Below are 57,671 nucleotides of genomic sequence, written 5' to 3'. Positions count from 1 at the left end.
CATGCGGTCGGCCTCCGAACTCATCGCTCCGATTGCTTCTGCCATCGTTTTTGCAGGTGGCGGCGAGCGATTTATCAATCCGGAGCTGGACAATGGCAAGGCTCTTGATGCGACTACCGGGCGGGGTTGGGTGCTACTCGAAGCGTCCCCAAACGACCTCGACGCCACGGCCCTGTCAGTTCTGGCTACGCTGGGGGCATCCCGCTTCTCAATTGCTGACTTCAAAGACCCGCTGGACCTGCTGTCCAGCTGGTTCGAGGAGCGGGGTGTGACGGCAGCACTGATCCGCCCGGACTTTTACGTCGCTCTGGTAGCGGCATCTTCATCCCAATTGGCCGAACGCCTGTCGGAAATGGCCCATGGCATGGGCCTGTATGGTCCGGCAGCGGGGCGTTCGACGCTCAGAAATACTGGAGCACCGCATGCGATTTGTTAGCTTTCACCATCAGGACAGGCGGAGCTGGGGGCGGTTGGTCGGCGATCGGGTCACCGATCTGAGTGCCTTCGCGCCGGACCTGAAGACAGCCATTGAGCAGGATCTTCTCGGTACTTCGCTCGAAGGGCCAAGCCTCAAGCGCCAGGATGTGCACCTTCTTCCCGTCATACCCAATCCGGGCAAGATCTTGTGTGTCGGTCACAATTATGAAGAACACCGGGTCGAGACCGGTCGCGACCGGACTGACCATCCATCAATTTTCGTTCGCTTTGCCGATACTTTGATCGGCGCCGATGATCCCATCGTGCGGCCCAAGGTCTCCAGCAGTCTTGATTATGAGGCCGAACTGGCCGTGGTGATTGGCAAGGGGGGGCGCCATATCCAGGCCGAGCATGCCATGGAGCATGTGGTTGGATATTCTTGCTTCAATGACGCGTCACTACGCGACTGGCAGTGGCATACCAGGCAGTTCACGCCGGGCAAGAATTTCCCCGCGACGGGCGCTTTCGGCCCGGCCCTGGTGACCCCGGACGAGGTTGGCAACCTCGAAGCGGTTCGGGTCGAATCCTATCTCAATGACCAGCGCATGCAGTCTGCAACGCTGGATCACATGCTGTTCTCTATCCCTGCTGTGATCGCCTATGTGTCCGCCTTCACCCCGCTCAACCCGGGCGATGTCATTGCCACTGGAACGCCAGGTGGCGTGGGCGCCAAGCGCAATCCGCCGGTGTGGATGAAGCCAGGTGACACGGTCGAGGTGCGCATCTCGGGCATTGGCAGCCTGGTCAGTCAAGTGATCCAGGAGGGATAAGATGAGTGGTTCGCCGCGCTTTCCCATCGCTGATCTGGCCAATGTGCATCTGATGGTGCCGGACCTGACCAAGGCTACGCAGTTCTATGTCGACGTTTGGGGGCTGGTCGAGGCGGCGCGCCTCCGGGGCGTGGTCTATTTGCGTGGCTCCGGACGTGACCCCTACCTTGTCGCGCTCCATGAAGGCGACCATGCGGCCGTCATCAGTGTCGGCCTCCGCGCTGATCAGCGCGCGGATCTCGCAGGCCTGCGAGATCGCGTCGAAGCCGCTGGCGCCAGGGTCGAACCCATCGGTCCCGTTACCGATTTCGGCGGTGGGCAGGGTTTTGCGTTTCGCGATCGAGGCAATAGGCGCTTTACCATTGTGCAAGGGGACGAGCTGCTCGCCCCTCTCGATGCAGCGCTGACACCGCGCCGGCTGGCCCATGTGAACATCAATACGGCCGATGTGGAAGCCGAGTTGGACTTCTACCAGCGCGGCCTGGGTTTTGAGATCACGGACCGCACCAATATCATGAGCTTTGTGCGGACCAATGACGATCACCACGTCGTCGTGCTGGCAACCGACACGATAGACACGCTCAACCACATTGCGTTTCTGCAGGATGATCTGGAATCGGTCATGCGCGCATCCGGGCGGATGGTCGATGCGGGCTATCCCGTGGCCTGGGGGCCGGGAAGGCATGGCCCGGGCGACAATGTATTCAACTACTTCATCGATCCGTTCGGCTTTGTCATCGAGCATACCGCCGAGATTCTCAAAGTCGATGACAGTTACAGGGTCGGCGGACCTGCCGATTGGGTCTGGCCCCCGGGGCGGACCGATCAATGGGGTGTTGGCCACATCAAGGGCGACGCCTGCAAAAAGGCCCAAAGGGCAATACCATTCATTCAGGCGTGATCTGGGAGGAATAGATGAACACTGCCGCAATTCGCACCGTGCCGCCGGGCACTTCGGATCCCTATGTTTTGAAGTCCGGGCAGGGGCGCTCGGTCGTGGTTGCCGGTCAGGTTGTGCGTATCCTGGCCGGTGTCGGAGAAACGGCAGCCGGCTACGGCGCGGTGGTGCTGGAATCCACAATCGACAAGCGACCGATCCCCCTCCACTACCACGAAAAGGAGCACGACACCTGGCTCTGTACGCGTGGCCGGTTGCAGATATGGGCCAATGACTCCTGCCGCGTCCTGACCGAAGGGGACTTCGCCTACGTGCAGCCGGGTGACGTGCATGCTTATCAATGCATGTCGCCGCGGACAGAATTTTTCGGCATCGTGGCGCCGGGCGGCTGGGAGGGCTTCTTCGACGATGCAGGCGAGCCCTGGACCTCGTCGGCGCTCCCCGAGCCGACCCATCCCTATGACTTCAGCCGGATGGGACCAGCAATGGGCAAGCATGGGGTGATGCGCGTCGAGAAGGAATATTGTGCACCTGCCAATGGCGACGCCACCGATCGCGTGCTGCCCGGTGGTCCGGCCTCCTATGTCCTGCAATCAGGCTATGGTGACCGTTTCGTGCTCAATGATCACCTGGCAACCACCCTTGTGAGCATGGCGATTACCAGGGACAGACTTGAGATGCGGACTATCGAGGCGGGCAAAGGTGCCTGCATGCCAGCTCTCAGGCATCGGCAGACCCACCTTTCGCTGTTCGTGGTCAATGGCACGCTTGAACTCACACTGGGCGACACCGTCCATGAACTGCGGGATGGTGACTTTGCCAATATTCCGGCAGGAACGGCCTACGGCACGAGAGTCACAAGCGGCCATGCCCGGTGGGTAATGAGCGCTGCCAATGGAGATGGCTTGTCCTATTGGTCGACGCTCGGCGAAAAAACGGAGAGCTTTGCCTTTACTTCTAGCGGGCAAAGCGCAAGCGCGCGGGACTTTGCAGGCAGCGATGTAGAAGCCGTGTAGTCGGCAAGCGCCGTGCCGTTCGGTGTCCCCAACCCTTGCCAGACAGGCCGGTCAGGCAAGGGTGGGCTGACAGGGCTGCAGCTACCGATCTGTTTGGATCGCCGAAGCGGCCTTGACGAATTTGTCGATCAACCAGGCCAGGCCGGCATCGCTTTCTCTGGCGCGATTGACCTGCGCGACCATGCGCAGATGGGGCACCTCGCCGCCCAGCTCACAAAACGCGAGCTTGAACCTCTTGCAGAACATCAACGCCTGGCTACGGGGAACGATGGCGATGCGATCAGAGCCCTCGAGCATGAAAGGCAATTGCGAAAACTGCTTCACCGTCAGGCTGGCCTGGTCGATCAGCCTTGCCGTCATCTGCGGGGCAAATCCGCCGCGCATCTTGCGCGGAACACCCATGAGAGCACCAATGATCCTGAAGCTGCGAAGCTCTTCTGGCGTCATGCCTGCCTGCACGGAATGGTTCTCCCGATCGCACAGGACAACGTAGCGATCAGAATATAGCTCAAAAGTCGGCTGGTCAGGCGGCGCAAACTCATAGGGCAGCACGTGCAGGTCCACCTCGCCCGTGTCCAAGACGCTCCATTGGTCTTCGACCAGGGGCACGATATCCAGCCTGATCTTTGGCGCTTCCGCAAATACCGCGTTGAGCGCGCCAGCGATAACAGTATCGGTTACGTGGTCGGACGTGCCGATAACGAAAGTGCGATCAGATGTGCCGGGTTCAAAGGGACGGGCTGCAGTCAGCAGAGCCCCGGCATCGGTGAGCAGTGCCTTTGTCGGCGCTGCCAGCCTCTCGGCGAGGGCGGTCGGAAGCATGCGGTTGCCCGACATCACGAACAGGTCGTCCTTGAAGTACTGGCGTAGACGCTGCAAGGCATTGCTGACCGCGGGCTGAGTGAGATTCAGCTGCCGCGATGTGTAGGTGACGCTTCGATTGTCCATCATGGCCTGGAAAATGACGAGCAGATTCAAATCTAGACCCATGAAACGCATTGGCTGCCATCCTCCGTACTGCCGCCTTGGTATTGATATTCGTGATACCGAGCGATTTCAAAAGAAAATTTGTTTATGCGGCCTAGCTGGGCCAGTGTCTAACGGCCGTTGAGGAGCGGCTTTACGCGGGAGGAGTTGAACTGTGACGCTTATCGTCAGGCGACTTGCCACATTTGCCATTTTTGGTCTGGTGTGGGCTCTCGCGGTGCATTTTGGCAATGTGTCGCCCAATATTCTCCCGCAAATCACGGACGTGGCCTTGGCCACGGTGGAGCTACTCGGACGCGACACCTTTTATATTGCCGTAGCGACTACGGTACGTGATGCAGCCATTGGTCTGGCAATAGCCAGTGTTCTGGGCGTTTCCGCAGGCGTTGCCATCGGAGCAATGCCGGCGCTCGAGCGCTCAACGCGCCTGCTCATCGACTTTGGCCGATCCTTTCCGCAAATCGCGCTCCTCCCCATTTTTCTACTCATCCTGGGTGCCAGCTCCCAGATGAAGGTCACCTTGATCGCGATAGGCTGCTTCTTCCCGATTTTGCTGCAGTCGATCTATGGCGCGCGCAAAATGAACAGCACGCTACAGGATACGGTCAGAGCCTTTCGCCTGCCTTGGCGTATGCGCTTCTTCCGTGTGCTGCTGCCGTCGGCAAGTCCGTTCATCCTGACCGGTTTCAGAATAGCGGTCGTGGTGTCCATTCTTGTCTCGGTGGCGGTGGAAATCACCAGCCCCGTGACGGGTATCGGCAGAGAACTGGCTGAGGCCAGGGACTTCTACGAAACCGACATCGCAATCGCCTACGCAATCTACGCTGGCATCCTTGGTGTTCTTGTCAACGCGGCAGTTGACCAGTTGGAGCGCCGTATCGTGCGCTGGCACCTGTCGGACAAGGAGGCGTGAGAACCATGGCCAGGCGAATTGGCAAGCATTGGTGGATTTACGAGATCGTACAATTCGCCACCTATTTCTGGCTCCCGGTCGTTCTGGTCGCCTTGTGGTGGTTCATTTCGTCGGACAGCCAGTCCTTCTTCATGCCGCCTTTGTCCGAGATCGTTCAGACCTTGCTGAATGACATAGGCAATGGCGAACTGCTGGAGGCCGCGGCATTCAGCATGCGCAATGTCGGCACCGGGCTTTCCGCTGCAATTGTGCTTGGCGTTAGCTTCGGGCTTCTTATTGGCTACAATTCGGTCTTGCGCTCTGCGGTCTGGCCATTGATCGCCTTTCTCCGTGCGATCCCCGGTGTTGCCATCATTCCGATCGTGCTGGTCGCCTTCGGGGTTGGTCCCGGGCCGCAGATCTTCGTGATCGCGCTCGGCTGCGTCTGGCCAATACTGCTCAACACAATCGATGGCGTCCGTGGAATTCAAAGCTCCATAACGGACACTGCCCGCGCGTACAGATTGCCCAGAGCACTGTTCATCCGCCAGGTACTGCTTCCGGCAGCTACGCCGCAGATCATGGCAGGCATCCGGATTTCGCTCGCCGTCAGCTTGACGATCATGGTCGTGAGCGAATTCAGCGCCGGAAACCAAGGGCTGGGCGTCTACATCTCGTCGGGCGTGCAGAGCTTTGCCCCCTCTCAAGTCTGGGCAGGCACAGTGTTCATCGGCTTGATCGGCTATTTGACGAATGTTGCCTTCGTCCTGATCGAGCGCAGGATTCTCGCTTGGTACTTCGAAATTCCGCGTCGGACCGCGACAAAGATCACCTCAATCGCCGGAGCAGAAAATGAACGCGCATAGCACTGTGAACGCGGCACCACCCATGGTTGTTGATGGTGTCAGCAAGTCATATGGGTCTATCGAGGTATTGCGAGGCCTGACCTTGCGTGTCGACCCAGGTGAGATCCTCTGCATCGTTGGACCTTCTGGCGTTGGCAAAACGACTTTGTTGCGCTGCCTGTCGGGGCTGATGCCGCCGACCTCGGGTGAAGTCCGCGTCGCCGACCAGGTCGTAACCGAGCCCCTGCAGGAAATCGGGTTGGTTTTCCAAGACTACCGTGGGTCCCTCATGCCCTGGATGACCACGCTCGAAAATGTCTTGCTGCCGTTGCGGGGCAAAAGGATGAATTTGTCCGATGCGCGGGAACGCTCCTTGTCCTGCCTGGCCAATGTGGGCCTGGCTGGTCATGAGGAAAAGTATCCTTGGGAGCTATCGGGAGGCATGCAGCAGCGTGTCGCGATAGCCCGGGCCTTGGCTTATGACGCTCACATTCTGCTGATGGACGAGCCATTCGGCTCGTTGGATGCGCAGACCCGATTTGACCTGGAAGATCTTGTTCTCGATCTGCGGCGCCGTCTGGGCATCAGTGTCATCGTCGTAACCCACGATATCGATGAGGCGGTCTACTTGGCCGACAGGGTCGTCGTCCTGTCGGGCAAGCCAGCGACGGTGATCGATACCGTGGCGGTGGATTTGGGTCCGGTGCGTGATCAGGTCGCCTCAAAGGGCCTGGCCGAGTTCAGCCGCCTTCGCGGGCGGATACTGAACGAGATCCGGCGCAAAAAGTAGGTTGGAATTTTCAAAAAGGGAGAGAGAAAATGAACATTGGAAAGTCATTTAGGACCGCAATACTTGCCTCAGCGCTATCCGCTGCAGCGATGTGCGCCCCTGTATCGGCCCAGGAGAGTGAGCCGTTAACGATCGCCTATGCGCCTGTTGGTTCTTTTGAGCCGTTTTTTCTCGCCCAGAGAATGGGATGGTTTGAAGAGGCCGGCCTCACCGTGGAACTGGTGGAAGGGTCATCGCCGGATCAGAACATTGCCAGGCTGCTCTCGGGCGAAGTCGATATCGTTGGTACCGGTTCGACGCCGGTCGTTGCTGCCATTGCCGCCGGTGTGCCGATAAAGATCATTTTCGGGAACCAAACACTCGAGCAGGTGCCCACGACGGGTCTCATCACGCGGGCCGACGCGCCGTATCAGTCGATCGGCGACCTTGCTGGTCAGACCGTCGGCGTACAGGGCCTTCAGGGAACCGGCGCTTTCATGATCAAGCGGGCGCTGCGTGCGGCCGGTCTGCCGACTGATGCGGTCAACATTTCGCATATGCCTCCCGAGACCCATATTGAAAACCTCAAGAACGGCAATGTCGAAGCTGCCGTGCCATTTGCGCTGTTCTTCGAACAGGCCAAGAACGATCCAGAGTTGCGCTTGATTGCCGACCCCTACCAGTACGTGGAGGGCATGCCGGGCATCGTCTACGCGTCGAGCGATGCAGCGCTGGCTGAACGCGGTGATGATGTTGCCGCCCTCATCGAAGTTCTCGATCGTGCCTATGCCTATGCGGCAGAGAACACCGATGAAGTGCGAGAGCTAGACAAAGAGCTCACCCGCTTTCCTGAAGATTATCTGGACACGCGGAGCCTGCCGACACCTGGTGTGCTGATCGACCAGGGTCAGCTCGAAGCCCTTGCCAACGACATGGTCGAGTTCGGCTTCATTGATCAGGCGCCGACCTACGAACAGATTATGTGGGAACGCGCCCCACGCTGACAAAAAACGTTGGGCGGCACAGCCGCCCAACCTTCCAAAAAAGGGCGGTCTAATGAGTGAACTGAATTCTGGATCAATGGTCGTGACCCTGCTGGGCACTGGGACCCCGCAGCCTGATATCGAGCGCTTCGGCTCGGCAACTTTGGTGCAGGCGGGTGGCCTCAACCTGCTCTTTGACGCAGGGCGCGGTGCATCATTGCGGCTGACGCAAGTGGGGGTTCCCCTGGGGGCCATTGATGCGGTGTTTCTCACACACTTCCATTCGGACCATACCGCTGGCCTGGCGGACGTCTATTCCTCCGGATACATCCCCGGCCCATTCGGCAAACGCACGAAGGCCTTGCCGGTATATGGGCCGGAAGGGGTCGAGGAACTGACCGATGGCCTGATGATGGCTTTCCGCGGAGATCTTCGCGAGCGGGCAATCAAGGCAATTTCAGAAGAATCTACTCGGCTCGTTCCCAATCAAGTACGCGAAGGGATTGTGTTTGAGGCCAAGGGCGTCACCGTTACGGCTTTCGGAACATATCATCACGATTTTGCGCGGACCTTTGGCTATCGGATCGATTATGCCGGGCGATCGGTCGTTCTATCAGGCGATACAGCAGCGGATCCTCGTGTCGCAGACGCGGCCATGGGCTGCGATGTACTCGTCCATGAGGTGGCGGCTATCGACGCCTCGATGGCGGACAATGACTTCTTCAACAATGTGGTCATGAAGGGGCATACGAGCCCTGAGGAGGCAGCGGCAATTTTCCAGAAAGCCCGCCCCAAGCTCTCAGTGTTCACACATATCGTGCAACTTCCTGGAGGGAACATCGGCCCCTCCGTGGAGAGCATACTGGCCAGGGCCCGGGACCATTTCGACGGAGACTTGATCGCAGGCACGGATTTGATGGTTCTCCACCTCACCCAAGATGGGGTCCATGTCCAGCCGCATGCTCAGGTCGTTGAAGCGATTGCCTGAGACGCGTTGACAATTGTCGGAGAGACGACATGGGCTACGAAACAATTCGTCTGGGCAACAAGGACGATAATGCGCTCCTGGCGAATTTGCACCTGCCAAGTGGTGACGGGCCTTGGCCCATCGTGATCGGTGTTTCGGGGGGCGGATGGGTTCGCGGACATCGCAATGCCCTCTCTGCGTGGGGCGAATGGTTCGCCCGGCACGATATCGCCTTTGCCAGTGTTGATTACCGCAGGGCCCAGGGGCAAGCCGTTTTTCCTGACAATGTCGAGGACGTTGCCATCGGGCTTCGATACTTCAGCGCGCACGGCGGAGAGCACGGGATCGATACAGCGCGTATGGCGGTTCTTGGCGTATCGGCCGGCGCCCACTTGAGTGCCCTGGCCATATTGTCCGACGATTTTGCTGCGCCTCCGGTCACTGCCTTTATTGGTGTCTATGGCGTCTACGATCTGATGGCTCACTGGCAGGCAGATGTCTGGCGCAACGCGGCGCCAAGGCAGGACAAGACCGAGGCCATGATGGGGTGCACCCCTTTCGATGATCCGCTGTTGTTCCACAGTGCGTCGCCCCTGCGGCAGATCACCTACAGCAAGAGCCTGCCGGTGCTCCTGATCTGGGGCGGTTCCGATCGGGAAGTGCTGCCGGAGGAACAGTCGGAAGAATTCTCGCGTGCGCTTGTCCAGGCTCGTTTCCCTGTTCGAACCGTGGAGCTGCGCGATGCAGGGCACCTCTGGTTCTCTGAAGCCGGGCCAGAAGTCGATGGCAGCCATTCAGCGCGCGTGGCGCCAGATATTTTGAGTTTCGTTCGGCGTCAGTTCGAGCCTGTGAGCGGGTGAGGAACCCCGTCTCGCAGCCTGATCCCGGGCAAGCTGCATTCTCGCACGTGGGATACTGAGTTCGAGGTAGGGCCAAACCTGGGGCATGCGCCCTTGGGAGCCCACTTCTTGGCAATCAAATCAAAGGCAGGACAACACATGTTACCCCCTTCCTCATTCACGACCCTGGGCACAGGTGGCGGACCCGGTCTCAATCCGGTTCGGGCGCAGCCCGCTCATCTGTTGATGGCAGGCGACACGCCTGTTCTCATCGATTGCGGAGAGGGGGCCATGACGCAGCTGCGGCGTGTAGGGGTTGAATTCAGGAACGTCGACCACATCGTACTGACGCACCATCACTTTGATCACATCGGCAGTCTTTTTGCCTGTATTGGCCTGAACATGATGGTGCATCGCCGGAAGCCGCTCAATATTTACGGCCCCCCAGGCACGCGGCGGATCTTGGACGGCTTGTTTGCTGCCTGTAGCGTGCCGCAGGAGGTTGGCTTCGGAGCGACGGACAGGCAGCTGCCAAGGCCGGAGGACTTCGTGTCTGTTCACGAACTAACGCCCGGAGATGAAACATCTTTGCCGGGTCTGGTGATGACCAGTTGCGAAAATACGCACTACCGGCCTGAACATGACCTTGGAAAACCAGGACCACTCTCGCTCGCCTTGCGCTTTGACCTTGATGATCGCTCGGTGGTCTTCACGGGCGACACTGGCACATGTCAGGCCGTCGAAGCATTGGCGAAGGATGTCGACCTGCTTGTTGGAGAGATGGTTGACGCCGAATTGGTCCTGGCCCGGGTGCGGAAAATGAACCCCGAGGCCACTGATGATCATGTGGACCGCATTGCCCAGCACATGTTTCAGCATCATTTGACTGCTGAGCAACTCGGCGAAATGGCCGCAAGTGCCGGCGCCAGGAAGCTTGTGGCCGTTCATTTCACCCCAGGCTCGGTTCTTCCGGAAAACGCCCACGAATATCTCGCACGTGTGAAGAGCCGCTACGACGGCGAGGTTCACCTGGCAGCGGACCTGCAGACCTACTAGATGGTGCGGCATCCCGGCCGCCGATCCAGCATCAAATGTGTTCTTCACCAGCGGGCAGCCATATTTGCGCTGCCCGCGCGCGCAGTTTCTGGACCGCCTGCGGCCAGCTGCCAACTGGGCAGACCTCCGCGCCCCCCGCTTGGCTTTGCGGTGCTGGCGTGACAAGTCTTGGTCCAGCAAATGCCATCTGGACCAAGGACAAGTCGCGTGCCCCTGTTACCCACCCCGACACTCACCCATTTCTGTACGCTGGAGGTGGCACTGTCCAAGCCGATGGTCATCGGCGATGTGCACGCTGCCAGCAAACGCGTCATTCCCATCCGCGGCGGCACGGTTTCGGGGCCGAATATTTCCGGCACCATTCTCGACTTCGGCGCCGACTGGCAGCGCGCATTCGACGGCGGGGTGGCCGAGCTGGACGCCCGCTACGCCTTCGAGACCGATGATGGTGCCCTGATCGAGATCGAGAATTTCGGCTTTCGTCATGGTCCGCCGGAGGTCATCGCCCAGCTGGCTGCCGGCGAGGCGGTCGCGCCCGAGAGCTATTACATGCGCACGGCGGCGCGCCTGAGCACCGGGCATCCCAAATATGCGTGGATCAACCGGACCATGTTCGTGGGTACCGGCGCGCGGCTCGAGCGGGCCGTGCAGATCGAGCTTTATGCCGTCGGCTGAGCCCGCGGTATTGGACAAGCCCGGATTGATTGACTAAACCACCCGGCAATTGGCCCGGACGGGGCGGCTTGAGGGGGATTTCGGATGGCGCAGGGTCATGTGCTGATTGCGGGCGGCGGTATCGGCGGGCTGGCCCTGGCGCTGACACTGCATCAGATTGGCGTCCCGTTCACGGTCTTTGAATCGGTCCGGCAATTGGCGCCACTCGGCGTCGGCATCAATATCCAGCCCAATGCGGTGCGCGAGCTGTTCGATCTGGGCCTGGGCGCTGAAGACCTGGACAAGGTCGGCGTGCCCTCGCGCGAATGGGCTCTGGTCGGGCGCAATGGCGCTGACATCTATTCCGAGCCGCGCGGGCTGCTGGCGGGCTATAACTGGCCGCAATATTCGGTGCATCGCGGGCAGCTGCACATGCTGCTCTATCACACGCTTCTGGCCCGCGCCGGTGCGGACAGCATCCAGCTGGGCCAGGAGGTCACCGGCTATCGGCGCAATGCCGATGGCACGGTCGATGCCCATATTCGCGATGCGAACGGGCAAACGCGGACCGTGTCCGGAGGCCTGCTGATCGGTGCCGACGGCATTCACTCCCAGGTGCGCGCCACCATGCATCCCGATCAGCCGCCCATCCATTGGGGTGGCGCGGTGATGTGGCGCGGCACGACGCTGGCCAAACCCATCCGCACCGGCTCGTCTTTTGTGGGCCTGGGCAGCCATCGCCACCGCATCGTCTTCTACCCCATTTCCCCGGTCGATCCGGAGACCGGGCTGGCAGTCACCAACTGGATCGCCGAACTGACCCTGGACAATTCCGAGGGCTGGAAGAGCGCGGGCTGGTTCCGCCGCGTCGAAATTGCCGAGTTCGCGCATCATTTCGCCGACTGGCGCTATGACTGGCTCGACGTTCCCGACCTCTTGGCCCGGGCCGACATTGCCTATGAAAATCCGATGATCGATCGCGATCCGGTCCAGACCTGGCAGGATGGCCCGGTGGCGCTGATGGGCGATGCCGCCCACGCCATGTATCCCACCGGCTCGAACGGAGCCAGCCAGGCCATCATCGATGCCCGCACCCTGGGGGCCATGATGCTTGCCCATGGTGTCAATGCCGATGCCCTGGCCGCCTATGACCAGAAGCTGTGCGGACCGGTGTCCGAGCTGATCCTGCGCAATCGGGGGGCCGGGCCCTTTGGCCTGCTCAACATGGTGGATGAGCGCTGCGGCGGCATCTTTGACGATATCGACGCAATTATCCCCGAGGCCGAGCGCACCGCCTTCATGGCACGCTACAAGGCGGCCGCGGGCTTTGCCATCGAACAGCTCAATACCGCGCCGCCGACAATCCCGGCCGGCGCCCGCATCCGCGAAACCGTTCCCGCCTGATTTCCGGCCGCCTGGCCGACGTCTGCCTTTCCCCCTGCAAAGCCCCGGCCGCCGGGCGGTTTTCGCACGTCAAATGAAAGCTGTTGACTCACCCGTTTAGTGTGCTACATATCTAGCACACTAGATAGGCAAGACACATGGATGATTTTCACGCCAGCCAGCCGATCTTCGTACAGATCCGGCAGCGGCTGATCGAGATGATCCTCCGGCAACAGGTAGCAGAAGGCGAGGCATTGCCCTCGGTGCGCCAGATTGCCGGGGACCTTTCGGTCAATCCGCTGACGGTCACCAGGGCCTTCGAGGCACTGGTCGATATCGGCGTGGTGGAGAAACGCAGGGGACTGGGAATGTTCGTTACCAGCGGGGCGCGGGCGCAATTGCTCGCTCATGAACGCGAGAAATTTCTGAAGGAAGACTGGCCGCGCATCGCGGCGCAGATCAAGGCACTCGATCTCGACCTCCGGGATCTGATCGACACTGACACCAAGCGCGAAGGGCAGACCAAATGAGTGAGCTTTCCGTTTCCGCCGAACCGATCGTTTCCGCGCGGGGGCTGACCAAGTCCTTCGGCCGCAAGCAAATCCTGCACGGGCTGGATTTCGACATCCCCGCCGGGCGCATCTATGGCCTGGTTGGCCATAATGGCGCGGGCAAGACCACCACGCTCAACGCCATGCTCGGCTTGACGTCCTACCAGGGCACCATCCGGGTCCTGGGCGAAGACCCCTTCGCCCATCGCGCCAAGCTGATGGAAAATGTTGCGTTCATCTCGGATGTGGCGAGCCTGCCGCGCTTCCTGCGGGTGCGGGAGTTGTTCGCGCTGCTGACCAATATCCATCCCAATTTTTCCCAGGACAAGGCGCGGCAATTCCTTGAAGGCACCGATATCCGGCCCGAAATGAAGATCCGCACGCTTTCCAAGGGCATGATCGCGCAACTGCACCTGGCGGTCGTCATGGCGATCGACGCCAAGCTGCTGGTGCTCGACGAGCCCACGCTGGGGCTGGACATCACCTATCGCAAGCGCTTCTACCGCCGGCTCTTGGAAGACTACATGACCGAGGAACGGACACTGATCATCACCACCCACCAGGTGGACGAGATCGAGTTCATGCTGTCCGACATCATGTTCATCCGCGATGGCGAAATGATCCTCCATATGCAGATGGAGACGGTCAGCGAGAAGTTCACCCAGCTCGTGGTCGACAGTGCCGAGGCGCAGGCCCAGGCCCGCGACCATGGACCGGTCTATGAGGAAACGCGTTTCGGCCAGACCGTGCTCATCTTCGACGGGGTCGAGCGCGAGAAACTCGAACCTCTGGGGCGGATTTCCACGCCCACCATATCCGATCTCTTCGTGGCCCTGATGCAGCGGCCCACCGCCAATCCGGAGACCGCCCGATGAAGGCTTTCTTCGCTCTGATCCACCGTGAGTTCATCGAGCATCGCGGAGCGTTCCTGATCGCGCCGCTGGTGCTGGTGGGCGTGGTGTTCACCCTGACCCTCCTGGCCTTCAGCGTCGACAGGCTCGACACGCGCTTCTCGGGCCAGTTGATGACCGTCGTGCCTACCTGGGTGTTCGAAGCCGGCTTTGCCGGTCTCTCGGGCGCCTGGCTGGCCTATCTCGGTTTCGTGCTGTTCTTTTATTGCGCCGATGGTTTTGCCGCCGACAAGCGCAACAATGCCATGCTGTTCTGGAAGTCGATGCCGGTTTCCGACTTCAAGGTACTGCTCAGCAAGCTCACCGCGGCGCTGACGATCCTGCCCGGCGCCGTGTTTGCCGTGGCGCTGATCAGCATCCTGCTGATGTTCGGGGTGGCCTATGTCACCGCGATGATCGCGGGCCTCGGCAATGCCAGCCTGTTCGGCGCCATTGCCGGCATTTACGGCCAGATGGCCCTGGTACTCCTGGTTGTGCTGGTCTGCGGACTGCTCTGGTACCTGCCCTATATGGCGCTGGTTGGCGCCATGGGGAGCGTGGTGGGGCGCTGGGCCATTCCGCTGTCGCTGCTCCTCCCCACGGTGGTGTCAGCGCTGGAATGGGTCACGCTGGGCGGCTTGCACCCCTTTGCCACCCGCACCTGGGCCTATCTGGACTATCGGTCGCAACTGCCGGTGTCCACCAATCACCTCGACCGCGTCTTTGAGGGCCAGGAACCCTTCAACGCAACCTTGTTCGTCACCGATTTCCTGCAGAAATTCGACTGGCTGCAGGTCGGCATCGGCGCGGTGTTTGCCCTTGCCGTGCTCTACATCGCCTCCGAATACCGGCGTCGCGCGCCGGCCAACTAAGTCCGTCAAGAAGACGATCCCATGCAAGACCTTGGCCGCCGCGCTCCGCAAAGGAGGCGGCGGTTTTCTCCTGCGCCGCCCCGTGCTAGATGCCTTCGACCCCAAGGAATTGACGCCAGCATGACCCTGCCCCCGATCATCAGTTTCTGGCACGGGCCGCTGAGCTGGCTGGAAATCCTGTGCATCACCTCATTCATGCGGCACGGCCATAGGGTGCTGGTCTATTCCTATGACACCATAGAGAACCTGCCGGATGGGGCCGAATGGCGGGACGCGTCCGAAGTGCTGCCGCGCGAGCGCCTGGTGTTCTACAAGGGCAAGGGCACACCGGGCGTCTTTTCCGATCATTTCCGCTATGCCGTGCTGCGGGCTGGGCTCGGCATCTATGCCGATCTGGACATCTATTGCGTCCGGCCCATTGCGGGGCCGCCGGACTATCTATTTGCCTGGGAGCGGCCCGGTTCGATCAATGGTGCCGTGCTGCATTTGCCCGCCGATGCGCCCTTGCTGACAGATCTGCTGTCCATCTTCGAGGTCGAAAAGCGTCCTTTGTTCGAGCCGCATCTGCCGCTGCTGCGGCGCCTGGAAGTGGCGATCCGGCGCCTGGTTGGCGACCGGGTCACTCCCGAACATATGCAATATGGCGCGACCGGGCCCATGGCCCTGACCCATTTCGTGGCGCGGCACGGCCTCCTCGACACCGTGCGGCCGGCGGCCACTTTCTACCCGGTGCCCTATGAAGGCATTCCCGCCCTCATGAAGGCCGGTTCCAGCCTTGAGGCGGCCATCAGGCCCGAAACACTGGGCATCCATCTCTGGCGCAGCCAGCTTACCGATCGCGGCCGCGCGGGCCTGCCGCTGCCCGAGGCCGGCAGCGCACTGGCGGCCCTGTGCGCCGCCGAAGGGCTCGACCCCGCCTCGGTCGGCTAACGGGCCAGCCGCAGCTTCTTCAACCACCAGCGTTTCCAGCGGTGGCGGGCGAATCGATAGAACAATTCGTTGGTCATGACGTGGCGGTAAAGCCGGGCAAAGGCCACAGTCTGGAAACTGTGGGCGAAGATGCCCCAGGGTTTGCTGGGGCCGGTATAGTGGACAATGGCGGGATCAACGCCGTCATGGGCATGTCGTGCGTCGATGACGTTCCAGCGCCAGGGGAGCTTGAGCCACTGGCCCTTGAACACAAGATTGAGCAGGTCCTGGTCGTAATAGATGCGCTGCATCACCCCGGTGGCAAAGGCCTCTTCCATGCGGCCGATGATGTTCGCCTCGCGCCATTTGCCAATATCGATCAGCACCATGCCGGCATTGAAATAATAATCGGCCGGATCGAAGATATCGCGGTTCAGCCTGAGATCGCGGCGATTGGTGATGAAGGCGCCGATGCTGTCGCGCACGGCGGCGATGGAATTGCCCTGCAGGTCCAGGGCGAATAGTTCGGCCACATCCTCGCGCACCAGCATGTCGCAATCGAGATAGAGTACCCGCTCGACCTCGGGCCCGACGAGGCGGTCGATCATCAGCCGCGCATAGACGATATTGGAGAGCCGCTTGTTCTCGGGCATGCGGCCGGCAATGTCGCGGAACATGTCGGACTGATCGAGATCGTACCAGTGCAGCGTGACCGGGAACTCGGTCGTGATCTGTTCGAGATCGGCGCGATGCGCTGCGGTCAGCGTGCGGTGGCAGAGATGGAAAACCAGGTCTTTTCTGTGATGGGAGAACAGGCACACCGAGCGCATGGTGGCGTAGGCGGGCGCCCAGAAATTGTCGTCAAAGGTCAGCGCGATATGCATGGCCATGGCTAGCGGAGCCCCAGACGCTTCTTCCACCAGGCTTTCCAGCGGTGGCGCGCAAAGCGGTAAAACAGGTCATTGGTCATCACGTGGCGATAGAAGCGCGCATAGGCCGTGGTCCGCCTGATGCCGGCCAGGATGAACCAGGGCTTGGATATCTTGGTGAAATGCAGGATGGCCGGGTTCATCGCCTCGTGGGTGGTGTCGGCATCGATCGTGTTCCAGCGCCAGGGCAGTTCCTGCCAACGTCCGCGAAAGATCATGTTGAGCAGGTCCTGATCGAAATAGAGCCGGCCGAGAATGCCACGCTCTTCGAGGCGGGCAATGTCGGCCCGCAGGTCCAATCCGCGCCACTGCACCAGATCGATCACCATGACGCCGGAATTGAAATAGGGGTCGGCGCCATCGAAGAGGTCGCGATTGCCAGCCATGTCGCGCCCCAGAGAGATGAACGGCGCCAGGGAATCGCGCACGGCCCCCAGTGGCTGGCCGCCCAGGTCGATTTCGTAGAGCTGTTCGATTGGCCAGCGGACCAGAACGTCGCAATCGAGATAGATGACCCGTTCCACATCCCCAGGCAGCAGCTCGGCCAGCATCAGCCGGGCATAGACCACTTTGGGCCAGCGCCCATGTTGCGGCAGCCCGGCGACCAGCGCCTCGAAGGCAGGCAGATCGGCGAGCGGATGGAAGCGCAGGCTGGCGCCAAACTCCGTGCTGATCCGTTCGAGATCGGCCCGGTGCTCCGGGCTGAGCGGCATGTGCAGGAGATGAAAGACGAGGTCCTGGCGGCGCTTTGTCGACAGGCAGATGGATCGCATCACCGCAAAGGCCGGGGCCCAGAAATTGTCGTCAAAGGTCAGGGCAATATGCATGGCCACTGCTTGGTCTCCGCATCGCTCGCCCACGCCCCCGCGGCGCAAGATGCGCCGCTATTTCACGGCATTGGCGGCTGCGTCAACCAAAACGGGCCAGCCGCGGCCTGTGCCCGAGGTGGCTCGGTATAGAATCCGGCATAGGATGTCTCAGGTCACAAAAAAAACTTCAATGATTACAATGAGGCCGCAGCGATAGTCTGGCGCAAGCTCAGATTTTGTGGGCAACAGTCTGGCTGAAACAGCTGTTCTGCAAAACAAAAAAGCCCCCGGGACCTTGCCGGGTCTTCAGGATCTCAGAGCTAATAGTCGCTATCGGATAATGTGCGCAACATCCGCGCGCTCGAAGACGGAGTACCTTCCGCAAGGTAATGGGAGGGCGGAAATTTTCTTTGCCTTGAGTACCTTCATAGTGCCGTTTGTAGACAAGCCGAGCCCATTCGCGATTTCTCCCAAAGTGGCATATTGCGCTTCGAAAGCTCGAACAGTGGAAACGGGTGTCAACTTGAAACCGCGAGCTGTCCGAATACTTGGACGAGGGAGCGCCCCCAGTCGATAGAGGCCAGATAAGACGGCATCGGATACTCGTAACCGCTGAATAGCCCCTAGATTTGTAGACGCCTTCTTCCCTAATTTTGAGGCAAGGAGGCCTACATGGGCAAAGGCAATTTCAGCGACGAGTTCAAGCGTGACGCGGTGCGTCAGATCACCGAGCGAGGATATCCGGTTTCGGAGGTGTCGCAGCGTCTGGGGGTGAGTCCCCACTCGCTCTACGCGTGGCGCAAGAAGTACGCATCGGATGTCGGCAAGGGCGATGAACAGTCCGAGGAGATCCGGCAGCTGAAGCGAGAATTGGCGCGGGTCACCGAGGAGCGCGACATCCTAAAAAAAGCGGCCGCGTACTTCGCCAAGGATGCAAAGTGAGGTACGCGTTCGTTGCCGAGCATCGCCAGCAATTCTGTGTGCGCACCATGTGCCGGTGCCTTTCGATCCATCCCAGCGGCTTCTATGCCTGGCTCAAGAACCCCTTGAGCAAACGGGCCCAGGAAGACATTCGCCAGACCCAACTGATCGAGGAGGCCTGGAAGCAGAGCGGCAGGGTCTATGGCTATCGCAAGCTGCATGACGACCTGCTGGACCAGGGCGAGACCAGTTGCGCCAACCGTATTGCGCGCTTGCCCGACTGGCCGGGATCAAGGCACAGATCGGCTATCGGCGCCGGCCTGGCTCCTATGGTGGCAAGCCATCGGTCGTGGTCGACAACACCCTGGCCCGGCAGTTCGACGTCGATGCACCGGACACCGCCTGGGTGACCGACATCACCTATATCAAGACCATGGAGGGCTTTGCCTATCTGGCCGTGGTCATCGACCTGTTCTCGCGCCGCGTCATCGGCTGGTCGCTACAAAGCCGGCAGACCAGCGAGGTCGTCCTTCAGGCCCTGCACATGGCGGTCTGGCGCCGCAAGCCACAAAATACGGTGTTGGTCCACTCAGACCAGGGCTCTCAGTTCACCAGCATGGACTGGGCCAGCTTCCTGCGGCACCACAATCTGGTTCACTCCATGAGCCGGCGCGGCAACTGCCACGACAATGCGGTGGCCGAGAGCTTCTTTAGTCTGCTCACGCGCGAGAGGATCAGGCGTCGGACCTATCGAACACGGGACGAAGCCCGACAGGATGTGTTCGACTACATCGAGATGTTCTACAATCCGACCCGCAAGCACGTCCGCAACGGCATGCTCTCACCCGTCGAGTTCGAACGGCGACACCAAACCTAACCCCGAAGGTGTCTACAGAACGCGGGGCTATTCACTGCGCGCAAAACCCATGTGCCTCTGACAAGAGCTGCCGCGGTCCGGGCTCCGCCTGCATGCTTTGATGGACCGTTCCGAAGCAGCTACGCGACTTCCAGGTCTGCGACAAATATGCCCTCCACACCTTCCCTGCAGGCCTCAACCAGCATGGCGCCTGCACGGACGTGGTCAGGATGTGCCTCGTAAGCGAGGTGCGCGGGGCGGTCCGCAAAGGTCACGATAAAGCCGTGGCCGTAGCCTTCCGAACGTTGTTCGAAGTCCCGGTTGGGACCTTCGACAAAGTCGATCATGCCAGCCACTTCGCCAACGAGACCCGACAGGAGCATCAAGGCCTCCCGCACAGCGGCCATTTCCGCAGAGGATTTGAGGTTGAGAAAGACGCAGTGCTTGAGCATGGGAGATCCTCGTGGCGATTTGGTCAGAGGTTCCTGACGAAATTATGCGGCCCGGCTCATGCCGGGCCGCTTCTCATTGGGTCAGAGTGCCGAAAGCACGGCGTCGGCAAGCAAGGACGCGCCATCCTCGGGCGACAGGTCGGAATTGAAGAACTCTGTGACAGCGTCGGTTGCTGCACCCACGATATTGGCCGCAGCCGCATGCGTACCCGCAAAGGTCGGGACCGCGGTCCCATCCGCATCGGCAGCGGCAAAGTCGGCGGCCGTCGCCTGTGCGCAGGCATCGAGGGAGGTCATGTCAAGGTCGGTGCGGGCGGGAATTGCCCCCTTGGCCAGATTGAAATCGATCTGGACCTGAGGATCCATGATCGCACTGGCGAGCACATCCTGGCCGAGCTTGCGATCCGCTTCCGGCTGGTCGAAGAAAGACAGCGAGTTGACCAGATAAATGAAGCCGCCGTCGCTGGTGCGCGGCACCGGAATACAGGCAAAGTCCTCGTTGGGCACGAGACCGGCATTGGTGAATTCGCCCTTGGCCCAGTCTCCCATGATCTGCATGGCCGCCTCGCCATTGATGACCATGGCGGTGGCGAGGTTCCAGTCGCGTCCCGGGGCGTTCTCGTCGATCATGCCGCGCAGTGCGGCGAGTTCAGCGAAGACCGCCGTCATCGTCTCGGAGCGAAGCGTGGCCTCGTCGAGATCGACCAGGGCCTTGCGGTAGAAGTCGGCGCCGCCCACACCAAGCGCCACGGCCTCGAACATGTAGGCCTCCTGCCATGCCTGCCCGCCATGGGCGAGCGGAATGACGCCGGCTTCGAGGAAGCGCGGTGCCAGGGCGTTCAGTTCCTCCCAGGTCTTGGGATAATCCGCCCCGATCGCCTCGAAAGCCTCGACGCTGACCCAGAGCATGTCGGTCCGGTGCACATTGGTCGGTGCGGAGACATAGTGACCATCGATCTGCGTGAAGGCCTTGACCGCTTCGGGCAGGACCGAGTCCCAGAGTTCCCGCTCCGCCACTGCATCGACATTGGACAAGAGACCCTCATTGGCCCAGTCGATGATGTTCTGCCCCAGCATCAGCATGGCCGTGGGCGGGTTGCCTGCCGCGATACGCGCCTGCAGCGCGGTCTTGGCCTGGTCGCCGCCGCCACCGGCCACCGGCGCATCCTGCCACGCAACGCCGGCTGCCACGACCTTGTCGCGAATTGTGGCCAGCGCGGCGGCCTCACCACCCGTGGTCCAGAAATGCATCACTTCCACATTCGGGTCGGCCATGGCCGGCGCAGCGGCCATGCCCAGGCCCATGGCCAGCACGCTCACCCCGAGGCCAGCACGAAGCATTTTCGAAGTCATCCTCTATTCTCCTCCTATGTTGCAGTCGTCCGTGGATCGGATCCACGTCCCGGCCCTCACGGTGCCGGATTCCTCGTGGCCGCCATCCCGCTGCGGCCTTGTCTTTCGTCTGGCATCAATTTTGGATCGTTCCAATTTCTGTTCCAACAGATGTGCTTTCGATCGATCCGGCATGTGATGCAGTGGAGCGCCCTAAAGACCGTGCGATGCCTTGACCAGGTCGGCGCCCTTTTCACCGATCATGATGGCCGTCGCATTGGTATTGGCCGAGATCACGGTCGGCATGATCGAGGCGTCGATTACCCGGAGACCGGCAAGGCCGTTGAAGCGCAGTTCACTGTCCACCACGGCGCGCTCGTCGGCGCCCATGCGACAGGTGCCGGCGGGATGGTGGTCGGTCTTGGCGTGGCGGCAGGCATAGTCGAAATAATCCTGGTCGGTCTTCACGTCCGGGCCCGGCAGGCGCTCGGCCTTGACGAAGGGTTTGAGCGCGTCCTGGCGCATGATCTCCTGTGCCAGCTTGAGGCCGCGGATCGACATCTCGCGATCATAAGGATCGGCCCAGTAATTGGGGTCGATCAGCGGCGCTGCCTTGGGGTCGGGGCTGGCAACACGCACCGTGCCGCGTGAGCGGGGCCGCAGATAGGCAGAATTGAGGGTAACGCCGCCCTGTTTCATGGTCTCGACACCGGCCTCGATGCCCGAGCCCAGGCCCAGGTGAAACTGGATATCGGGTGAGCGGGCATGCTTGTCGGCATACCAGAAGCCGCCGGTCTCGAAGAGGCTCGAGGCGACCGGGCCGGAGCGCGTGAGAATGTATTGCAGCCCGGCCAGCGCCGACCAATGCAACTTGGCATAACGGTCATAGGTATGGGGGCCGGTGCACTCGGCGATGACGAAGAGATCGAGATGATCCTGCAGGTTAGACCCAACTTCCGGGTGATCATGGACGACGTCGATGCCGACCTGCGAGAGGTGTTCGGCCGGCCCGATACCGGAGAGCTGCAAGAGCCGCGGCGAGCCGATGGCGCCAGAGGAGAGCAGCACTTCCTTGCCGGCGCCTACCACGCCCTCCCCTGCCAACTCCACGCCAACGGCCCTGCCCCGCTCCACCACGATGCGCAGCACCTGGGCCTCGGTCCGCACAGTCAGGTTAGGACGCTTGCCGCGAAGGGGCGCGAGATAGGCCATGGCGGCCGAAGAGCGGCGCACATGTCGCTGGGTCAGTTGGTAATAGCCCACCCCATCCTGGCTGGCGCCGGTCATGTCGGGATTGCGCGGGATGCCGAGCGCGCCCGCAGCGTCGAAATAGGCCTCGCAGATCGGCAGCGGCGCGGCCGGCTTGCTGACGCCGAGCGGGCCGCCCAGCCCATGGTAGCGGTCGTCAAAAGTGTCATTGTCCTCGGCCTTGCGGAAATAGGGCAGCACGTCCTCATAGCCCCAGCCGACGCAGCCGAGCTGCCGCCACTCGTCATAGTCGAGGGCATTTCCACGCGTGTAGATCTGGGCGTTGATGGACGAGCCACCGCCGATGACCTTGGCCTGGGTATAGCGGATCACCATGCCGTTCATGTGCTTCTGCGGCACGGTATGCCAACCCCAGCTACCGATGCCCTTGGTCATTTTGGCAAAGCCGGCGGGCAGGTGGTAGAACGGGTGCCAGTCGCGACCGCCGGCCTCGAGCAGCAGCACCCGGACACCCGGATTCTCGCTCAGCCGAGCGGCGAGAACGCAGCCGGCCGAGCCTCCGCCGACGATGATGAAGTCATAATGTTGCGACATGCAACTCTCCTCCAGACCGGCGGAATTGGCGCGCAGCTTGGGGCCAGTAACCGTGCCGTCTTACCGCGGACCCGATCGCAAATGCCCCGGATGTCCTCAAATTTAGAACGTTCCAAATTGCACTAGTCAAGTGCCGCTCCATCGTCAAGAGTAATGTCGTCGCGCCGAGCGGCGACTTCCGGTTGGCTGCCAAACAGACGCAGCCCCAGAGCGCGAATGGTGTCTCGATGCGCCCGCGCGCCAGCCGATTTCAGGACCTCCGCCGAAACGGCCTGCCCCGCCGCGACGGCCTCGGTCTGGCCCAGCTCCTGGCAGCGCGCGGCAAGGTAGCCGGCGTTGAACGCGTCCCCTGCCCCCGTTGTATCGACGATGCCCGATACCGCCGGCGTCGGCAGCCAGTGCTGCTCGCCCGGCGTGGCACAGGTGACCGGGTCGCTGCCGTTCTTCACCACCGTTTCAGCCACGCCTAGGTCTCGGTAACGGCGGACCGTCTGGGTAGGATTGGAATCGCCCCACAGCAGTCGCTCGTCGTCGAAACTGGGCAGCACGATATCGGCGATTGCCACAAAGTCGAGGGTTGCGTTCCGAGCCTTATCGAGGCTGGACCAGAGTGCTGGACGAACATTGGGATCGAAAGATATTCTGGTGCCCGTACGGCGTGCAGTGCTCAGGGTACGAAGAAGTTTCTCCCTGGCGTGGGGTGGTAAGATCGCTACAGTAATGCCGGATATGTGAATCAGGTCAGCGCCGGCCTGATCTTGCTCCAGCTTGGCCGACTTGTTCGCCAGGGATTTTGCGGCGGACTCGCCCCTCCAGTACTGGAAGCTTCGTTCCGTGCCGTTGAGCTCGATCATGTAGAGCCCCATATGCTTGGACTTGTCTCGCCCGACGACCTTGGTGTCGAGACCATCGCGTTTCAGTTCGCTAACGAACCTTTGAGAGGTGGCATCGGTGCCGATCCGCGTGCAGAAACCCACCGAGGCGCGCCCTCCAAGGAGCTGCGCCAGGTGCCAGGCCGTGTTGAACGTGTCGCCGGCAAAGCCCAGCCGATAGAGCCCCTCGCCCGCCGGCGACAGTTCCACCATGGCTTCGCCAATTCCGACAATGCGGAGAATATCACTGTGCATGGATGCGCCCCGTCAGCCAATCGGGCCAATCCCGCTCGAAGAACGACTTTTCGGTTTCGTCGAGGCTGCGATTGGGCCGTGTGCTGATGACCATCGCTGTCCCGTCGAAGCGGACGACGATCTGCTCTTCCCGATGCTCGGGCCACTCCTTGCGGAACCGGTACTGCTCCAGCGGGCCGTGTCTGGTCGATGGCTCGGCTTCACCCAGGGGATCGCAGATGGTGCGCGCACCGCGGCTGCCGCCGCCGTTGCGGATATAGTGATCCAGCGCGGCGAGGACCGCTTCGGATGCCAGTGCCATCTGCTGCCACTGGGCGGCGCGGATTGCCTCGCCAGCATGGGCATAGCCGATGCCATGCCTGGCAATCTCCGCATTGAGCTGGCGTGCCTCGGCGAGTGCGGAGGCCACCCCTGCCGCATCGCAGATGATCCCCGCGTGGTCACTCATCCGCGCCTGGACGCTGGCGCGCACCGACTTGATGGTCAGGGGACTGTCCGGCCGCACGATGTCGTGCAGCGCGGCCATCTCTCGCTCGGCCAGACCCGCCGTCACCGCGCCAGGCGCTATCTTGGCCCTGCCGCCCGCGGCTATGTCTTCAGCGGCCCTTGTACCAAACACCTGGCCGGCGTTGAGCGCGGCCCCGCCCGGGCGGGTAACCCCATGGGTACCGGCGGCTTCACCCACGGCATAGCACCCGGCAAGCGAGCTCCGCCCCCAGATATCGACCAGGATGCCGCCATTCATGTGCTGGTTGTTGACCGCGAATTCGAGCGGCTCGGCGGCGATATCCACCTTGTAGCGGCGGTAGAGTTCGATCGCGAGCGGGTTCATATGCGCCAGCCTCTGGATCGGCAGGTCCTGCGTCGCGCCGGCATTGCCCAGGTAGTGGCGTACGTCGTCGTCGAGCCGTTCCAGCGAGAACGGCTGGTCACCCTCGATCGGCAGCGGATTGCGATTGAAATCCATGAAGACCCGGCGTCCGGCAGCGGATTCCCGGTGGATGGCGAGATCAACCAGGCTCGATCCGAAGTCGAGCATGCGCGTGGCGTGGAACGGCCACTGATAGCCCTTGCGGAAGACGTTGGAGGCCAGTTCCTGTGTCGTCCGGTAGTAGTCGGCGAGGAAGTGGTACTCGACCCCATCGGCGTCGACTGAATAGATGTGCGGCATGGCCTGGACATAGGTGCCCGAGAGGTTCCAGGGAAACCCCTCGCGCCGGGTGCCGATGCCGAACTGGCTTTCGGTGAGGTTGACCAGGTCGATACCAGCTTCCAGCGCCAGGCCCAGCGAACCGAAGCAACCATTGGGGTAGACACTGTCGCGATAGAGTTCGCCCGGCCCGCCGGCCGCCAGCACCAGTATGTTGCACCGGAAGAGGGCCAGGCCCATGGGATTGTCCTGGGACCTGTCGCCTGCCCGCGCCGCCAGCACGCCCGCAACCTGCTTCGCGCCGCCCTTCCCCTCGGTGACGATCCGGGCCGCCGTCGTCTGGTTGTAGATCGGAATGCCCAGCCGGATCGCCTCCTCGGCCAGGACCTTGACCATCAGGCGGGAGGTGCGCGGGCCGCAGCTCGTGGCCCGTCCGACCTCGTCGTGATCGGTCTGGTAGCGCAGGGTTCCGCCGAACCGGTCCTGCGGCAGTGGCAGCCCCAGATATTGCAGTGAGGCCATCATCCGCGCCGATCCCACGGCCTCGACATAGGCGGTGTCTTCATCCATGGCCCCGCCCGCGCGAATGGCCCGTGCCATGGCGCGGAAGTCGTCGCCACGGTCGGCCGTATTGGCGGTGTGCAGCGTCTGCTTGTCCGACCCCGAGCAGGCTGAAGTCCCGCCCCAGGCGCTCTGGCTGATCACCGCGACATCATTGCCCCGCCGCTTGAGTTCCACCGCAGCCCGCAGGCCCGCTGCCCCCGAGCCAACGATCACGCAGCCATAGCGGTAGACTGGCAGCGATTTCCCACCAATGGACACGCGCTCACGCGCGGCCGGCGCGGCCGGCAGCCGCGGCATGTCGACATCCGTCAATTCGTCCAGGATGGACTGGGGAACGTCTATGCTCATCACACACGCTCGCGATCAGGCCGCAGCCGGGATGTCGACCCAGCTTCGGGTCCGCGAGGATTGCATGCAGGCGTCCACGATCTGGCAGATGTGGTGGCCGCTCTCGAAGGTCGGCCAGGCCGGACTGTTGCTGGTGATCGAGCGGATCACCTCGAAGGCCTCGATGATCTTGCTCTCATTGTAGCCCAGGGCAAAGTTCGGCAGCGGCAGGAAGGCGCGATAGGTGGCATTCTCGGTGCCGACGTCGATTTCCCGGAAGCCCTGTCGGCCAGATCTGTCGGCATTGGAATAGAAGCGCAGGCGGTTCACCTCGTCATAGTCATAGGCGAGGCTGCCCTTGGTGCCGTAGATCTCGTAGGTCTGGCGGAACTTGCGGCCCATGGCGATGCGGCTGAAATCGACAATGCCGCTGGCGCCATTGGCGAATTTGACGAGGATATTGGTCGCGTCAGGATTGGTGACCTCGGCCATCTCCTCGGCCCCGGTCAGCTCGCCGCCCCGGCCAAGCTGGCTGCCCGCCACCACCGGCCGCATCCTTGTGCTGATGATGTTGTCGGCGATCAGCGAACTGACCCGGCCGACAAGAAAGTCCATGAAGCTGAAGACATGCGAGCCGGTGTCGCCGACGATGCCGGTCGGGGCCAGCTTGCCATCGGCACGCCACATGAAGGGCGCGGCGGGATCGGCATACATGTCGATATGCTGGCAACCCTTGAACAGCAGGATGTCGCCGATCTCGCCAGACTGGATGATGTCCTTGGCCAGGTCATGCACCGGGTTGCGCGGAAAGGCGTGACCGACTCGGGCGATCAGGCCCTTGGCCCTGGCGATATCGGCCAGTTCGCGCGCCTGAGCGGCGGTATCCGCCAGCGGCTTTTCGCAATAGACGTGCTTGCCAGCGAGCAGGGCCGCCTTGGCGACCTCGTAATGGAGATTGTCGGGGAGGCAAATATCGATGAGGTCGATGTCGGGGTCGGCAATCACGGATTGCCAATTGGTCTCGATCCGCGCGTCCGGGGCGCGAACCTCTGTGTCCTTCAGGAGATCAGGATTGTGCTCGACCAACGCCACCACGCGTGCTGTGCCGTGCGCCGTTCCAAGGAAATGCGGGAACGTGCTGTAGGCCATGGTGTGGACCTTGCCCATCCAGCCCGACGCTCCAAGAACTGCGACGCGAACTTCCTTCAATTCTTCCTCCTGCCCTAAGGCGCAAATCTATGTCCCGGCTTCCGCGTGCCGGGTCTCAATGTCATCCGATCCCGCGCCGCCGCTCGATTGACGGACGATCAGAGATACTTCGGTGCGATGTTCGGGTGGCGGTACCTGCCCCTCTTCGAGCCAGGCCACCACGGTTTCCGCGGTCGAGCGGCCGAAGCGGGCAATGTCGCAGCGGACCGAGCTGAGTGCCGGCCAGCTATGGGCGACCTCCTCGATATCGTCGAAGCCGACGATCCTGAGGTCGCTCCCCACCTGCCGCCCGATTTCGGCACAGCCCGACATCATTCCCAGGGCAACCTGGTCGTTGAAGCAGATGACGGCATCGACGTCGGGATGCTGGTCCGCCAGTGTCCTGGCGATCTCGCGGCCGAAGGTCCGCGTGGCCGAACCGGTAAAGACCAGCGGCTCCATACCCCAGGCCTTGAGCAGGTCGAGATAGCCGGACATGCGCTCGCTGGTGACGCCGCGGCCTTCGAGGCCGCCGACAAAGGCAATGCGCCGGGCGCCGGTCTGCAGCAGGTGTTCGGTGGCCGCGTGGCTGCCGCTGACATAATCGGGCGCCGAAAAGGGGAAGAGGTCGGTACGCGGGTCGACCTTGCGCAGCACCTGCATGGCGGGGATGCCCGCGCGCTGGATCGTGTCAAAGGTCGCCGAATCCTCGCCATAGGCGGGGGAGATGATCAGCGCGGCCACGCCATGCTCGATCATGGCGCCCACCACGTCGGTCTGCAGGTCCGGATCCTCATCGGTATTGGCGATGACTGCCGCATAGCCCCGGCTGGAGAGGGCCATCTGCAGGGACGTCGCGAATTCGGTGAAGAAGGGGTTCCTGAGGTCGTTGATGACCAGTCCGATCAGGTCGGGGTTGGACTTGCGCAGCTTGGCGGCGGACCGATTGTAGACATAGCCGATCTCGGCCATGGCGGCCCGCACCTGCTCTCTTGTGGCGTCCTTGACCAAGGGGCTGTTCTGCAGCACCAGGCTTACGGTGGACTTGGAAACGCCGGCCCGGCGCGCCACGTCGATAATGGTCGGCCTGCGGTCATTATTCGCCATATTCATTGCCCCTTTATCCGCGGCGGTCGATCCGCCGCACAAGCGAGGCGTGAACCATAGCATTCCCGCGTCGGTGCGCAGGCCCGATTCCGGTCAGGGTCACAAGGGATTTGCCGCGCGCTCCTGTCCATCACCACCTCTCAGGCCGCCAGGTCGTGTTGCGCGAGGTGCCGAGCGCTCCGCAGCGCCAGGGCGGCAATGGTCAGCGCCGGGTTGACCGCCGCCGAGGTGGGGAGGACCGAGGCATCGACAATGTAGAGATTGGGGTGATCGAAGCTCCTGCATGTGGTGTCCACCACGGCGGTTCTGGGGTCATTCCCCATGCGGGCGGTGCCGCATTGGTGGCTAGGCGTACGCCGGTCGAACGGACGGGCCAGAACGATCGGAAAGCCGGCCCTGCGCAGCACGTCCTTGAGCTTGCGGACCAAGGCGAGATGCGCTTCCCAGTTCGACCGCTTCCAGTCGAGCCGAACCTGGCCGTCGACGAGTGTGACCCGGCTTTCCGGATTGGGCAGGTCTTCCGACATGGCATAGAGGTCCACCGACCTCCGGGCCACCCAGTCCGCCAGCGGTCCGGGCAGCGGCGAGGACGCGGCCAGGATCGGCCCTGAAATCTTGCCCAGCAGCTGGATATTGCCCAGCGGCGTGTCCCCCTCCCCGCCCCGCTGGTAGAAGTCGTTGATCGTGAGCGTCTTCTGGTAGACGGACGTGTTCTTGCGCAGCGGGTGCAAGGCCAGAACGGCTGAACAATTGTGGTTCATGAAGTTGCGGCCGACCTGGTCGGAGCTGTTGGCGAGGCCGCGGGGGTGGTCATCGTCCGCCGAGGCCAGCAGGAGCGCGACCGACTGCACGGCGCCGGCGCTCAGCACGATGGTGGGTGCAGTGAGCACCTCGCGACGGCACGCTCTTTCGACTTCAACCCCGGTGATCCGTCCCTCCCCATTGGCGATGAGACGGAGGGCGCGGGTGCCGGTAGAAAGCGTGACATTGGGGTGCTTGAGTGCTTCCGCGAGGCCGACGCTTTCAGCGTCGCTCTTGGCCCTCACTGTGTCGGGGAACGCGTCCCAGGGCGTCGCGCCCCGCGCCAGCCAGCGGTCGATGTCGACGCCCAGGGGCAGGCTCGCCGGATGCAGCCCAACCGACTTCAACCGGCGCCGCAGATCGGCAATGCAGGGCTCATCCGGGACAGGCGGGAACGGATACTGCCCGGAATGCGGTGGTTCGCTCGGGTCTTCGGACGTCGTGCCGCGCACGCGATACAGCGCCTCGGCGGCCTGGTAGTCCGCTTCCAGTTCATCATAGGTGATCGGCCATCCGGTCGTGGTCCCGCCGAGGTGATTGATCCTGCCGAAATCTTCGCGCCGGTACCGGATCAGCACCGCGCCGAAGAACTTGGAATTGCCCCCGACCAGGTAGTAGTTGCCGGGATTGAATTGGCGCCCCTCGCCATCCAGCCAGGTTTCCTTGGGACGGAAGTGGCCACGGCCGAATATGGCGCTTGCATCACGAGCCTCCGGGCTATCGCGCAAACGTTCGCCCCGCTCGAGGATCAGTATGGACCTCCCCGTGGGGGCTAGGGCGGCGGCCATGGTGCTGCCGCCGATGCCCGAGCCGATGATGATGACATCCGGGCTCATCAGCGAATGCGCGCCTCGGTCTTGGGGTCGAAGGCCACGGCCTTGTCCATGTTGACGGCAAATTCAAAGCTGTCGCGCGCCGCAACCGAGGCGTCCGCCCGCATGCGGGCAACGACGTCGCGCCCCGAAACCGTCATGGTCACGAACGTGTCCGAACCGGCCGGCTCGGTCACTGTGACGATGTTGGAAAAGCGCTGGATGTTCTGCGACTTGCGATCGGCGCCATCGATGTCGGTAATGGCCTCCGGCCTGATGCCGAGCATGATCTCCTTGCCGTTCCACTCGGCCATGTTGGCCTGGCTGAACTTGAGCGATTGCAGGTGGCCGCGGGCATCGGTGATTTCGGCATAGGGCGCCCCATCCTCGACCCGCACGGTGGCCGGGATGATGTTCATGGCCGGAGATCCCATGAAGGTGGCAACGAACAGGTTGGCCGGCGTGTCGTAGATTTCCTTGGGCGTTCCCAACTGCTGGATATAGCCCTTGTTCATCACGGCGATGCGGGTCGAGAGCGTCAGGGCCTCGATCTGGTCATGGGTCACATAGACGATGGTCGTGCCGAGGTTCTGGTGCAGCTTCTTGATCTCGGTGCGCATGTCGACGCGCAGCTTGGCGTCGAGATTGGAGAGCGGTTCGTCGAAGAGGAAGACGTCGGGATTGCGCACCAGCGCCCGGCCCATGGCCACGCGCTGCCGCTGCCCGCCTGAGAGGGCACCTGGCTTGCGCTCCAGCAGATGATCAATCTGCAGCAGCTTGGCCACGTCGGCCAAGAGGCGCTCGCGCTCCGGCTTGGGCACGCCATGCATTTCGAGACCGAAGGTCATGTTCTGCGCCACGGTCATGTTGGGGTAGAGCGCGTAGCTCTGGAACACCATGGCAATGTTGCGCTTGGACGGGTGCACGCCGTTCATGACGCGGCCACGAATGCTGATATCGCCCTTGGTGATCGGTTCGAGCCCGGCGATCATGTTCATCAGCGTCGATTTTCCGCAGCCCGAGGGCCCGACGAGCACAATGAACTCGCCCTCCTCCACCGAGATATCGACCTCGTGCAGCACCTGCACGGCGCCATAGGCCTTGGAAACGTGCGAGATATCGAGAAAGCCCATGGCCTTATCCTTTCACGGAACCGGCCATCAGGCCGCGGACGAAGAAGCGGCCGGCGACGATGTAGACGAGCAATGTCGGCAGGGCGGCCATGATGGCCCCTGCGAAGTGGACGTTGTACTCGCGAACGCCGGTCGATGAGTTGACCAGGTTATTGAGCGCCACGGTCATCGGCATGGCGTTGAGCCCGGCAAAGGAGGCGCCGAACAGGAAGTCGTTCCAGATATTGGTGAACTGCCAGATGATGGTGACGACGGCGATGGGCCCGGACACCGGCAGCATGATGCGCCAGAAGATGCGGAAGAAGCCGGCGCCATCGATCATTGCCGCACGTACCAGTTCGGTCGGGAACGAGGCGTAGTAGTTGCGGAAATAGAGCGTCGAGAAGCCGATGCCATAGACCACGTGCACCAGAACCAGGCCCTGGGTCGTGCCAGCTATGCCCATCAGCCCCAGCATGCGGGCCATGGGAATGAGCACGATCTGGAACGGGATGAAGCAGGAGAACAGCATCAGCCCGAACAGCAGCGTATCGCCCCGGAACCGCCATTTGGTGAGGATGTAGCCATTGAGCGCACCCATCACGGTCGAGATGGCGACGGCGGGAACGACCATCAGGATCGAATTGAGGAAGTAGGGCCTGAGGCCGGTCGGCGAGACGCCGACCTGCGCCGTGGCCCAGGCGCTGAGCCAGGGCTCGAAGGTCAGTGCCCGCGGCAGGCTCATCATGTCGCCGCCGGTGATTTCGCTCAGCGGCTTGAGCGAATTGGTCAGCATCACGTAGAGCGGCAGCAGGTAGAACAGCGCGAACAGCACCAGGGTCAAATAGATGAAGACCTGGGCGACGCGGCTGGTCTTGACCGCGGTATCTTGACTGACGGCACTCATTCTTTTTTCGCCCCCAGCTCGGAATAAAGGTACGGGATCATGATGGCCGCGACGGTCATGAGCATGATCACCGCGCTGGCGGCGCCGATGCCCATGGAGTTGCGGGTGAAAGTGTAGGAATACATGAAGGTCGCGGGCAGCTCGGTGGCCCGACCGGGGCCGCCACCCGTCAGCGCAATCACCAGGTCATAGGACTTGATGGCCATGTGGAAGAGGATCACGAAGGCCGAGAGGAAGGCCGGGCGCAGCATGGGGATGACGATCCGGCGATAGAGCGCCACATTGGATGCCCCATCGATCTGCGCGGCCTTGAGGATCTCGTTGTCGATGCCCCGGAGGCCCGCCAGGAACATGGCCATGACAAAGCCGGATGTCTGCCAGACGGCGGCGAGCACCAGCGTGTAGATCGCCATGTTGCGATCCTTGATCCAGTTGAATTCGAAACTCGTCCAGCCCCACAGATGCATGGTGTTTTCGAGCCCGAGGCCGGGGTCGAGGAACCACTTCCAGGCCGTGCCGGTGACGATGAACGACAGCGCCATGGGATAGAGGTAGATCGGACGCAACACGCCTTCGCCGCGAATCTTCTGGTCGAGCAGGATCGCCAGCCCGAGGCCGATGACCGTGCAGATCGCGATATAGAGCGTCGCAAAGATCACCAGGTTGACGAGAGCCGTGTTCCACGCCGGCAGGGCGAACAGCCGCCCGAAATTCTCCAGCCCGATGAAATCGAAGCTCGGCAGCATCTTGGAATCGGTCATCGACAGATAGACCGTAAAGGCGATGAAGCCGTAGACGAAGATCAGGACGACGGCCAGCGACGGGGCCAGCACGATTTTCGGTATTAAGTCCTGCAAGCGGGTTCGTAGGTCCGCCTGGCGAGATTGGATAGGCATCGCGCCCTCCCGATCCGTCCCGGCGCTCTTGCCCGGACGCAAATACAGTTCTTGAATAGTCAGCCGGCTCGTTGGGGAGCCAGTTGGGGCCGGACCTGAGCCCGACCCCGCCCGGGAGGGCTTACTGGGCGGCCGCTACCGCAGCCGCGAGCTCCTGAGCCGCCGTTGCGGCATCGTATTCGCCGTTGAAGTGGGCGGTGACGACGTCATAGATGGCGTTCTTGACGGCCGCCGGGTGAGCATGACCCTGGGCTGCCGAGCCGAGCAGCGTGCCGGCTTCGGCAGCGGCTGCGAGTTCGGCCATGCCCTGTTGACCGCAGGCGTCGAGTTCATCGCCGGAAACGTCCGTTCGTGCCGGCACCGAGCCCTTGACCTTATTGAAAGCGATCTGGAATGAGGGAGACATGATCGCCGAAGCCATCTTCTGCTGCGCCGGGCGGAAGCCCTCGTTGACGTTGAACATGGCGAACTGGTCGGCATTGAATGTCACCGTTCCTTCCGAACCGGGCACGCGGAAGCAGAGGAAGTCTGTTCCGGGAACCTTTCCGGCATTCAGGAACTCGCCCTTGGCCCAGTCACCCATGATCTGGAAGGCGGCTTCCTTGTTGATCACCATGGCCGAAGCCAGGTTCCAGTCGCGGCCCGAGAAATTGTCGTCCACGAAACTGCGCAGGGTCTCCATACGCGTGAACGCCTCGACCATTTCCGGAGAGCTGAGCGCTGCGGGATCAAGGTCCATGAAGGCGCGCTTGTAGAGGTCTGTACCGCCGGCCCCGATCACGACAGAGTCGAACATCGTTGCTTCCTGCCAGGGCTGCCCACCATGGGCGAGTCCGACATAACCGGCATCCTTGGCTGCCTGCATCGCCGCCACGAATTCGTCCCAGGTCGTGGGCTGGGCTAGCCCGAGTTCATCCAGGATCGCCTTGTTGGCCCAGACCCAGTTGGTCGAATGGACATTGACCGGGGCCGAGACCCAATGGCCGTCATACTTGGCAAAGCCCTGCAGTGCTGTCGGCACGACAGCATCCCAGCCTTCGGCCGCGGCGACTTCATCGAGGTTGCCGAGCGAACCTTCGGCAGCCCAGTCCAGGATGTCGAAACCCAGCATCTGCACGGCCGTGGGTGGCGAGCCTGCGGTGACGCGGGCACGCAGCACGGTCATGGCGCCTTCGCCACCGCCACCGGCCACGGGCATATCGAGCCAGCCGATGCCCTGGGCCTGCAGGTCCTCCTTGAGGACATTGAGGGCAGCAGCTTCGCCACCCGATGTCCACCAGTGCAGCACTTCCACCTGTTCCTGGGCGATGGCTGCGCCCGAAGTGAGCATCATTGCGGCCGTAACGACCGCGGTTGACATATTAAGACCACGCATTTGGATCCTCCCTGCGCATGCGTCTTCATCCTCCCGCCGACCAATCGATCAGCGGGCATTCACCCAAGGCGCCCGCGTGCGCCCGATGCGCATGACGAGTGATTTCACCTCGAGAAATTCTTCCAGGCCGTAGGACCCGATTTCCCGGCCCTGGCCGCTTTCCTTCACCCCGCCGAAGGTCAGTTCGGGGAAACCGTCCATCCAGGTATTGCTCCAGACCGTCCCGGCCTGGGCCCGGCGCGAGAATTCGAGCACCGTGTGCACGTTCTCGCTCCACACCCCGGCCGAGAGGCCGTAGGCGGCGTCATTGGTAATGGCGATGGCGTCGTCCATCGTCCGGAAGGTCAGCACCGACAGGACGGGACCGAAGACCTCTTCGCGGGCAATGGCCATGTCCGGTGTCACCCCTGTCACCACCGTGGGCTGGTAGAAGTCGCCATTGAGCCCGGGCACCGAGAGGCGCTCGCCACCCAGCCCAAGCCTGGCGCCGGCGGCCACTGCGGCCCTGACATAGCCGTCGATCTTGTCCTGGTGCTGCGGGGTGACGATCGCCCCCACTTGGGTGCGCGGATCGAGCGGATCGCCGAAGGCCACCTGGCGCGAGAGTTCGATCACCCGGGCCGTGAAAGCCTCGGCGATATCCTCGTGCACGATGATGCGGCTGCCCGAATTGCAGCATTCGCCGGCATTGAAATAGACACCGAACACCACCGCATCGGCGGCGCTTTCGAGGTCGGCATCGGGAAAGATCACCTGCGGGTTCTTGCCGCCCAGCTCGAGCGCGACCTTCTTGAGCGTGCCCGATGCCGCCGCCGAGATCGCCTTACCCACGGCGGTGGAGCCGGTGAAGGTGACCATGTCGACCAGGCGGTGCGCGGCCATGGTCGCGCCCACCGGCTGGCCATAGCCAAGCACGATGTTGACGACGCCCGCCGGCAGGCCGGCCTCGTTGAGCAGTTCGCCCAGCATGGCCGTAGTCGATGGGGTCATCTCGGACGGCTTGACCACGCAGGTGCAGCCTGCCGCGAGGGCGAAGGGCAGCTTCTGGCTCAGGATCCAGAACGGGAAGTTCCACGGGGTGATCACCGAGACGACCCCGATCGGCTCCTTGATCACCACCCCGAGGATGTCCTCGCCGAGGGTATTGTGGCTGTCGCCCTTGGTGGTGCGGGCCAGCGCCGCCGCATAGCGCCAGAGATCGGCGGCACCGGAAATTTCGTTGCGGGCCTGGGTGATCGGCTTGCCCGTTTCCAGCGTCTCGATCAGTGCGAAACGGTCGACATTGGCGGCGATCAGGTCGGCCACGCGCAGCAGGACCTCGCCCCGCGCCTTGCCCGAAATCCGGCTCCACACGCCACTATCGAAGGCGGCACGCGCTGCCTTGATCGCAGCCTCGGCTTCGGCCTCGCCGCCCCTCGCACTGCGGCTGACAACAACGCCATGGGACGGCGCGATCCGCTCGAACGTGGCGCCGTCGGCGCTGTCGCGCCACGCGCCATTGATGAAGTGACGCCCGATAAAGGGTTCGGTCGGGAGGCCGGTGCGGGTCGAGGGGATGACGGTCATGTCCATGATTCAGTGCCCCGGAAATTTGGGTTTGCGCTTGTCGCGGAAGGCCTGGACGCCCTCGGCCCGGTCGCCGCTGGCCGCAATGGCGGCGCCCCCCAGCGCCTCGATCATCGCCCCCGTGTCTTCGTCGCGTGCGGCATGGATCATGGTCTTGGCGATCTCGACCGCCCGGGGCGACAGCTCCGCCACGCGCGTCGCCATGGCCTCAGCCACCGCCAGCGGGTCCTCCGCCACGTCGGCAACGAACCCGACCTCGAGGCATCGGTCTGCACCGATCCGCCGGCCAAACAGAGCCATTTCCTTGAGCATTGGTTCCGGCAGCAGCCGTGCGAGGCGGCACGTACCCGACCAGCCCGGCACGATGCCGACACCTGCTTCGGGCAGTGCAATTGTCGCTCCCGGGGCCATGACCCGCACATCGCAGGCCGCTGCCAGTTCCAGCCCGCCGCCGAAAGCGTGCGCGCCGAGCACGGCAATGCTGGGCTTGGCCAGCCGCGCCAACCGGTCGAAGATGCGGTGGCCGCCGCGCACCCAGTCGCGGGCGAATTCGGCCGGCGACAGGCCACCCCAGGCATTGATGTCGGCACCCGAGCAGAAGGCCTTGGCCGGAGCTGCCGTCACTAGCAGGCAGGCGACATCGCGATGGCCTTCGGCCACTTCGAGGTGTGCCGCAAGCTGGGCCAGCATCTCGACCGTGAAGGCGTTGAGCTTGCTAGGATTGTCGAGGCGGATCTCCGCGATCGAGCCGCGAATATCGAGGTGAACCTGGCTCATGGCTGCCACCCCATCAGACCCGTCCCGAACAGCGTAGCCGGCATGGTGATGGCATCGGCGGCGAGGCGCACGCGGCCCTGGCTGGCATCGACGATATGCGCCTGCGGATCGATACCGGGCATGATTTCGGTCGCCACCAAACCGGTCGGGGTGAGGCGCATCACGCAGCGCTCGGTGACGTAAATAATGTCCTGACCCAGTTCGCGTGCCCGGCGACCGGAAAAGGTCACATGCTCGACCGCTTCGACCATCTTGGTGAACTTGCCCGGCCGGTCGATGCGGATGCCGGTCTCGGTCAGGGCAACGTCCGCCCCCGCCTCGAACCAGCCCGAGAACACGATCTTGCGGGCATTGGCGGTGATATCGACAAAGCCGCCGCAGCCAGCCGTCAGGTAGGGCTTCTTGCCCAGCTTGGAGACGTTGACATTCCCCTCCACGTCCACTTCCAGGAAGGAGAGGAAGGACACGTCGAACCCGCCGCCCTGGAAATAGATGAATTGCTGTGGCGAAGGCATGTAGGCATCGGCATTGGCCGCGCAACCGAAGGCGAAATCGGTGAGCGGCATGCCCCCGACGGCGCCCTGTTCGATGGCCCAAGTCACCGCCTTGGGATGCCCTTCCTCAAGCAGGATGCGCGGCACCATGGCGCTGATGCCAAAGCCCAGATTGGCCGTCATGCCGCCCTTGAGTTCCATGGCCGCGCGGCGTGCTATGACCTTTTCGACGCCGTGCTGGGCGAGGCGAAAGCTGCTCCAGGGTCGCATGACCTGCCCGGAAATGGCCGGATCGTAGTCTGTCTCGCAGGTCTGCTTCTGGAGCGCATCGATCACCACCAGATCGACCAGGTGTCCCGGCACGCGCACGTCATGGGGCCGCAGCGATCCCGAGGCGGTCACGCGCTTCACCTGGGCAATGACGAGGCCGCCATTGTTGCGGGTGGCGATGGCCTGTTCGAGCCCGCCGAGATAGGCGCCTTCGTGCTCGTAGGTGAGGTTGCCCCACTCATCGGCCGTCGTGGCCCTGAGGATGCAGACGTCGGGCTGGATATTGGGGAAGTGCAGCCAGCTCTGACCACCAAATTCGACGCGGTGAACGATGGGTGCGGCGGCACCCTTCTCGTTCATGGCACAGCCCTGGCGGACCGGATCGGCGAAAGTATCGAGCCCCACCTGCGTCAGCACGCCGGGGCGCCGGGCGGCCGCCTCGCGGTGCATGTCGAACAGGATGCCCGAAGGCACGTTATAGGCGGCGACGCGATTGTCCTCGATCATCCGCCAGATCTGCGGCATTGGCAGGCTGGATGGCCCCGAGGGGTAGGAGCCGGCAAGGACGCGGGTCAGCAGTCCATCCCTGGCGATGTGGTCGATGCCCTTGACCCCATACATGTCGCCTGCGGCAATCGGGTGCAGGGTCGTCAGGTTGCGCGGATGGCCCTCGGCCTCGAAACGCGCGCCGATGGCCTCGAGCACCAGATCGGGACAACCCAGCGAGGAGGACGATGAAACCGTCACCACGCAGTCGTCAGAAATCCGGGCAGCCGCTTCCGCGGCGCTGACAATCTTGGTCATCGCTGTCTCTGTTGTTCTCGATGCGCAGGACACCGACAGCTCGCCGGTGACGCAGCTCAGCGGACGAACTACTCATCGGTCCACTGCATTCCAAAACCAGTTTTGGAACGTTCCTATTTACTAACGAATGGCATCAGTGGTCGTCAAGCGGATATTTGGAACGATCCATAATTTATCGGGAAAGGTGAGCTACCCGCCGTCCCAGAGTTGGCCGTTGGGGACCGAACCGGTGGGGACTATTCCAGCGGAGCAAGATCCGACCAGCAGGTATGAGGATGGAAACACAAAGGAGCTAATGTCCGATATGGGGCGCACTCCGGACCCATGTTGAATCAAATGAATCGGAGCTTAAGGCATTTGCGGACACAGAGACGGTCCTCATCATCACGAGATCGCTCAAGGTGGGTCGTTATTCGGGTTTGTGACATGGCTTGTTTCATCGCCGTTGGCAGTTCTTCGGGCAATCTTCACCGAGTCCCCTACATAGCCTGAGGGATCCATCAGTTGCCTCATTTCATCACCGGTGATGCCAATTTCTCCGGCCCGCTCCTGCAGGACCATCGAAAACGCTCGCCCCTCCGACAGGGCACCCTGGGCGGCTTCGTAGAGCAGATGGTGGGCGGCGTGGCGGCCTATCCTGGGTGCCAGCCGCATCATGATCGCTTCGGAGTTGATCAGTCCGCCGGTGATCGCCAGGTTCCTTTCCATGGCGGCCCCGTCGACCACCAGTCCGTCGGAAACTGCGGCCAGCCCAGCCACTGCAGATGCGGCGAGAATGGCGATCTCGGGCAGCGTGACGTCCGTGACATTGGTCGAGGAAGAATCTCCCTCATCCATCCGCACGAGCCCTTCGAGGCATAGTGGCATGCGAGCCCGAACAAGCCGGCAGAGACTGACAATGCGCAGGCAGGTCGAGGGGTTGCGCTTCTGGGCCATGGTCGAGCTGCCGACCTTGCCGTGATGGAAGGCTTCGCGCACCTCGCCAATCTCGGTCCGTTGAAGAAAGACGATGTCCTGGGCGACGCGCTCGAGGCCGCCTATCAGCACGCCCAGGCTCGACACATAGTCTGCCACGCGGTCATAGCTCGAGCGAATGGCGAGGCCCGCGGGTTTCAATCCGAGCACCTGCGCTAGGCGAGCCTCGACGTCGCGCCCCATGCCATCAAGCGCAGCGCCGGTCCCGATGGCGCCGCCGAGCGAGGCCACGAAAGAGCCGTCAAACCGCTCCGCGAGCCGCGCCCTGCCGCGCTCCAGTTCGTCGACCCAGCCGGCAACCTTGAAGCCAAAGGTCATCGGCAAGGCATGCTGCCCGTGTGTCCGGCCCGCCTGCAGCGTTGTTGCATGGGCGCCTGCCAGCGCCCGGAGCCGGGCTATTGCCTTGTCCAATGTATCCAGGATCAGATCGTGGGTCCGTCGCATCTGCAGCGAGACGGCCGTGTCGAAGATGTTCTGCGTGGTGGCACCAAGGTGGATGAAGCCGGCGGCAGGTTCGCCACACAGGACTTCAAACTGCTTGAGCACTGGCACGAAGGGATGCTGAGCGTGGCGGATGTCCCGGTCCAGACACGCCAGATCGAAAAGCTCCGCCTTTGCATTGTCCTTGATGGCCCTGGCACATTCCGAAGGCACGAGGCCAAGCTGCGCTTCGGCCTCTGCGAGGCCCGCCTCGACATCAAGCCAAGCCTGCAAGGTGGATGTATCGCTCCAAATGTCCAACGCCGCGCTGTCGAACCAGCTGCGGGTGATGAAGGAGTCGAAAGCCCCGACTGCCATGCTCTTGCCCCTAGAGCCGAAGGCCGCTGGCGGCGTCGAACAGGGAAGCCGTGGCGGGATCGAAAGCCATCCCGATCGTGTCGCCAGGCTTAACGCCAGGCTTTCCCTGAACAAGAACGGCGATCTGCTGACCGGCCACGTCGCACCAAATGATGGATTCGGCGCCCAGCATCTCGGTGAGATCGACCGTGGCTCGAACCTTGGCCGAGGCGTGGTCCGCGTCCACGATCGTGAGCAATTCGGGCCGGATCCCCAGTTCCACGGCGCTGGCCTGCGTGGGGTACTTCTCGAAATCGTAGCCTTCGAGCGAGAAGCCGAACGCCTCCGCCTTAAACATCGGCACGCCCTGCTGCTCAACCAGCAGCTCACCCCCGATGAAATTCATCCGGGGGGTCCCGATGAACCCGGCCACATAGCGATTGCGGGGCCGATCATAGATGTCCTCGGGAGAACCGAGCTGCTGGATGATCCCATCCTTCATCACGGCGATCCGGTCGGCCAGCGTCAGAGCCTCCACCTGGTCATGGGTCACGTAGATCATGGTATTGCCCACGCTGCGATGCAGGCGCTTGATCTCCACCCTGAGTTCCGCGCGCAGCTTGGCATCAAGGTTCGACAGCGGCTCGTCGAACATGAAGACCTTGGCCTCGCGGACCAGCGCCCGGCCGATCGCGACACGCTGGCGCTGACCGCCCGACAACTGGGCCGGGCGACGGTCCAGCAGTTCGGTAATCTGGAGGAACCGCGCAACCTCTTCGACGCGCTTGTTGCGCTCGGCCTTGGGTACGCGATTGACACGGAGCGAAAACCCGAGATTGCCGCGTACCGACATCTTGGGATAGAGCGCGTAACTCTGGAACACCATGGCCAGACCCCGCTTGCTCGGGTCTTCATGGGTGACATCCCTGTCCTCAATCGAAATGGTCCCACCCGATGGCTCGATGAGCCCCGCTATGGTGTTGAGCAACGTGGATTTGCCGCACCCTGACGAACCGAGAAGGACCAGGAACTCGCCCGACTTGATGTCGATATCAAGGTTCTTGAGAACAGCATGCTCACCGAAGCGAACTTCGAGATTTTTGACGGATACTGATGACATTGCCCTATCCTTTGACTGCGCCGGCGGCGATGCCGCGCACGAACCAGCGGCCGGAAATGAAGTAGAGGACGAGCGGCACCAAGGCCGTGAGGATGGTGGCCGCCATGTCCACGTTGTATTCGCGCTCGCCGAACTGCGAGTTGACGATATTGTTCAGTTGCACGGTCATGGGCAGGTTTTCCCGCCCGGCGAAAATCAGACCGAGAACAAAGTCATTCCAGATCCCGGTCACCTGCCAGATCACCGCCACAATCATGATGGGCGTCGACATGGGCAGCATGATCGCGAAGAACACCCACCAGAAGCCAGCCCCATCCATGCGCGCTGCCTTGAAGATCTCTTCGGGTATCGAGACAAAGTAGTTGCGGAATATGAGGGTCATGACGGGCATGCCGAAGATCACATGGACGGCGATAATCGCAGCCAGGGTGCCGAACGTGCCCGACCAGGCGAACAGCTGAACCAGTGGATAGACGTAGACCTGGTGCGGAATGAATGCGCCAGTCATCAAGAGGCCAAAAGCAATACCGGCCCAGCGGAAGTTCCAATGCGCCAAGGCGTAACCGTTGACGGCGCCCAACAGGACCGAAAGGATGACGCTCGGGATCAGGATGCGGACCGAGTTCCAGAAGCCGACGCTGATCCCGTCGCAGGCCACTCCGGTACAGGCCGCTGACCAGGCTTTGACCCATGCGCCGAGATCGGGCGCTGAGGGCAGGCTGAAGATGGAGCCGCTGCGGATTTCCTCCATCGTCTTGAAGGAGGTCATCAGCATGATGAAGAGCGGCATCGCAAAGAACAGGGCGCAGACCAGAAGGAATGCATAGGTTCCGATGCGCGCGGGCGAAACAGTCTTCCACGGGCGCCGTTCACTAATCGACATGGCGTTCATCCTTTTGCTGCGGCGGCGCGCGCATACAGAACCGGCGCGGCGACGGCCATGACCATCATCAGCATCACGGTTGCGGCGGCCGCGGCACGCCCGACGCTGCTGCGCTCAAACAGGTAGTCCATCACAAATTTCGCCGGCACCTCGGTGGCGATGCCTGGCCCACCTTTGGTCATCGCCACGACGATGTCGTAGGACTTGATCGCATGAGTGGAGAGCAGCACCGCACAGGTGACAAAGACCGGCACCAGGATCGGCGTGACGACGTGCAGGTACATCCGCCAGGCCGGAACGGCGTCGATGCGGGCGGCTTTCCAGATTTCCGTATCGACCCCACGCAGCCCGGCCAGAAGAAGCGCCATGACGAAGCCCGCTCCATGCCAGATGCCGGCGATGATCACCGCATACATGGCCATGTCGGGTCGAACGATCCAGTCGAAGGTAAAGCCAGTCAGGCCCAGGCCACGGACAAAATCCTGGATGCCCTCTGTCGGACTCATGATCCATTGCCACACCAGGCCGGTCACGATGAACGACATCGCATGGGGATAAAGGAAGATGGTTCGCAGGGCATTTTCCGCCCGAACCTTCTGGTCAATGAATATCGCCATCAGATAGCCCAGCGCCAGGCAGCCGCCGATATAGCCAGCCCCGAAGACGAGCATGTTCACGAGCGACGTGGTCCAGCGGGAACTGCGGAAGAGGGCTACATACTGCTCGAGGCCCACGAACTCGTAGATGGGCAAAGAGCGTGATGGGGTGAGGGAAATCCCAATGGTCCACAAAATGCTGCCGACATAGACGGTAGCGACAATGGCGAACATGGGCAGCAGCGCGACCTGGGCGGACCTGATCTTCATAGACAATCTCCATGGCTGGCCCACCGGCATCCCAAAATGCCGATGGGCTGTCGTCCAGAACCGGTCAGCCGTTCAGGACGATCTCGGTGTAGCGGGCGATCGCGGTCTCAATGTCGAGAGACGGATCATTCCAGAACTGGGAGATGAGATCCTGGATTTCTCCTGCCACCGAGGAAGGCTGCAACATGGTGAGCCTGGGCACATTGGTGTCGCTGATTTGAAGGGCCGCACTGCCCTTTTCGGCGCAGACGTCGGTCCCGGTCATGTCAACATCGGCACGTGGCGGTATCGATCCCTTGGCCGCATTGAAATTGCGCAGCGTCGTATTGTCCGCGAGCGTCTCGATCAGCAGTTGCTGCGCCTTGATGGCATCGTCATCGCTGAGCTTGGGGAAGACGAAGACGTCGCCGCCGATCTGCAATACCCCGTCGGGAAGGATGCATCCGTAGTCGACGCCCGCGGTCTGGCCGGCCGCTGCGAACTCGGCCTTGGCCCAATCGCCCAGCGACGTGAACCCCGCCTCGCCGGTGATGACCATGTTCGTCGCGGCGTTCCAGGTGCGACCTGGAGACCCGACGTCGACATAGTCACGAAGGCGAGCATAGGTCTCGAAGGCCTGACGAAGCTCGGCGCTGGCGAACGCCTCCGGCGCCTGGTGCTGGTACAATCCATACCAGAGGTTTGCTCCGCCTATATCGAGCAGGATGGATTCGAAGAGCGACAGCTCATATGACGGCGTTCCCGACAGAGCCAACGGCACCTTGCCAGCGCTCTTGAGTTTGTCGAGCGCCACAAACATATCCTCGCCCCAGCCGGCGGGAACCTCTGCACCGACCTCTTCCAGAAGCTTGGCATTGAACCAGATCCAGTTGCGTCCATGAATATTCATGGGCATTGCGAAGACTTTGCCGTCGATCTGTGCCGAGGCAAGCAGCGCCTGAGGCACCGTTTGATCCCAATTTCCCTCCTGGGCCACCGCCGAGATGTCGGTCAGAAGCCCCTGGGCAGCAAGGTCCTCGAACTCGCGGCCGGAATTGAACTGGCTAGCCTCCGGAGGGTCGCCGGCAACGATGCGCGTGAATGAGGCCTGACGCGCTGCCGAAGCTCCAGCGATCGCATTGTCGACCCAGGTGCCGCCAGATGCCTCGAATGCGTCAGCCAGAACGCGGGCGGCCTTGGATTCTCCTTCCGAAGTCCACCAGTGAATGACCTCGGCCTCTTGCGCGAGTGCCGGAGCGACACCTGCCAAGAGTCCCAGAAGTGGTAGCGTAGCTCTAAAGCGCATGATTTCCTCCCTGCTGCGCAACATACAATACAATATGTATGACACATATTGCACGACTTGCAGGCGGACGCAAGTTCGTTCTGCGGGGATTGTGAAAGTGAATGCGTATTGTATTGTATGGGCATGAAGACGGATTTGGCACGCCTGGAAGCTTTTCTCGAAGACATGGCCCGAAAGGCATCACCTGGGGACCGGCTGCCCACCGTTCGCTCGCTCATGTCGCAATTCTCTCTGTCTCAGACCGCGGTGCAGAAAGTCACCGAGCGGTTGAAGGCGGAGGGCCGCATATCGGCGGAGACAGGCAGAGGCACCTTCTTCGTCGGCGGGGTCGACAGGGTTGATCGGTCCGAGGGCCCGGACACAGCTGTACGCGGGTCAGAAGGCCGGTCCTTCCTCCTGCTCCGCAGGTCAACCAGCATAAGGCGCGGACGAGCGGTGCTTGAGCTATTGCAGGACAAGCTGCAGGCGGCAGGACACAGTGTGGTAGAAGTGTCTTACACCGACAGCCGCGACGGATTGCGCGTGCTGCGAAATCTGCCTGGCTTTGACGGTTGCATACTCCAGTCCTCGTTCGAAACGATCAGCATCGAGATGCTCCAGGCGATAAAGCTCAAGACCAGCGCCATTGTCGTGGATGGGGCCGTGTTGGCGGGGACAGAGGTCGACGCGGTGGGGGTGGAGTGGGGTACATCCATCGGCCGGGCGATTGCGAACTTGCAGAGCCGCGGGCACGAGCGGATCGGCTTGGTCACGACGTCCCATTTTTTGCTCGCCACCGAACTGGGCAAGATTCGCTTTTTGGAGCTCTGTGACGGGGAAGCAGGCCGATTGCTGGAAATCCCGGCCTGGCCACACGAAAAATACCTGGAGCTCGCCATAGAAAGGATCGCTGCGTCTCGAAACGCTGACAGCTCCTTGCCTTGGACTGCGCTCATTGTCTGGGGTGTCGAAAGCGGGCTCCGTTTCCGCGAGGGATTGGCAGCCCACGGGATCGAAATTCCGCGTGACCTGTCGGTCATCCTGTTGGGCCGCACGGACCTGTCAAACGAGCACGCAAACTTCTTCGAAGTCATCGGGCCAAGCGTGACGCAGCAGGCCCAGTCTATGCTTGACGTCCTGTTGGAGCGCCTTGGCAACCCTGGACGACCATATCGCACCACATATCTGGCTGTCACAAGCCAGGAGGGGCGCTCCGTCGGGACCTGCGTTCCGCCGAAGCCGTAGGCGGGCCCAGTCGGTCTACAAAGCAGTAAGCCTAACAGCGATTGCTCTATTGAGATGGGAGCCCAGAAGAACGCGGATTTCTGGGATGAATGTGGAGAGAAGGACTCTCAAGAGTTCTGAAACCTCGGGGCTTTCGGCAGGATAACCTCAAAAGCTATGTGCATGATGCACCCAGAAGGACTGTGAACGGGCCCTCGCCGCCAAGGAGTTCTGAAGGATCATCGCAATCTGGTCGCCACCGATAGTGCTCGTCGGCTCGGTTCGGATTGAGGTCTTGGCGCAAGCGGCCGCCGGCGCAAGCGCCGTGCGCATGCGCCTGCGCCTGCGCCTGCGCCAAGACCTCAAGACTTTACGCATTGGTGCGACCCTGGAGGGCAGTTGCCAGAGAGTTGAATCGCCGAATCACAAAACTGTTGATTTGTACGCATAACGCAGACAAAATGCCGATGTTATGACGTTATCACGTCCACTGACTAAGGGAACGGCGCGTGGCGCTGCAAGGGAAGGATTGATCTCGATGATGAAGTTTGTCTTAGCGGCCGGCTTGGCCGCGCTTTCAACAACGGCCTGGGCACAATCGTGGGACATGCCGACCCCATATGGGGACACTGTCTTTCACACGATCAACATCAGGACTTTCGCCGACGAAGTCCGCGAGGCAACTGGCGGCAAGGTCGACATCACGGTTCATTCGGCGGGATCGCTGTTCCCGCATGGCGAGATCAAGAATGCCGTGCGGTCGGGGCAGGTCCCGATCGGCGAGTTCTTCATGTCGCAGTTGGTCAACGAAGACGCGGCCTATGGCCTCGACAGCCAGCCCTTCCTCGCGACCAGCTACCAAGACGCGACACGACTCTGGAACGCCCAGAAACCGGTGATTACCGAGCTTCTTGCGGAACAAGGTCTCATTCCTCTCTTCTCAGTCGCCTGGCCTCCACAGGGGCTTTACACCAACAAGGAGATCGCCTCGGTCGACGATCTGAAAGGCTTGCGCTTCCGTGCCTATAACGCTGCTCTGGAAGAGTTTGCCGCTCTCGCTGGCGCTGCTCCGATCCAGGTCGAGGCCGCCGACATCCCGCAGGCCTTTGCCACCGGCCAGGTCGAGTCCATGATGACGTCACCCTCGACCGGCGTTTCCTCGACGGCCTGGGATTTCACCAGCCACTACACGCCGGTAAATGCGTGGGTGCCCAAGAACCTCGTGGTCATCAATCAGTCGGTATTCGACGCACTGGACCAGGACAGCAAGGACGCGATCATGGCTGCCGCAGCAGCTGCGGAACAGCGAGGCTGGGCCATGTCCGAGGAAGAGACGGGGACACAAACTTCGTTGCTAGCAGATAACGGCATGACCATCTATCCGCCCAGCGACGAACTGATCACTGGCCTGCGCCTGATCGGCGAGGAGATGCTGGTCAACCTGCAAGCCAACGGCTCGGAAGCGACGCTCCGCGTACTGGAAGAATTCAAGAAATAATCTACGACTGGGAGCGGGTCGATGAGGGATCGGCCCGCTCTCGAACTGGGGAGGATTCGGGCATGCGTAGATCTCTTGATTCACTTTATCAATCAGCAGGCTGGCTGTCGGCATTCTGCATTTTGGCGATCAGCCTTCTCATTAGCGCGCAGGTGCTTCTCAATGTTGGCGTGCGACTAAGTTTGCCCATTCCCGCGAGTATCCCGTCCTACGGTGACTTCGCGGGGTATCTGCTTGCTGCTTCAACTTTCCTGGCATTGGCATACACCTTTCGGTCGGGCGGTCACATTCGTGTATCGATCGTGACGGCCAATTTGCCCAAGCGAATTCGTTGGATCGTCGAGTTACTCGTCTTGGCGGCCGCGGCAGCCGTAATCGGCTATGCACTGTTCTTTCTGATCGATTTGGTGCGGAGCAGCATCCGGTTCAACGATGTCTCCTCCGGGCGGGTTTCCATCCCACTGTGGATACCCCAAACGGTAATGTGCATCGGCGTAGCCCTGCTTGAGATAGCAGTCCTGGACACACTGGTTCAGACATTCCGAAGCAAGCAGCCCGTCATAGCCAGCGGCGAGGAGATGTGAGATGGGCGAACTCGGCATTGCTGTTGCTCTTCTCGGCGTACTTCTGCTGTTGCTGGGATCGGGTGTCTGGGTCGCGCTTTCGTTGTTTGGCGTCGGCCTCTTTGCTCTCACCGCCTTCACCAACGTCAAAGTTGGCCTCAACCTTGCGACCGTCATGTACGGACATTCGCATTCTTACGCCCTGACTGCCCTGCCGCTCTTCATCCTTATGGGCGAGATACTGGTTCGATCTCGATTGAGCCAGGACATGTTCCGCGGTCTCGCGCCATGGCTGGGCCGACTTCCCGGCCGCCTCTTGCATGTGAATGTCCTGGGTTGCGGAATATTCGCTGCCGTATCCGGATCTTCAGCTGCAACGGCGGCAACGATTGGCAAAATGTCGATCCCCGAGCTCAAGCAACGGGGCTATCCTGAGTCACTCATTCTGGGGTCATTGGCGGGGTCGGCTACCCTTGGCCTTTTGATTCCGCCCTCGATTATTCTCATCGTCTATGGCGTGGCTACCGAGCAGTCCATTGCACGCCTCTTTATCGCCGGCGTGCTTCCAGGGCTGATGCTGGTGCTGATTTTTTCGGGTTACATCGCCATCAGGGCGCTGGCCAATCCAGGAATAATCCCTGCGGAAGAAGACAGGATGTCGTTCCGGGACAAGGTCAAAGCATCGAGATCCCTCATCCCGGTCTCGCTGCTCATCATATGCGTGATCGGTTCGATATATTCGGGGATCGCATCCCCGACCGATGCGGCAGGGGTGGGAGTGCTGTTGTCAGTGGGTCTTGCTGCCGCCACCGGATCGTTCGGGCGCAAGCAATTTCTCGAAGCGCTGCTATCAGCCGCCCGTACATCTTGCATGATCGCCTTCATACTACTGGGGGCGGCATTCCTGACCTCAGCCATGGGGTTCACGGGGTTGCCACGGAATCTCGCTGCCTGGATCGCCGGCATGGACCTGTCGCCCTATGTCTTGCTCGCTGCCTTGACCGCCTTCTTCATCTTGCTTGGCATGTTTCTAGACGGGATTTCCGTTGTGGTACTGACTACGTCAATCGTCATGCCGATGGTGCTGGCGGTAGGAATCGACCCAATCTGGTTCGGTATCTATCTGGTTCTGGTAGTTGAGATGAGTCAGATCACGCCCCCAGTTGGATTCAACCTGTTCGTTATCCAGGGGATGACCGGCCACAACATCGTACGTATCGCAAGCGCCGCACTTCCGTTCTTCCTGCTGCTGCTGCTTGCCGTGCTGACGATTACGGTCTTTCCACAGATCGTGACGGCTCTCCCCGACATGATGGCTCGTCAGCCTGCCTAGTCACGTGCAGGGCGGTGGCCTGCTGCCCTGCAAGTCCCGGTATTGCTAGCGAACAACGGCTATAGCGATGCCGCTGACCGTGTGCCCTGGTCATACTGTCCCGACAGCGTTCGCATGTGGGCAGCGATGGCGGAAAGCGTCTCGGCCGGCACCTGGGCGGAAAGAACCGACTTCACGAGGAGTTCTTCGCGAATGGCAGCGTATCGCTCACACACTGCGCGCCCGGCAGGGGTAATGCTGACGAGCTTCTCTTTGCCTCTGCGTCCGCTTTGTATCAAGCCGAGACGCTGCAGTTTCTTCAGCGCGTAGGCCACGATGTGGGTGTCTTCGATATTCAGCATCAGAGAGATGTCGGCCATGGTTTTGGCCTTATCGCGATGATTGATGTTGTGCAGAACCAGGACGTCCACGGCCGAAAGGTCGGGCACGCCCGCCGCAGCCATGCAGCGCACCATCCACCGACTGAAGGCATTGTGCAGCATGATCATGCCGAACTCGAGTTCCGACAGCGCTGGCAGGGCGCCGCGAGCGAGGTGACCGGACGAAACGATTGGCCCTACTCCTTGCCAGATCTCTGACAGTTCCGGGGGAACGGTTGGTGGTTCCACGATCTTGGGCATGGGAGCCTCCTCCACTCTCTTGACGGGATAAGCGCATTCGCCGTCAGCCATAACCGCAGTCAAACTACCCGTCCACCAAAAATCTATTGACGATGTAACATCGATAATTTATCGATATTATGTCATTAAGAATGGGGACGAAGAGATGGGCCGCGCTTGGGACTTTTGGATCGATCGCGGCGGCACCTTTACCGACGTCATTGGTCGCGACCCTCAGGGCAACCTTCATGCACGGAAGTTGCTGTCCGAGAATGGCGAGGCGTATCGGGATGCCGCCGTTGCGGGAATTCGCGCCCTTCTCGCCCTGGAGCCAGGGCAGCCAATCCCTCCCGGTACTGTAGGTGATGTCCGCATGGGCACGACCGTGGCGACCAATGCTCTGCTCGAGCGCAAGGGTGAGCCAACTGCGTTGATCACCACGCATGGCTTCCGCGACGCACTTGAGATCGGCTATCAGGCACGGCCCGATATCTTCGCTCAGGAAATCATCAAGCCGGAACTGCTCTATAGCCGCGTGATCGAGCTGAACGAGCGAATCCTCAATGACGGAACGGTTGAACGGGCCCTCGATGAGGTCGAAGTTGCCGAAAAACTGCAACGGCTCTGGGCGGAGGGTTTTCGTTCGGTCGCCATCGTGCTGATGCATGGCTACCGTCACTTCGCTCACGAGCAAGCGGTTGCCAGGCTGGCGCGCGCTTTGGGATTTCCGCAGGTTTCGGTGAGCCATGAAGTGTCACCGCTCATCAAATTCGTTAGCAGGGGCGACACGACGGTTGTCGACGCCTACCTGTCGCCCATCCTCAAGCGCTATGTTGACCAGGTGTCCGAAGAACTCGATCTGGACCGCTCGGGCGCTCGCCTGATGTTCATGATGTCCTCCGGCGGGCTGACTTCCGCCGATCGCTTCCAAGGCAGAGATGCAATACTGTCCGGCCCAGCGGGCGGTGTGGTCGCGCTTGCCCAGACTGCAATTGAAGCTGGTTATTCGAGCACCATAGGATTCGATATGGGCGGAACGTCTACGGACGTCGCCCATTTCGATGGCGACTACGAGCGTGCCTTCGAAACCGAGGTCGCCGGTGTTCGGATGCGTGCGCCCATGATGCAGATACATACCGTCGCCGCGGGCGGCGGGTCGATCCTGCACTTTGATGGTTCACGGTTCCGGGTCGGACCCGATTCCGCCGGAGCCAATCCCGGACCCAAATGCTACCGGAGAGGCGGCCCTCTGACTGTGACGGATGCCAACGTCATGGTTGGTAAACTGCGGCCTGAGCTGTTTCCGCCGATCTTCGGCCCCCTCCAGAACCAGCCCCTCGATGCCGGGGCTGTGACGGCGGCTTTTGCCGAACTCGCCCAACAGATCGGGGATGGACGTACCCCCGAGCAGGTCGCCGATGGTTTTCTCGCCATCGCGGTGGCAAACATGGCTGAGGCCGTCAAGTCGATCTCGATTGCTCGCGGCTATGACGTAACCAAGTATGTGCTGAACGCGTTCGGCGGGGCGAGCGGCCAGCATGCCTGCCTCGTTGCCGACGCACTGGGTATGAGCACGGTTCTGGTGCATCCCTATTCCGGGCTGCTGTCGGCATACGGCATGGGGCTGGCAGACCTGCGCTCCATCCGTCAGGCAACGGTGGACCTGGAACTGGATGGCAGCGTCATTGCCGAAGTGGACACCATTTCACGGCGTATTGGCCGGGAGGCGGTAGGGGAACTTCTTGATCAGCACGTCGATCTCGAAGAGATGAAGGTCAATGGTACGGTTCACCTCAGGTATCATGGGACCGACACCACGGTGGAAGTTCCGCTGTTTTCTAGCCCCGCTATCGCTTTCGGGCAGGATTGGGCGAGCGGCACCGACACACACACGCTGCAGGAAAGTTTCGAGCGCAGCCACCGTGCGCGGTTTGGGTTCGTCGATCCTGGCAAAATGCTGGTGGTTGAATCGCTGTCGGTAGAGGCGATCGGTACCGGCTCGCGACCCGAAGTCTGCACGGTACAGCCGACAGCCGCCCGGCTCCCGGAGGCCGACCAGCGCACGAGGTTCTATTCGAACGGCGAGTGGCATGAGGCCGGCATTTACCGGCGCGAACACCTCCGATCAGGACATGTGGTGCACGGCCCGGCGGCAATCATCGAGCCGAACCAGACGGTCGTGGTAGAGGCGGGTTGGACAGCCAAAATTACGCCCCAGAACAACTTGGAACTGAAGCGCCTTGTCCCAATTCGGCGGACCAAGGCGCTGGGGACCGATGTCGACCCCGTCATGCTGGAAATCTTCAACAATCTCTTCATGTCCGTCGCCAACCAGATGGGGGTGACCCTTCAGAACACGGCATATTCGGTCAATATCAAGGAGCGGCTGGACTTTTCCTGCGCCCTCTTCGACAGCAGCGGCGCCTTGGTGGCCAACGCACCCCATGTGCCGGTGCATCTGGGGTCCATGGACCGTTCGGTCGAAGCCATCATAAAAAGTGGCCAGCACTTCTCTCCGGGGGACGTCTTTGCCATCAACGCCCCGTACAACGGCGGCACCCACTTGCCGGACATTACAGTCTGCACGCCGGTTTTCGACGCCAGCAACGAGCGCATTCTGTTCTGGACCGCATCGCGGGGGCACCATGCCGATATCGGGGGCACAGCCCCTGGCTCCATGTCCCCTGACGCGCGAACGATCGAGATGGAGGGCGTCTATATTGATACTTTCAAGCTCGTCGACAAAGGGCGGTTTCGTACGGAGGAGCTGAGTCGTCTGCTGACAGACGCGGAATACCCCGTCCGCAACCTCGAGCAGAATATTGCCGACCTCAAGGCCCAGGTGGCCGCGAACAAGAAGGGCGCCGACGAGCTGACGAGGATGATCGAGCAGTTCGGCCTGCCTGCGGTGGAAGCCTATATGGGCCATGTGCAGGACAATGCCGAAGAATGCGTCCGTCGCGCCATCGAGAAGCTGTCGGATGGGACGTTCACATATCCAATGGATCAGGGCTGCCAAATCCAGGTCAAAGTGACGGTGAATCACAAGGCCCGCGAAGCTATTGTGGATTTCTCCGGCACATCTGGTCAGCAGCCTGACAATTTCAACGCGCCGGAACCGATTACGCGTGCAGCGGTCCTTTATGCGTTCCGCGTGATCGTCGCCGACGCAATCCCCATAAATGCCGGGTGCCTGAGACCAATCAAGGTCATCATCCCCGAGGGGAGCATGCTGTCCCCACGCTGGCCCGCCGCAGTGGTAGCGGGGAATGTGGAAGTCAGCCAGGCCGTGACCAACTGCCTGTTTGGTGCACTGGGAACCATGGCGTCCGCCCAGGGCACGATGAATAATCTCACTTTCGGCAACGACGACCACCAGTACTACGAAACCATCTGCTCAGGATCTCCGGCAGGCCCGGGCTTCCACGGTGTCGCTGGCGTGCAGACCCACATGACAAACTCGCGTCTCACCGACCCGGAGGTGCTCGAAAGCCGGTTTCCTGTCGTCCTCGAAGACTTCCACATTCGCCGTGGTTCTGGCGGCGCTGGCCAGTGGCGAAGTGGGGATGGCACCAGCCGCACCATCCGTTTCCGGGAGCCGATGAACTGCGCCATCCTGTCAGGACACCGGTTGGTGCAGCCGTTCGGTCTCAAGGGCGGGCGGCCAGGCGAAATGGGCCGCAACACCATCCGTCGTCACGACGGAAGCCAGGAGGACCTGCCTGGCTGCACCAAGACAACATTGGGGACTGGCGACGCCATCACAATCTCTACCCCGACCGGCGGTGGCTATGGCACAGTACCCAGCGAGGCGTAGTAGAACCGCACGTTAGCTATCACTGCCGACCGACAGGCCATTGCATGGCGGTACACACGGCCCGGCCCGGTATTGGACACGGTGTATTTCCAATTACGCCGGCCATGCACCAACCGCTTTTGGGGAGCCGTGCGAGCGCGGCGGACGGCGGGAAAGGGGCGCGTCTCCGCCAGTCTGCAGTCGACCCCATTTCGGTCATGTGGCCAGATTGGATTTTTGCCGAAGAGTGGACATCCGATACCGCGCAAGCGAGTCAAAGCTATTTTGCCGCTAACTCGGACGATACGATCTCAACACGTGGCTCATCGTCAACCAGTGGCTCGAAGCACGCTTTCAGAACTTCAAAAGCGTTCGGCGCAATGAAGAGATCCACCTGAGCGCGGTTCCGTTTATCCACGCGTTTCCACGCGAGCGAGAAGCGCCCTGAAGCTCGGGCATTCCAGATGCGAGGGGGCGGGGCAGTGGGCGATGTGACGGAGCGTGTCGCTGAGTGCTTGCAGTTCTGCGATCTGACGGTCGATGGCGTCGGCCTTGTCGGTAAAGGCTGATCGTTGCAGGTCCGGCAAACCGTCGCGGCCGAACATGGCGCCGATTTCGTCCAGTGAGAATCCGGCGTTCTTGCCGAGAAGGATCAGCTTGAGCTGCAGCAGCACTTCGGGCGGGAATTGCCGGCGTAAGCCGTGGCGGGCGACCGAGCGGATCAGGCCGGCCTCCTCGTAATAGCGTAGGGCCGAGGGCTTTATGCCGCTGCGGGCGGCGACCTCCCCAATATCTAGAAACTTCATGCTTGACCTCAAGTTAACTTGAAGTGGCAGCTTCGGCCACCACTACCCTGTTTGCAAGAGGCAACCATGAACCCTAGGAACCCAGGCGAAACCGCATCGCGACCGACATTGATCATTCTGATGCTGGCCGCCGTCGTCGGCCTGGCGTCGCTGGCCACCAGCATCGCCAATATCACGCTGCCCGCACTGAGCGAGGATTTCAGCGCCCCTTTCGCCCAAGTGCAGGGCGTCATCGCTGCTTATCTCGCGGCGCTGACGCTGTCAGTGCTGCTGGCCGGACGACTGGGTGACAGGTTCGGTATGAAGCCGATGCTGATGCTGGGTGTAAGCCTCTTTGCCGTGGCCTCCCTCGCCAGCAGCCTCGCCCCGAACCTCTCTTTGCTGGTTGCGGCCAGAGTCGTGCAGGGCATTGGCGCCGCCCTGATGATGACGTTGACTTTGGCGCTGATGCGCCAGAATGCGGGTGAGACGCACCTCGGGCGGGCAATGGGCCTGCTCGGCACCGTCTCGGCCGTTGGCACGGCGCTTGGGCCGTCATTGGGCGGGGTGCTGTTGCCTGTCTGGGGCTGGCGCGGTCCTTTCGGCATTCTGGTGCCGTTGGCTCTGCTTGCGCTCGTGCTGGCTTGGGTGGCACTGCCTAGAGATGGGTCCACGCGAAATGTCTCTACCCCAAAGGGGCGCACCGAGCTGAACAGACGGTTGATGGTGACGCTGGTGTCCAACGTCCTTGTCGCCGCCGTGATGATGACGACTCTGGTCGTCGGTCCCTTCTATCTCGGCTCAGGGCTGGGGCTCGATGCGAGGGCGGTCGGCTTGGTCATGACGCTCGGCCCCGCAATCTCCATTGCCAGCGGCATCCCGTCGGGGCGTCTCGTCGATGCCTTGGGCAGCGCGAGCGTGATCGTTATTGGCGCTGTCTTGCTGGCGGCAGGGACATTCCTGCTCGCACTCCTGCCCGACATGGCTGGCGCAACCAACTACATGATTGGCATTTTTGTCCTGACGCCCGGCTACCAGCTCTTCCAGGCGGCGAACAATACATCCGCCATGGGCGATGTTCCCAACGAGCGTCGGGGCACGGTATCGGGCTGGCTGAACCTGTCGCGCAATACTGGCCTGATCGCTGGTGCCGTGGTCATGGGCGCGATCTTTGCCCTCGCTACAGGAACGTCGGCACTCGCCCAGGCGGAGCCCGGCGCCATCGCTTCAGGCATGCGACTGACCTTTTCATTGGCCGGCCTGATGATGCTCATGGTTGTCGCCATGAGCATCGGTCGACGCGGATCGCGTGGCGGCGAGTTATAATGGCCCTTGGCCACCGATGGTCGGCAGGGGCAGGCCGGCCAGAGGCAGGTTTGGGACACAACCCATTGAAAGCTGACCGTCCGCAAGCCACCCCGTTCTCGACGTTACCAGGACCAGAGCGGACCGACCGCTTACGGGAAATCGAAATGGCCGCCTGAACGGCAGGAATGGGGCGCCCACCTGCCCGGCGGGTTATGGAAGCCCCCTGCCCCACAATTCTCCACGCCAGCGCCTTAAGCGGGGCCGCTTGCGGACCGTCCGGTTCTGGAGCGGAATGCTGCAACAGCTGACTCTCCATTGCCGATGATCGAGGGACTTTCCCGAAGTCAGGCCACGTCCTTAAGGGATTGGACTGATCAGAACGGACACCTCAGCTTATCGACGATCTACAATTTGTCCCGCGAACCTAAAGAACAGCTTGCGTCAGCAGATGGGTTTCCCCACCAGGCTCTACAACCGGACCGCCCGTCGCAGTGGGGACCTTTCACGGCGCGATTCCGCCGATGCAGGCATATTTGAGCTCAGTGAACTCGATGATGCCGTGCGAGGAGCCCTCACGGGAATTGCCACTTTCCTTGACGCCGCCGAACGGCGCCAGTTCGGTCGAGATCAGGCCGGTATTGACACCGACCATGCCGTATTCCAGGCGCTCAAGGACCCTGAAGATACGGTTGACATTCGTGGAATAGAAATAGGCCGCGAGTCCGGTTTCTGTGTCGTTGGCGGCAGCGATGACCTGGTCTTCCTCGTCAAAGCGAAAGACCGGCGCCAGCGGACCGAAGGTTTCCTCTTTCGCCAGCGTCATGTCGGCGCTGGCCCCCGCCAGTAGGGTCGGTTCGAAGAACGTCCCGCCCAGGGCGTGGCGCTGCCCGCCAACACGCAAGCTGGCCCCCTTGCTCACGGCGTCCGCGATATGTGCCTCGACCTTCTGCACGGCCTCTTCGGTAATGAGCGGCCCCTGTTGCACCCCTTCGGCAAAGCCGTCGCCGACTTTGAGCTGTGCGATGCGGGCGGCCAGCTTGTCGACAAAGGCGTCATAGATGCCAGCCTGGGCATAGATGCGGTTCGTGCAGACGCAGGTCTGCCCCATGTTCCGGAATTTCGACTGCATGGCGCCGTCCACGGCAGCGTCCAGGTCAGCGTCGTCAAAGACGATGAACGGCGCGTTGCCGCCCAGTTCGAGCGCTACCTTTTTTACTGTGCTGGATGCCTGGCGCATCAGGATCTTGCCGACCTCAGTCGATCCGGTGAACCCGACAAGGCGCACCTTGGGGTGACTCGTGAGCACGCCGCCGATGGCGATGGCATCTCCGGTGATGACGTTGACTGTACCCGCGGGAAAGCCGGCCCGCTGCGCCAGCTCAGCCAGCGCCAGGGCGGTCAGCGGCGTCTCCGGCGCGGGCTTGACCACGACGGTACAGCCCGCGGCGAGCGCCGGCGCAATTTTGCGGGTGATCATGGCCGCTGGGAAATTCCAGGGTGTGATCGCCGCAACGACCCCGATGGGCTGCCGCAACACCATGATCCGAGAATCGGATCGGTGCGCTGGGAGCAATTCACCAGCGACGCGCTTGGCTTCCTCGGCATAGAACTCGATGTATGAAGCCGCATAGTCGATCTCGCCCAGCGCTTCGGCAAAAGGCTTGCCCTGTTCGCTGGTCAGAATGGTGGCCAGATCCTGACGATTGCTAACGACCAGGTCAAACCAGGAGCGCAGCACGCTGCTGCGCTCCTTGGCTGTGCGGCGCGACCATGACGAAAACGCTGATGCGGCGGCGTCGACGGCCGCGGTAGCCAGCGCTGCACCTCCATTGGGAACCTTGCCAATGATTTCGCTACTGGCCGGGTTGCGGATCTCGAGTTCCGCGACGCCGCCGAAATTGCCGTTCAGGAAATACTGGGATTTGAGCAGATTTGGGTCGCTGAGGATGCGCATGGTGGTCCTGTCAGATATTGGCATTGGTGAGGGCGCGGCCGAGCTTGGCAATGCCATCCTCAAGCACCGGGTCAGGAATGGTCAAAGGATTGAGTATGCGGATCGTATTGGCATGGACACCGCAGCTCAGCAGTACCAGTCCTTCCGCTAGGGCCGCCTGCACAACCCGCTTGGTGGCATCGGCGTCGGGCTCGGTTGTGCCATGACGCTCTACTATGTCGAACGCCACCATTGCACCCGGTCCCCGGATGGCAGTGATCGGCACGGTGTCATTACGGCTGGCAAATGCAGCCAGGGCAGTCTTCAGCCGGTCTCCGATCACATTGGCCCGCTCGACAAGCCCTTCCTCCGCGATCACGTCCAGCACAGCCAGCGCAGCGGCGCAGCCTACGGGACTGCCTGCATACGTGCCACCCAGACCACCGGGGTCGGCGGCGTCCATCATGTCGGCGCGACCAATGATCCCAGACAGGGGAAAACCGCCAGCCAGGGATTTGGCCACGACCACCAGATCGGGCTCGACGCCAGAATTTTCGATGCCGAACATCTTACCAGTGCGGGCAAAGCCCGTCTGGATTTCATCTGCAAT

Annotated in this window: 50 protein-coding genes and 1 pseudogene (2 of these 51 cut by a window edge); 24 read left to right on the top strand and 27 right to left on the bottom strand. The window is 61.8% G+C overall.

The window, feature by feature from the left end; translation table 11 throughout:
• The 4 genes in view from QZ564_RS00535 to QZ564_RS00520 are tightly spaced (at most 14 nt apart) and all read left to right on the top strand, a layout consistent with a single transcriptional unit that may run on beyond the window.
• A protein-coding gene (locus QZ564_RS00535; RefSeq protein ID WP_297103184.1) for a bifunctional 3-(3-hydroxy-phenyl)propionate/3-hydroxycinnamic acid hydroxylase crosses the window boundary here: on the top strand, positions 1–436 show its 3' portion. Its footprint begins 1,139 nt before the window's first position; only the last 436 of its 1,575 coding nucleotides appear in the window; its start codon lies off the left edge, out of view; it ends in the stop codon at positions 434–436.
• On the top strand, positions 423–1,247 hold the full coding sequence (locus QZ564_RS00530) for a fumarylacetoacetate hydrolase family protein (protein WP_297103181.1): 825 nt from the start codon (positions 423–425) through the stop codon (positions 1,245–1,247). The genes QZ564_RS00535 and QZ564_RS00530 overlap by 14 nt, the downstream gene beginning before the upstream one ends.
• Before the next feature lies 1 nt (position 1,248).
• Complete coding sequence (locus tag QZ564_RS00525; protein ID WP_297103178.1) at positions 1,249–2,148, top strand: VOC family protein; 900 nt, start codon at positions 1,249–1,251, stop codon at positions 2,146–2,148.
• 14 nt (positions 2,149–2,162) lie between these two features.
• Complete coding sequence (locus QZ564_RS00520) at positions 2,163–3,161, top strand: quercetin 2,3-dioxygenase family protein (protein WP_297103176.1); 999 nt, start codon at positions 2,163–2,165, stop codon at positions 3,159–3,161.
• Between the two features lie 81 nt (positions 3,162–3,242).
• On the opposite strand, the gene QZ564_RS00515 is transcribed toward QZ564_RS00520, so the two are convergent.
• On the bottom strand, positions 3,243–4,151 hold the full coding sequence (locus tag QZ564_RS00515) for a LysR substrate-binding domain-containing protein (protein WP_297103174.1): 909 nt from the start codon (positions 4,149–4,151) through the stop codon (positions 3,243–3,245).
• 151 nt (positions 4,152–4,302) lie between these two features.
• On the opposite strand from QZ564_RS00515, the gene QZ564_RS00510 reads away from it, so the two are divergent.
• From QZ564_RS00510 to QZ564_RS00450, 13 genes are all read left to right on the top strand, one after another.
• Positions 4,303–5,061, top strand: a complete 759-nt coding sequence (locus tag QZ564_RS00510) for an ABC transporter permease (protein ID WP_297103171.1) — start codon at positions 4,303–4,305, stop codon at positions 5,059–5,061.
• Between the two features lie 5 nt (positions 5,062–5,066).
• A complete protein-coding gene (locus QZ564_RS00505; RefSeq protein ID WP_297103168.1) occupies positions 5,067–5,906 on the top strand; it encodes an ABC transporter permease in 840 nt (279 codons plus the stop codon).
• Positions 5,893–6,675 carry an ABC transporter ATP-binding protein gene (locus QZ564_RS00500; RefSeq protein ID WP_297103165.1) on the top strand — a complete coding sequence of 261 codons (783 nt, stop codon included), beginning with the start codon at positions 5,893–5,895 and terminating at the stop codon, positions 6,673–6,675. The genes QZ564_RS00505 and QZ564_RS00500 overlap by 14 nt, the downstream gene beginning before the upstream one ends.
• A 29-nt stretch (positions 6,676–6,704) precedes the next feature.
• Positions 6,705–7,658 (top strand): ABC transporter substrate-binding protein, encoded by a 954-nt coding sequence (locus QZ564_RS00495; RefSeq protein WP_363311264.1) that lies wholly within the window; start codon positions 6,705–6,707, stop codon positions 7,656–7,658.
• A 52-nt stretch (positions 7,659–7,710) separates the two neighbouring features.
• The gene (locus QZ564_RS00490; RefSeq protein ID WP_297103162.1) at positions 7,711–8,625 is read left to right on the top strand and encodes an MBL fold metallo-hydrolase; all 915 of its coding nucleotides are present in this window, start codon (positions 7,711–7,713) and stop codon (positions 8,623–8,625) included.
• Positions 8,626–8,654: 29 nt separating this feature from the next.
• Entirely contained in the window at positions 8,655–9,464 is an 810-nt protein-coding gene (locus QZ564_RS00485) for an alpha/beta hydrolase (RefSeq protein WP_297103155.1), read from the top strand.
• 225 nt (positions 9,465–9,689) lie between these two features.
• Positions 9,690–10,499 carry an MBL fold metallo-hydrolase gene (locus tag QZ564_RS00480; protein ID WP_297103476.1) on the top strand — a complete coding sequence of 270 codons (810 nt, stop codon included), beginning with the start codon at positions 9,690–9,692 and terminating at the stop codon, positions 10,497–10,499.
• A gap of 207 nt (positions 10,500–10,706) precedes the next feature.
• Complete coding sequence (locus tag QZ564_RS00475; protein WP_297103151.1) at positions 10,707–11,174, top strand: DUF3237 domain-containing protein; 468 nt, start codon at positions 10,707–10,709, stop codon at positions 11,172–11,174.
• 84 nt (positions 11,175–11,258) lie between these two features.
• Positions 11,259–12,557 (top strand): flavin-dependent oxidoreductase, encoded by a 1,299-nt coding sequence (locus tag QZ564_RS00470; protein WP_297103149.1) that lies wholly within the window; start codon positions 11,259–11,261, stop codon positions 12,555–12,557.
• Positions 12,558–12,694: 137 nt separating this feature from the next.
• Entirely contained in the window at positions 12,695–13,066 is a 372-nt protein-coding gene (locus tag QZ564_RS00465; protein WP_297103147.1) for a GntR family transcriptional regulator, read from the top strand.
• Positions 13,063–13,962, top strand: coding sequence for an ABC transporter ATP-binding protein (locus QZ564_RS00460; RefSeq protein WP_297103145.1), 900 nt, complete (start codon positions 13,063–13,065; stop codon positions 13,960–13,962). Before QZ564_RS00465 ends, QZ564_RS00460 begins: the two co-directional genes overlap by 4 nt.
• Positions 13,959–14,849, top strand: a complete 891-nt coding sequence (locus QZ564_RS00455; RefSeq protein WP_297103142.1) for a hypothetical protein — start codon at positions 13,959–13,961, stop codon at positions 14,847–14,849. The genes QZ564_RS00460 and QZ564_RS00455 overlap by 4 nt, the downstream gene beginning before the upstream one ends.
• Positions 14,850–14,969: 120 nt before the next feature.
• Positions 14,970–15,779, top strand: a complete 810-nt coding sequence (locus QZ564_RS00450) for a hypothetical protein (protein WP_297103139.1) — start codon at positions 14,970–14,972, stop codon at positions 15,777–15,779.
• On the opposite strand, the gene QZ564_RS00445 is transcribed toward QZ564_RS00450, so the two are convergent.
• Together QZ564_RS00445 and QZ564_RS00440 are read right to left on the bottom strand one after the other, a co-directional pair.
• On the bottom strand, positions 15,776–16,648 hold the full coding sequence (locus tag QZ564_RS00445) for a glycosyltransferase family 8 protein (RefSeq protein ID WP_297103137.1): 873 nt from the start codon (positions 16,646–16,648) through the stop codon (positions 15,776–15,778). The two genes, QZ564_RS00450 and QZ564_RS00445, sit on opposite strands and share 4 nt — an antisense overlap.
• 2 nt (positions 16,649–16,650) lie before the next feature.
• Positions 16,651–17,514: a glycosyltransferase family 8 protein gene (locus QZ564_RS00440; protein ID WP_297103473.1), complete on the bottom strand. Its 864-nt coding sequence runs from the start codon at positions 17,512–17,514 to the stop codon at positions 16,651–16,653.
• Positions 17,515–18,168: 654 nt separating this feature from the next.
• Here QZ564_RS00440 and QZ564_RS00435 point away from each other — a divergent pair.
• Positions 18,169–19,294 (top strand): annotated as a pseudogene (locus tag QZ564_RS00435) (IS3 family transposase).
• Positions 19,295–19,413: 119 nt separating this feature from the next.
• Here the strand turns inward: QZ564_RS00435 and QZ564_RS00430 are convergent.
• From QZ564_RS00430 to QZ564_RS00335, 20 genes are all read right to left on the bottom strand, one after another.
• Positions 19,414–19,725, bottom strand: a complete 312-nt coding sequence (locus QZ564_RS00430) for a Dabb family protein (RefSeq protein ID WP_297103135.1) — start codon at positions 19,723–19,725, stop codon at positions 19,414–19,416.
• 81 nt (positions 19,726–19,806) lie between these two features.
• A complete protein-coding gene (locus QZ564_RS00425) occupies positions 19,807–21,078 on the bottom strand; it encodes an ABC transporter substrate-binding protein (RefSeq protein ID WP_297103133.1) in 1,272 nt (423 codons plus the stop codon).
• A gap of 192 nt (positions 21,079–21,270) precedes the next feature.
• Positions 21,271–22,860 carry a GMC family oxidoreductase N-terminal domain-containing protein gene (locus QZ564_RS00420; RefSeq protein WP_297103127.1) on the bottom strand — a complete coding sequence of 530 codons (1,590 nt, stop codon included), beginning with the start codon at positions 22,858–22,860 and terminating at the stop codon, positions 21,271–21,273.
• A 122-nt stretch (positions 22,861–22,982) separates the two neighbouring features.
• A complete protein-coding gene (locus tag QZ564_RS00415; RefSeq protein ID WP_297103124.1) occupies positions 22,983–23,987 on the bottom strand; it encodes a sugar kinase in 1,005 nt (334 codons plus the stop codon).
• Complete coding sequence (locus QZ564_RS00410) at positions 23,977–26,049, bottom strand: FAD-binding protein (protein WP_297103121.1); 2,073 nt, start codon at positions 26,047–26,049, stop codon at positions 23,977–23,979. The genes QZ564_RS00415 and QZ564_RS00410 overlap by 11 nt, the downstream gene beginning before the upstream one ends.
• Positions 26,050–26,064: 15 nt before the next feature.
• Positions 26,065–27,237: a Gfo/Idh/MocA family oxidoreductase gene (locus QZ564_RS00405; protein WP_297103118.1), complete on the bottom strand. Its 1,173-nt coding sequence runs from the start codon at positions 27,235–27,237 to the stop codon at positions 26,065–26,067.
• Between the two features lie 27 nt (positions 27,238–27,264).
• Positions 27,265–28,329: a LacI family DNA-binding transcriptional regulator gene (locus tag QZ564_RS00400; RefSeq protein ID WP_297103115.1), complete on the bottom strand. Its 1,065-nt coding sequence runs from the start codon at positions 28,327–28,329 to the stop codon at positions 27,265–27,267.
• 134 nt (positions 28,330–28,463) lie between these two features.
• Positions 28,464–29,960: a GMC family oxidoreductase gene (locus QZ564_RS00395; protein ID WP_297103112.1), complete on the bottom strand. Its 1,497-nt coding sequence runs from the start codon at positions 29,958–29,960 to the stop codon at positions 28,464–28,466.
• A complete protein-coding gene (gene ugpC, locus QZ564_RS00390) occupies positions 29,960–31,069 on the bottom strand; it encodes a sn-glycerol-3-phosphate ABC transporter ATP-binding protein UgpC (protein WP_297103109.1) in 1,110 nt (369 codons plus the stop codon). The genes QZ564_RS00395 and ugpC overlap by 1 nt, the downstream gene beginning before the upstream one ends.
• Before the next feature lie 4 nt (positions 31,070–31,073).
• Complete coding sequence (locus QZ564_RS00385; RefSeq protein WP_297103106.1) at positions 31,074–31,955, bottom strand: carbohydrate ABC transporter permease; 882 nt, start codon at positions 31,953–31,955, stop codon at positions 31,074–31,076.
• Positions 31,952–32,851 (bottom strand): sugar ABC transporter permease, encoded by a 900-nt coding sequence (locus QZ564_RS00380; protein WP_297103104.1) that lies wholly within the window; start codon positions 32,849–32,851, stop codon positions 31,952–31,954. The genes QZ564_RS00385 and QZ564_RS00380 overlap by 4 nt, the downstream gene beginning before the upstream one ends.
• A gap of 121 nt (positions 32,852–32,972) precedes the next feature.
• Positions 32,973–34,226, bottom strand: coding sequence for an ABC transporter substrate-binding protein (locus QZ564_RS00375; RefSeq protein ID WP_297103101.1), 1,254 nt, complete (start codon positions 34,224–34,226; stop codon positions 32,973–32,975).
• A gap of 48 nt (positions 34,227–34,274) precedes the next feature.
• Positions 34,275–35,798, bottom strand: a complete 1,524-nt coding sequence (locus QZ564_RS00370; protein WP_297103096.1) for an aldehyde dehydrogenase family protein — start codon at positions 35,796–35,798, stop codon at positions 34,275–34,277.
• Between the two features lie 3 nt (positions 35,799–35,801).
• Complete coding sequence (locus QZ564_RS00365) at positions 35,802–36,569, bottom strand: enoyl-CoA hydratase/isomerase family protein (protein ID WP_297103093.1); 768 nt, start codon at positions 36,567–36,569, stop codon at positions 35,802–35,804.
• A complete protein-coding gene (locus QZ564_RS00360; protein WP_297103090.1) occupies positions 36,566–38,137 on the bottom strand; it encodes a CoA-transferase in 1,572 nt (523 codons plus the stop codon). Before QZ564_RS00360 ends, QZ564_RS00365 begins: the two co-directional genes overlap by 4 nt.
• Positions 38,138–38,533: 396 nt before the next feature.
• Positions 38,534–39,910, bottom strand: a complete 1,377-nt coding sequence (locus tag QZ564_RS00355) for an adenylosuccinate lyase family protein (RefSeq protein WP_297103087.1) — start codon at positions 39,908–39,910, stop codon at positions 38,534–38,536.
• A 10-nt stretch (positions 39,911–39,920) separates the two neighbouring features.
• Complete coding sequence (locus tag QZ564_RS00350; RefSeq protein WP_297103084.1) at positions 39,921–41,009, bottom strand: ABC transporter ATP-binding protein; 1,089 nt, start codon at positions 41,007–41,009, stop codon at positions 39,921–39,923.
• A 4-nt stretch (positions 41,010–41,013) separates the two neighbouring features.
• A complete protein-coding gene (locus QZ564_RS00345) occupies positions 41,014–41,901 on the bottom strand; it encodes a carbohydrate ABC transporter permease (protein WP_297103080.1) in 888 nt (295 codons plus the stop codon).
• A complete protein-coding gene (locus QZ564_RS00340) occupies positions 41,898–42,722 on the bottom strand; it encodes a sugar ABC transporter permease (RefSeq protein WP_297103077.1) in 825 nt (274 codons plus the stop codon). Before QZ564_RS00340 ends, QZ564_RS00345 begins: the two co-directional genes overlap by 4 nt.
• A 100-nt stretch (positions 42,723–42,822) precedes the next feature.
• Entirely contained in the window at positions 42,823–44,043 is a 1,221-nt protein-coding gene (locus QZ564_RS00335; protein WP_297103074.1) for an ABC transporter substrate-binding protein, read from the bottom strand.
• Positions 44,044–44,091: 48 nt separating this feature from the next.
• Here QZ564_RS00335 and QZ564_RS00330 point away from each other — a divergent pair, with 48 nt between their 5' ends.
• The 4 genes from QZ564_RS00330 to QZ564_RS00315 all read left to right on the top strand — a co-directional run bounded on the left by QZ564_RS00330 (position 44,092) and on the right by QZ564_RS00315 (position 48,640).
• The gene (locus QZ564_RS00330) at positions 44,092–45,267 is read left to right on the top strand and encodes a GntR family transcriptional regulator (RefSeq protein ID WP_297103072.1); all 1,176 of its coding nucleotides are present in this window, start codon (positions 44,092–44,094) and stop codon (positions 45,265–45,267) included.
• A 517-nt stretch (positions 45,268–45,784) separates the two neighbouring features.
• Positions 45,785–46,744, top strand: coding sequence for a TRAP transporter substrate-binding protein (locus QZ564_RS00325; RefSeq protein ID WP_297103069.1), 960 nt, complete (start codon positions 45,785–45,787; stop codon positions 46,742–46,744).
• Positions 46,745–46,806: 62 nt separating this feature from the next.
• Positions 46,807–47,328 carry a TRAP transporter small permease gene (locus QZ564_RS00320; RefSeq protein ID WP_297103066.1) on the top strand — a complete coding sequence of 174 codons (522 nt, stop codon included), beginning with the start codon at positions 46,807–46,809 and terminating at the stop codon, positions 47,326–47,328.
• Between the two features lies 1 nt (position 47,329).
• Positions 47,330–48,640 (top strand): TRAP transporter large permease subunit, encoded by a 1,311-nt coding sequence (locus QZ564_RS00315; RefSeq protein ID WP_297103063.1) that lies wholly within the window; start codon positions 47,330–47,332, stop codon positions 48,638–48,640.
• Positions 48,641–48,699: 59 nt separating this feature from the next.
• Here the strand turns inward: QZ564_RS00315 and QZ564_RS00310 are convergent, their stop codons facing one another.
• The gene (locus QZ564_RS00310; RefSeq protein WP_297103060.1) at positions 48,700–49,260 is read right to left on the bottom strand and encodes a winged helix DNA-binding protein; all 561 of its coding nucleotides are present in this window, start codon (positions 49,258–49,260) and stop codon (positions 48,700–48,702) included.
• Between the two features lie 145 nt (positions 49,261–49,405).
• On the opposite strand from QZ564_RS00310, the gene QZ564_RS00305 reads away from it, so the two are divergent.
• Positions 49,406–53,056 (top strand): hydantoinase B/oxoprolinase family protein, encoded by a 3,651-nt coding sequence (locus QZ564_RS00305; protein ID WP_297103057.1) that lies wholly within the window; start codon positions 49,406–49,408, stop codon positions 53,054–53,056.
• Positions 53,057–53,445: 389 nt separating this feature from the next.
• On the opposite strand, the gene QZ564_RS00300 is transcribed toward QZ564_RS00305, so the two are convergent.
• Complete coding sequence (locus QZ564_RS00300; protein WP_297103055.1) at positions 53,446–53,841, bottom strand: helix-turn-helix domain-containing protein; 396 nt, start codon at positions 53,839–53,841, stop codon at positions 53,446–53,448.
• Between the two features lie 66 nt (positions 53,842–53,907).
• Between QZ564_RS00300 and QZ564_RS00295 the strand changes: the two genes are divergently transcribed.
• A complete protein-coding gene (locus QZ564_RS00295) occupies positions 53,908–55,146 on the top strand; it encodes an MFS transporter (RefSeq protein WP_297103052.1) in 1,239 nt (412 codons plus the stop codon).
• Positions 55,147–55,630: 484 nt separating this feature from the next.
• On the opposite strand, the gene QZ564_RS00290 is transcribed toward QZ564_RS00295, so the two are convergent.
• Both QZ564_RS00290 and gabT read right to left on the bottom strand, forming a co-directional pair.
• Positions 55,631–57,082, bottom strand: a complete 1,452-nt coding sequence (locus QZ564_RS00290) for an NAD-dependent succinate-semialdehyde dehydrogenase (RefSeq protein ID WP_297103049.1) — start codon at positions 57,080–57,082, stop codon at positions 55,631–55,633.
• 10 nt (positions 57,083–57,092) lie between these two features.
• Positions 57,093–57,671, bottom strand: the 3' end of a protein-coding gene (gene gabT / locus QZ564_RS00285; RefSeq protein WP_297103046.1) for a 4-aminobutyrate--2-oxoglutarate transaminase. It continues 708 nt past the right edge of the window; 579 of the gene's 1,287 nt are visible here — the last part of the coding sequence; its start codon lies off the right edge, out of view — the gene reads right to left on this strand; the stop codon is at positions 57,093–57,095.

The organism is uncultured Devosia sp., from assembly GCF_913055165.1.
In the GTDB taxonomy this organism is placed as follows: Bacteria; Pseudomonadota; Alphaproteobacteria; order Rhizobiales; family Devosiaceae; genus Devosia.
The sequence above is the reverse complement of the archived record's forward strand: the minus strand, read 5'-3'. Positions and strand labels throughout refer to the sequence as shown.

Excerpts from the sequence above, each read along its gene's own strand:
- QZ564_RS00530 (WP_297103181.1), top strand. The coding sequence starts at position 423 with ATGCGATTTGTTAGCTTTCACCATCAGGACAGGCGGAGCTGGGGGCGG.
- QZ564_RS00525 (WP_297103178.1), top strand. The coding sequence starts at position 1,249 with ATGAGTGGTTCGCCGCGCTTTCCCATCGCTGATCTGGCCAATGTGCAT.
- QZ564_RS00520 (WP_297103176.1), top strand. The coding sequence starts at position 2,163 with ATGAACACTGCCGCAATTCGCACCGTGCCGCCGGGCACTTCGGATCCC.
- QZ564_RS00515 (WP_297103174.1), bottom strand. The coding sequence starts at position 4,151 with ATGGGTCTAGATTTGAATCTGCTCGTCATTTTCCAGGCCATGATGGAC.
- QZ564_RS00505 (WP_297103168.1), top strand. The coding sequence starts at position 5,067 with ATGGCCAGGCGAATTGGCAAGCATTGGTGGATTTACGAGATCGTACAA.
- QZ564_RS00500 (WP_297103165.1), top strand. The coding sequence starts at position 5,893 with ATGAACGCGCATAGCACTGTGAACGCGGCACCACCCATGGTTGTTGAT.
- QZ564_RS00495 (WP_363311264.1), top strand. The coding sequence starts at position 6,705 with ATGAACATTGGAAAGTCATTTAGGACCGCAATACTTGCCTCAGCGCTA.
- QZ564_RS00490 (WP_297103162.1), top strand. The coding sequence starts at position 7,711 with ATGAGTGAACTGAATTCTGGATCAATGGTCGTGACCCTGCTGGGCACT.
- QZ564_RS00485 (WP_297103155.1), top strand. The coding sequence starts at position 8,655 with ATGGGCTACGAAACAATTCGTCTGGGCAACAAGGACGATAATGCGCTC.
- QZ564_RS00480 (WP_297103476.1), top strand. The coding sequence starts at position 9,690 with ATGGCAGGCGACACGCCTGTTCTCATCGATTGCGGAGAGGGGGCCATG.
- QZ564_RS00470 (WP_297103149.1), top strand. The coding sequence starts at position 11,259 with ATGGCGCAGGGTCATGTGCTGATTGCGGGCGGCGGTATCGGCGGGCTG.
- QZ564_RS00465 (WP_297103147.1), top strand. The coding sequence starts at position 12,695 with ATGGATGATTTTCACGCCAGCCAGCCGATCTTCGTACAGATCCGGCAG.
- QZ564_RS00460 (WP_297103145.1), top strand. The coding sequence starts at position 13,063 with ATGAGTGAGCTTTCCGTTTCCGCCGAACCGATCGTTTCCGCGCGGGGG.
- QZ564_RS00455 (WP_297103142.1), top strand. The coding sequence starts at position 13,959 with ATGAAGGCTTTCTTCGCTCTGATCCACCGTGAGTTCATCGAGCATCGC.
- QZ564_RS00450 (WP_297103139.1), top strand. The coding sequence starts at position 14,970 with ATGACCCTGCCCCCGATCATCAGTTTCTGGCACGGGCCGCTGAGCTGG.
- QZ564_RS00445 (WP_297103137.1), bottom strand. The coding sequence starts at position 16,648 with ATGGCCATGCATATCGCGCTGACCTTTGACGACAATTTCTGGGCGCCC.
- QZ564_RS00440 (WP_297103473.1), bottom strand. The coding sequence starts at position 17,514 with ATGCATATTGCCCTGACCTTTGACGACAATTTCTGGGCCCCGGCCTTT.
- QZ564_RS00430 (WP_297103135.1), bottom strand. The coding sequence starts at position 19,725 with ATGCTCAAGCACTGCGTCTTTCTCAACCTCAAATCCTCTGCGGAAATG.
- QZ564_RS00425 (WP_297103133.1), bottom strand. The coding sequence starts at position 21,078 with ATGACTTCGAAAATGCTTCGTGCTGGCCTCGGGGTGAGCGTGCTGGCC.
- QZ564_RS00420 (WP_297103127.1), bottom strand. The coding sequence starts at position 22,860 with ATGTCGCAACATTATGACTTCATCATCGTCGGCGGAGGCTCGGCCGGC.
- QZ564_RS00415 (WP_297103124.1), bottom strand. The coding sequence starts at position 23,987 with ATGCACAGTGATATTCTCCGCATTGTCGGAATTGGCGAAGCCATGGTG.
- QZ564_RS00410 (WP_297103121.1), bottom strand. The coding sequence starts at position 26,049 with ATGAGCATAGACGTTCCCCAGTCCATCCTGGACGAATTGACGGATGTC.
- QZ564_RS00400 (WP_297103115.1), bottom strand. The coding sequence starts at position 28,329 with ATGAATATGGCGAATAATGACCGCAGGCCGACCATTATCGACGTGGCG.
- QZ564_RS00395 (WP_297103112.1), bottom strand. The coding sequence starts at position 29,960 with ATGAGCCCGGATGTCATCATCATCGGCTCGGGCATCGGCGGCAGCACC.
- ugpC (WP_297103109.1), bottom strand. The coding sequence starts at position 31,069 with ATGGGCTTTCTCGATATCTCGCACGTTTCCAAGGCCTATGGCGCCGTG.
- QZ564_RS00385 (WP_297103106.1), bottom strand. The coding sequence starts at position 31,955 with ATGAGTGCCGTCAGTCAAGATACCGCGGTCAAGACCAGCCGCGTCGCC.
- QZ564_RS00380 (WP_297103104.1), bottom strand. The coding sequence starts at position 32,851 with ATGCCTATCCAATCTCGCCAGGCGGACCTACGAACCCGCTTGCAGGAC.
- QZ564_RS00375 (WP_297103101.1), bottom strand. The coding sequence starts at position 34,226 with ATGCGTGGTCTTAATATGTCAACCGCGGTCGTTACGGCCGCAATGATG.
- QZ564_RS00370 (WP_297103096.1), bottom strand. The coding sequence starts at position 35,798 with ATGGACATGACCGTCATCCCCTCGACCCGCACCGGCCTCCCGACCGAA.
- QZ564_RS00365 (WP_297103093.1), bottom strand. The coding sequence starts at position 36,569 with ATGAGCCAGGTTCACCTCGATATTCGCGGCTCGATCGCGGAGATCCGC.
- QZ564_RS00360 (WP_297103090.1), bottom strand. The coding sequence starts at position 38,137 with ATGACCAAGATTGTCAGCGCCGCGGAAGCGGCTGCCCGGATTTCTGAC.
- QZ564_RS00355 (WP_297103087.1), bottom strand. The coding sequence starts at position 39,910 with ATGGCAGTCGGGGCTTTCGACTCCTTCATCACCCGCAGCTGGTTCGAC.
- QZ564_RS00350 (WP_297103084.1), bottom strand. The coding sequence starts at position 41,009 with ATGTCATCAGTATCCGTCAAAAATCTCGAAGTTCGCTTCGGTGAGCAT.
- QZ564_RS00345 (WP_297103080.1), bottom strand. The coding sequence starts at position 41,901 with ATGAACGCCATGTCGATTAGTGAACGGCGCCCGTGGAAGACTGTTTCG.
- QZ564_RS00340 (WP_297103077.1), bottom strand. The coding sequence starts at position 42,722 with ATGTTCGCCATTGTCGCTACCGTCTATGTCGGCAGCATTTTGTGGACC.
- QZ564_RS00335 (WP_297103074.1), bottom strand. The coding sequence starts at position 44,043 with ATGCGCTTTAGAGCTACGCTACCACTTCTGGGACTCTTGGCAGGTGTC.
- QZ564_RS00325 (WP_297103069.1), top strand. The coding sequence starts at position 45,785 with ATGATGAAGTTTGTCTTAGCGGCCGGCTTGGCCGCGCTTTCAACAACG.
- QZ564_RS00320 (WP_297103066.1), top strand. The coding sequence starts at position 46,807 with ATGCGTAGATCTCTTGATTCACTTTATCAATCAGCAGGCTGGCTGTCG.
- QZ564_RS00315 (WP_297103063.1), top strand. The coding sequence starts at position 47,330 with ATGGGCGAACTCGGCATTGCTGTTGCTCTTCTCGGCGTACTTCTGCTG.
- QZ564_RS00310 (WP_297103060.1), bottom strand. The coding sequence starts at position 49,260 with ATGCCCAAGATCGTGGAACCACCAACCGTTCCCCCGGAACTGTCAGAG.
- QZ564_RS00305 (WP_297103057.1), top strand. The coding sequence starts at position 49,406 with ATGGGCCGCGCTTGGGACTTTTGGATCGATCGCGGCGGCACCTTTACC.
- QZ564_RS00300 (WP_297103055.1), bottom strand. The coding sequence starts at position 53,841 with ATGAAGTTTCTAGATATTGGGGAGGTCGCCGCCCGCAGCGGCATAAAG.
- QZ564_RS00295 (WP_297103052.1), top strand. The coding sequence starts at position 53,908 with ATGAACCCTAGGAACCCAGGCGAAACCGCATCGCGACCGACATTGATC.
- QZ564_RS00290 (WP_297103049.1), bottom strand. The coding sequence starts at position 57,082 with ATGCGCATCCTCAGCGACCCAAATCTGCTCAAATCCCAGTATTTCCTG.